This window comes from Sediminibacillus dalangtanensis (genome assembly GCF_017792025.1).
Classification (GTDB): Bacteria; Bacillota; Bacilli; order Bacillales; family Amphibacillaceae; genus Sediminibacillus; species Sediminibacillus dalangtanensis.
Map to the genome: position 1 here is coordinate 2651045 of NZ_CP046956.1, position 57671 is coordinate 2708715.

Genomic DNA, 57671 nt, shown 5'->3' on the forward strand with positions numbered 1-57671 from the left:
GTTCCGCCTTTGATGATGAGACGCTGGAAAAAGCAAATTTAAAACAGGCAAAATATGCTGTCGTTACCGCCGACCCTTCAAAAAAAGAACTTCAAGCTGACCAGACGACCATCCTGACAGCAGTTGCCATTAAAGGGAACAACCCAGAAATTATGCTGATTACAGAAATATTAACGAAAGATCAAATCAAAAACGCCAGTCGGGCTGGCGCAGATTCAATCATTCGATCAAACGACTTTATGAGCACCTTGATATTCCACGAACTTTTCCGACATAAACCGGTTAAACCGTTTGATTTGCTGATACAAGTACTTGCAGACCAGCAATTCCATCAATTCCCTTTGCCGGAAGATCTTTATGATAAGACTTTCTTACAATGCGCGGATTATTATGCTGTTTCGGAACAATTGTTAATCGGCATTATGCGAAAAGAGCAGATGCTCGTCAATCCAGCCTTTAGCACTAAGCTCCAAAGAGGTGACACGTTAATTGTTCTTTCATCGCTCCATGAGTGACCGTTCCACTTCCTGGAGCAGCTCTTTTCCCTCTTCGACAAATTTATCCGTTACTACTCCATCAGGATCAACCGGTGTTTGGAACTGGTCCACGGCACCTCTAAGAGCTCCATTGCGACCGTCTGCATCCACCCCGGACTGGTAAACATGGGAAAGCACGAACGGTTTGCCTAGTTTGACTACAACTCCCGGAGAATCAAGCATGCCTTTCACAGCTTTGAAAGGAATTCGCAAAAATTGGTACCCGTCTTCTACACCCATTTTGTAATCAAACGACCCCTGGTCATAATCCCAATTGCCGCCGATGGAAAAACCCATCGGTTTTAACGTTTCTTCCAGCGCATGAAGTGAAAAGTCACGATTCTCCAAATCAGATGGTATCGGAATCATCTTGAACTACCTCCTTTGTTATCAGCTTGCCCTGTTCAAATAATTTCATGAGAAATTCAAAGAAGCTCCAACAGCTGAAGGTTGATTGGAAGGAAAGGTTCTCTCTTTTAGTATCAGAGGTTTATGTGTACTATTGATATAAACGGTCAAGTAACTCTCACGCGGCTCGAGGAAGCTCTTCAGCAGCTCCATTCATGACGGAGGTTAGGAGACTCATTCAATTATGGCACAGCTTGATCTTGTGCAACCAAATAAACAAGGGATTGCCAATAAGTAAAAAACTTGTTGACAATCCCTTTATGGTATTGACTAATTTATTTTTTTAAACGATTTTCCAACTCTTGTTTTTGTTCTTCGAATCCTGGTTTACCTAACAAAGCAAACATGTTTTTCTTGTATGCTTCCACGCCAGGCTGATCAAAAGGATTGACACCCAGCAGGTAGCCACTGACTGCACATGCTTTTTCAAAGAAATAGACAACATAACCGAATGTATAGGCATCCAGCTTTGGCAAGTGTACAATCAGGTTAGGTACTTGTCCATCTGTATGGGCAAGCATTGTACCTTGGTACGCCTTTTGATTTACTTCATCAATTGTTTTCCCTGCAAGATAATTTAAACCATCCAAGTCTTGAGCATCTTCTTCGATGGTGATATTCGATTTAGGTTCTTCCACGTGAAGCACCGTTTCAAACAAATCTCTTCTTCCTTCTTGAACGTACTGGCCTAAAGAGTGAAGATCAGTAGAAAAGTTGGCGGAAGATGGATACAACCCCTTAAAGTCTTTGCCTTCGCTTTCCCCAAACAACTGCTTCCACCATTCAGCAAAATATTGCAGGGCTGGTTCATAGTTAATCAACATTTCAATGTTTTTGCCTTTATTGTAAAAGATATTGCGGACTGCCGCATACTGGTAGGCAGGGTTTTCGTCCAGATTTTCAGAGGACAATTCCTGCTGGGCTTTGTATGCACCGTCCATCATGGCATCGACATCAATCCCACTGGCAGCTATCGGAAGCAAACCTACGGCAGTAAGAACGGAATAACGGCCGCCTACATCATCTGGAATGACAAAGCTTTCGTAGCCTTCTTCGTTAGCCAGTGTTTTCAATGCACCTTTTTGTTTGTCTGTCGTTGCATAAATACGTTTTCTTGCTTCTTCCACACCGTATTTTTCTTCCAGATATTTGCGGAATAAACGGAATGCAATCGCCGGCTCTGTGGTCGTACCGCTCTTGGAAATAACGTTGATTGAAACGTCCTTGCCTTCAAGTATGTCATATAGCTCGTTCATATAAGGAGCACTGATACTGTTGCCGACAAAGAAAACCTGCGGGGTGCCGCGTTGCTCCTTACTCAGCTCATTATAAAATGAATGATTAAGCATTTCGATGGCTGCCCTGGCTCCCAAGTAAGAACCGCCGATACCGATTACCAAAAGTACGTCGGAATCAGATTTGATTTTTTCAGCAGCCTTTTTTATCCGGCTGAATTCTTCTTTGTCATAGTTTTCAGGAAGGTCCAGCCATCCCAAAAAGTCGCTGCCTGCTCCCGTTTGATTATGCAAGGCATGGTGGGCTAGCTTCACGGGCTCTTTTAAATAACCCAGTTCATGCTTACCAAAAAAAGATAGTGCACGATCATATTCAAAACTTATATGTGTCATCATTATACCTCCAAAATTAGAAAATCAAGCTAACCTAAATGTACCGAAACCTAATCGGTAAATCAAGCAATGCCCATCATCCCTCCCTTCCAAACCGGTTCCCTAAAGAAAAGACGGGGTCAGTCCCCGCATTTTTGTCCCGCATGGCTATTTTTGTCCTGCCTGCCAGTGAATTTTTTTTTTGCATATTTCTCCGGCTTATGGGGATTGCTATTACTGGAAGTTAATTTTGAAGGAGGGATGCTGTGTGAATACATTACAGCGTATTTCTTTACTGCTTGTGATCATTGGAGCGGTGAACTGGGGTCTTGTAGGTTTATTCCAATTCGATTTAGTTGCAGCCTTATTCGGCGGCGGAGAACAAAGCGGTGCTTTTGCCAGAATTATTTACACATTGGTCGGCATCAGCGGGCTGATTTGTTTATCGATGCTGTTTAAACCGGACGAGCAATTTGCTGATAAACGAGAACCAGAAACAGAAAGATAAAGGATATTGCCGTCTTGTACATTTCACGTACAGGACGGTTCTTTCAAGAAAAACCGGGTATAACTCGCTATCCCCCAACTATCGTCATAACCCGATTTATTCTATCCTTCCTTGCGAACGCCTCAGATCGCCATCACAAACAACCTTAATCATATAAAAAAACTGCCTGATTAGAAGGCAGTTTCAAAATCAAATTAGTTTTTGTATGTGTTTTCGCGCTCTTTCGACTGCTCGATCCACTCTTCCAGCTTGTCTTTCAACGTGTTAAAGCCTGCTTGCTGGCTGTCCTGCTGAACGGCAGGATTAGGCTTTTGGCGCTTCGGTTCAGGCTTTTTTGGTGCCTCTTCTGTAGCACGGATAGATAACGAATACTTATTTTTTTCTTCATCTATTTGGAGAATTTTCACTTTTACTTGATCGCCAACTGAAAGATGATCGTTAATATCCTTCACATAACCATGTGTTACTTCTGAAATATGAACAAGCCCCTGCACCTCATCGTCCAGTGCTACAAACGCACCGTAAGGCTGGATACCTGTTACTTTTCCTTCAATAATTTGTCCTGTTTCAAACTTCTCTGCCATGCTGAACAACTCCCGATATTATTTTCATTGATTAATACACAATAAACTATTTTAGCATATAAAGTAATTTCCCGCAAAAAAATGTATGATCCGCGAAATTTCCGACGCCGATTATACAAAAATAAATCTTTTTATAAATTTTTTTGGTTTTTATGTTTAAAAAAGGTTCCATACGGTTATACCTATAACTGTAAGACTTTCTCGTATTCCCCCTGTTGAAGACAAAGCAACGTTGCTTTGTCTTTTTTTTGTCTTCTAAACACTTTCCTTCTCTCAAATAAATCAACAAAAATGTGGAATAATAACCGACAACTTCTATTAACCGGGGGATGGACATGGAAATAGCCAAACAGAAAAAAATCATTCGGTATCAGAATGTCGATATTCAGTATCGTGTTTATCAATCTACCGGAAAAACCGACAATCCTTGCCTTTTTTTGCTGCACGGCTTTTTATCCAGCCAATTTTGCTTCCGAAAGATGATTCCACAACTCCGTCGCCATTTTCATATACTTACCATCGACCTTCCTCCATTCGGAAAAAGCGGGAAGGCGAAGGCCTTTTGTTATTCCTATCAAAATATGGCCGATTTGGCAATATATGTACTTGATGCGTTAAATATCAGGAAAGTCTGGATAGGCGCTCACTCGATGGGTGGCCAAATCGCCCTTCGCTGTGCGATGCATTATCCAGAAAGGATCGAAAAACTGATCTTGATGGCTCCGTCTTGTTACATGAAAAAGGCATCCAGAATGCTGAATGCCTTTAGCGCATTCCCCCCTTCCCCCAAGCTCTTAAAAGCGGTACTACGCCGGGCTGGTGTCGACGGTATCTTAAAAAAATGTATGCATGATGAGCAGTTGATTACAAAACGAATGATTGCTGTCTATACGAAACCTTTTTTAGAGAACGATATTTATTCTTGTCTCACCAAATTGATTCGAGACAGAGAAGGTGATTTGCCCTCTTCCAGCCTACATTCTATCGACCAGCCATGTCTTATTTTTTGGGGAAAACAGGATTTGATTTTACCCGTTTCCAACAGCTATCGACTCTTGCGTGATTTACCTAACGCAGAATTATGTACCATCAGCAGTGTGGGTCACTTTTTGCCGGAAGAAGCACCAGCACTTATCTCCGATTATATACTGGCAAAAGTTTTCCGTTGGCAGGAATGAATTCATATTGTTTCCAATCTATTTTTCCCATTTATATAATAAAGAAGAGTAAATGTAGATAGACAAACCGATTTCCACTTACAAGGTTGCGGACTGGGAATGGTTGCCACACAGGGAAAACCTAGAAGTTGGCCAACAGTATCGCAGCATTTACAACTTTTTAATCGGAGTACTGAAGGAGGACCAGAGGATGATTAATTTCGAACAAGTACCACAGCGTACCGGCACCAGATCGGTTAAGTGGGATTTATTAAAATCCATTTACGGATCTGAAGAAGTTCTTCCAATGTGGGTTGCCGATATGGATATCGCCGTACCGGAATCCGTCAAAAATGCCCTCGTAGACAGGGCAGAACATGGTATTTTTGGCTATACGGTGACGGATAAAGCAATCAGTCAGTCTGTTACCCGCTGGCTGGAAAGACGACATGGATGGGAAATAAAACCATCATGGCTGCTGTATAGCCCGGGAGTTATCACCAGTCTTCATATGGCTGTACAGGTACTGACAGAAAAAAACGACAAAATCATGATTCAAACACCAGTTTATCCGCCATTTTATGATCTTGTCGAGATGCATGACAGACAGCTGATCAAAAGCCCGTTAAAACTGAAAGAAAACCGATATGAAATTGACTTTGATGCATTCGAAACGACCTTAAGTCAAGGCGTAAAAGCTTTTATCTTATGTAATCCGCACAATCCAGTCGGAAGGGTATGGACTGAAGAGGAACTGCGAAAAATCGGTGAGCTCTGTTTGAAACACAATGTCTTGATTTTCTCCGATGAAATTCACGCAGACCTGGTTTACCCCGGTCACACCCATGTGCCAATTGCTTCCCTTTCGGATGAAATCAATCAGATCACGATCACATGCATGTCCCCAACCAAATCCTTTAACTTGGCCGGTTTGCAAGTATCTTATCTGATTACACCTGATAAACAAAAACGAGAAAAAATCGATCACTTTTTCCATAAGCAAGGGTTAAAAATGATCAATACAATGGGGATTACAGCTTTGGAAGCGGCATATAACGATGGAGAAGAATGGCTTGAAAAGCTGATGCAATTATTGGATGAAAACAGGCAGCTTGTCGAGAAAACTTTTCAAGAGCGGGATGAAATAAATGTCATACCAGCCGAAGGTACTTATCTCATCTGGCTAGACTGCCGGTCGCTGAATATGTCACAAGATGAATTGAAGAAGTTCATGCAGGAGGATGCGAAAGTAGGACTTAACGACGGTATTTCCTTCGGCAAAGAAGGGGAAGGATTCATGCGCATCAATATCGCCTGCCCCCGCGTGACGGTGGAAGAAGGCCTGAATCGGATTACATCAGCACTGGCTGCTCGAAAAAAATAACTCAAAACAGATTTACAAAGCATAAATACTATATAACAAACGAGGCTGTCGCAACCGCTTTGATAGGAGCAGCAGTGGCGACAGCCTATTCTTGTTCTTTTTCCTGATTATCTTCCGTAGGATCTGTCGGTGACTGCTCGGATGCAGAATCTTGCGCTTGTATTTTTCCACAAGCAATTCTGGCACCAGATTCGCCTGCTGGCTGGCTGACGCCATCATCCTGGCTTTCATGGAGTACCAGGGAAGTGCCATCTTCTTTAAGCAATGAATTTTTCCCGTCGGTTAAAGTGGCGCCACTGAGCATCAATTCTGCTTCGGCCACCCCATCCTCGGCCACTTCCACATTGGGAAGGTCTCCAAGGTGAGAACCTTCTGGATGCATCAACCCATGTTCATTTCCTTCCGGATTTAGGTGACTGCCTGCCGACGTAAAATCCGGCCCTTCACATTTAGGAAATTCATGTACATGAATGCCATGGAGGCCAGTCTCCAATCCTTCCAAGGATAGCTTTACTTGAACACCATCTGACTGTTCTGACAGTTCAGCTGTCCCCAAGGAATCTCCGTCACCATTCAACATATCTACCTTTAACGGGGATCGAATATTCTCCTGACAGCCCACCATGAAAATCAACGGTACACTAAGAACTGCCTTTATTAATAGCTTATCCAAGAAATCAACTCCCATCAAAAACTTCATATGGGAATAGTATAGCCGGGTAACGGAGGAAATATCCTGTTTCGAGGAAAGCTTTCTTTACAGGTGAAAATGCATAAAGCGCTTTCCCTCCTGGACAAGTTATAGCTATTAAAAACTCCGTGAAAAAATATCACGGAGTACCGGGTCACTGTTTGGAATGATGGTTTTTGTTCGAAGCCGGTGAAGAGGAATTTATCGAATACTTTTCATCAATTCGTCTTTCTTCTTTTTTTGAATGTTTGTATATAAGGTACATGGTAACAGCAGCACCGATAGAAAATATCACCAAGGATATCAGAGCAGGTATATATTCTGTTTTATCCTCGGGAAAATATAAAAATTCCATCATGATAAATCACGTCCTTCTCCACTCCATTATAGCAAAACGGGTTAATTCTTGTACATATATTCTACATCTGGCAAAATTGAATTAACCTACAATAGGGAGTGATCTAAATGGAAAATGCCACAATAGGAGAAATCGTCAAAGCCCATTATAAATCAGGAACATACATAGGAGAAGTTATCGAGGATCGTGGGGAAAACTACTTGATAAAAGTCTTGGCAGTCGCAAAGCACCCCTTACAAGGAGACTTACACAATTACGGAAAAACAGAAAACGTGTTCTTCCATCAACGAAAAGCATTAAGCTGGCAGGAAAAGATGAATGTCTCGAAACCGGCAGTCCATCCTTATACGGAAGATTCGATCCCTGATTATGAAACATCTCTTCGGCAGGCGGTTGATGAGTTGAAAGAAAAATTGAACAAACAGGACAGCGAATTTAACCAGAAGGCAATCAAAAGCCTTGAAGAACTAGAAAATTCCTATTTCCATTAAGAAAAAGCGAAAGCGTCTTGCTCACCCCCGACAAGCTTAAGACAAGCCCCGGAGTGGCGAACTTCTGCCACAGAGAGGATTGACTTAAGACCTCGAGGGGGGAGGGTCTGGAGCTGGACAGCATCACGCCAGCATATATAACCTTCAAAAAAGAAGATACTGTCTCACCCTTCGTAAGTAGTTCCGTCTCGGTGAAGAAACTTACGAAGTAACATACTAATTAGCAGACCAAATCGCAAAAGATTTGGTCTCATCTTTTTGTGATATATATTAGCATACAAAATAACATCCTGATTTAATGACATCAGTTATTGTCAACGTGCTAATTACTAAATTAACTGGAGGTGCTATTTGCTGTGTTAATTTTTATTCCACAAGTCTTGATGAATAAGGTACAATAGAAAATAACGAACATACGTTTTTTCTCAAGGAGGGGAATAATGAAGAAAGCACTACTGATAATAGACGTTCAAAATGGGATGTCCAAGAAGGTAATGGTATCTATAAAGGAAAAATGGTACTACAAAATGTGAAAAGTTTGATTTCACAAGCTCATTCTACCGGGACACCTATTTTTTATATACAACATAATGCACCTGCTGGTAAACCCTTAGAGTATGGCACAAAGGGATGGGAGATTCATCCCGAAATCAAGCCAACCAATCAAGATATAGTCATTCAAAAAACTACTCCTGATTCGTTTTTTTATACTTCTTTAAATGAGAAGCTCCAAAAGCAAGAGATTGACCATTTAGTAGTTGCAGGAATCCAGACAGAAGCGTGCGTTGATACAACTTGCAGAAGGGCATTTAGTATGGAGTATAAGGTCACTTTGGTTTCAGATTCACATAGCACCTGGAACTCACAGGAAATGACTGCTCAACAAATTATTAACCACCACAACGGTGTATTGCGATGGTTTGCTGATGTATATCCAAGTAAAGAAATTGTTTTTTGAGTCATTGTGAAATGATGTACTTAAACTATTGCGAGCCATCGTTTTCAACAGCAAAATGTTAAAAACAGAACGCTTTGACTTTAATACCCAGGCGTATATTTAGACGTTACTTTATGTGTCAAATATACGGTATTTAGTATATGTTATTTCACTTGTTTTTTACATTTCCTCCATGGTATCGAAATTGCTTTCCCATACCGAGACATCTTTTCCTGCTTACGTACCTGGCACCCTTAAGTCCTTCTTCTTCGGCTTTGCATTTCCGTAAACCTTATTGGTTATTTTGGGAGCCTGTTCAAACAACAGCATTCCTAAAAAAGCAGCAACCACGATATAGATACCGGCCATTATCTTTACTGCCCCCACCGCTGTCGCAGCAATCACCACGGAAAACTCTCCGCGGGCGCAAAGTGATAAACCAGCACGTAATGACACCTTCTTTGATAATCCATACCATCTTCCACCGATAGTGCCTACTAACACTTTGGAAACAATCGACCAAACAAGCAAAGAACCCAGCAGCAAAGGCATCGGAATTCCGTTACCTAATTCAATGGTGGTTCCAAAATAGATGAAGAATGTCGGCAGCATAAGATCCCGAAGCGGAACAACGGTTTGTTCGACCCGGTGAAGATAGCGAATTTCAGCAAGCATCATGCCTGCCAGAAACGCCCCCAACACTTCAGATAAGCCAAGAAATAGTGCTAATCCGCCATAGGCAACTGCAAAACCTACCAGCAATGCGGTTTTAAAATCTTCATCTTCAATTTTCTCCCATAAGTGGTCGAACTTTTTGAACACCACTTTGCCTAGAAAAATCGCCAACAAAGCCAGCCCCACTATTTTCCCTAGCAAAAGTAACAGGTCGTTTGCAGCAAAGCTGCTGCCACTTCCCACACCAATCAAAATTGCCACAACCACTGGGGCAACCAAATCTTCAAAAATAAGAATTGCCAAAATAAATTCGGTTTCGGAGTTGGCCATCCTGCTTTTATCGTCCAACAGTTTGGCTGTAATAGAAGAACTTGTGGCATAAGCTACACCACCAACAATAAAAGCAGAAAATAAATCCATCCCAAAACCTACCGCAATCATCATCGAGATACCAAAACTCAATACCACATCCAAAAGCCCTGAAGGCCAAGCCCGTTTTGCAATCCCACCAAGCCTGGAAATACTGAACTCCATACCGAGTAGAAAAAACAGCAGTACAATGCCGATCTCGCTGGCTATGTGTAGTATTTCATTGTCATTCAAATGGTCCGCCAGCAATATCCCGAACAAAATATATAAAATGACACTTGGGAACTTTATTTTCATGCTTAAGAAACCCAGGTAGAAAATGCCGAGAAGGATTAGGCCCGCACCTAATAAAACTGGTAATTCAGTATGCAAGGACGATCATTCCTCCCCTTTGCACAAAGCGGTCAATGAAGCAATTTGGTCTTTTTTGCCAACACACATCAACAGATTGCCCGGTTCCAGTTTAGTCGTTGTATCAGGAATGGCAATCGTTTCTCCCTCTTGCACAATACCGATGATCGTCGCCCCTGTCCTATTTCTTACTCCGGATTCTTCAATTGTTTTATTAGCTAAAGGCGAACTTTCTTTCAACTTCACATAATCAATGACGATTTGGTTTTGAAAAATCTTCAATTTATCGGCATCAACAGGCTGGTAGGTAGCCCCCAATAGTTGGGCTCCCAGCTCCCTTGTCTCATCAGGAGTAAGATCCATGCCGAAATCCGCCTCATCGCTGTCTGCATCATTAAAAAAATACAACTCCCGTTTGCCCGAATGGTGGACTACCACCACGAGCATGCTGTCCTCGCATGTTTTCAACGTGATTTTTTGTCCAATGCCTGGGAGTTGGGAAACCGATACATTCATTTTGCACACCTCTTTTATTTCTTTCCATAATTGTCTGTAAAAAAAAGCTAGAGAGAGTCTCTAGCTTTTTTCTTCCTTATAAGTGAAATCATTCACCAAGATGTTCTGTTATAACTTCTGCTACTCCTTGAAGCGCTTGTTCTTCGTCGCTTCCATCGGCAGTAACCGTAATTTCAGCGCCTTTTGGCACACCAAGGGACATAACGCCCATGATTGATTTAAGGTTAACTGTTTTGCCGTTGTAATGCATTTCAATTTCTGATTCATACTGACCTGCTTTATTTACAAGAAGTGTAGCCGGCCGTGCGTGAACTCCTGTGTCGTCTGTAATAGTGAATTTTCTTTCTTGCATTGTTATCCATCCTTTCAGTCTTCCCATTATATATATCACTTTTCCATAAGCTATGTGTTTCAAACCCATATGTGAAAAGTTGAACTCCAATTTATTATATACGAAAACCTTTGATTTAGAAACAAAAATCTCCTGTTTTTCTAATATCGAAACCGTCTGAAGGATTATCGTCCAGTATTTGTATTTAAAATTTGATTGTGATAACTTAAGTTTGTACATAGCTATCAAACAGGAGGTATTGCCATGAGCGTACATATTGGAGCGCAACCAGGGGAAATAGCCGATAAGATTCTGCTTCCCGGTGATCCATTGCGTGCTAAATATATTGCAGAAAACTTTTTGGAAGATGTCCACTGCTATAATGAAGTAAGAGGAATGTATGGTTACACCGGTACATACAAAGGGGAGACGTTGTCTGTACAAGGGACCGGAATGGGGGTCCCTTCTATCTCCATTTATGTCAATGAATTAATCCAAAGTTATGACGTGAAGAAATTGATCCGTGTCGGAACATGCGGTGCTATCCAAGAGGATGTTAAAGTACGCGACGTTATCCTAGCTTCTACTTCCACGACTGACTCGCAAATCAACAGAATGGTGTTTGGGGGGATAGACTTCGCTCCAGCAGCAGACTTTGAACTGCTGAAAAATGCTTACGAGACAGGAAGTGAAAAGGGACTCCACCTGCGTGTTGGCAGTGTGTTCACCAGCGACAGCTTTTACCGGGATAATGGATTGGAGCTGTTTAAACAGTTAGCTCAATATAAAGTTCTTGGTGTTGAAATGGAAACAACCGCCCTTTATACGTTAGCTGCTAAGTTCGGGCGGCAGGCACTATCCGTGTTGACCGTTTCCGACCACATCCTTACTGGCGAGGAAACAAGTGCCGAAGAAAGACAAACCACCTTCAATGAGATGATCGAGGTTGCTCTGGAGACAGCAATCAAGTAATCAAGTAACCGAACAATGCCGGCTTCTTCAAGATGCCGGCATTTCATTTAACTATTACGTTAACCAAAATATTTTAAGGGTTGACAATAAAGGAAGACGATTCTATCCTTTAATTAAAAGGAGGCGTACAAAATGAAAAAATTTACTGCTGCCGATTTATCAATGGGAGCTGTTTTTGTCGGGTTGATGGCCATTGGCGCCAATATTGCAGTCTGGTTTCCTTTTTTGGCGATTCCAATTGGAGGAGTATCCGTACCACTGTCCTTACAAACGTTTTTTGCCATCCTTGCCGGATTACTGCTTGGTAGAAAATTAGGTCTATTTACGATGTTTACCTATATTATGATTGGTTTCGCTGGTGTACCAGTGTTCGCCAACATGAAATCGGGACCTTTTATTCTTTTTGATTACACAGGAGGATTCTTGCTTTCTTTTTTAGCTGTGGCTTTTATAACCGGTTGGATTGCAGAAAAGATAGAACGGCCGAAGTTGCTTCCGTTAGCCGGAGCTTCTTTCGCTGGAGTAATTGCGAATTACTTAATCGGTGTCAGTTATATGTATGTAGCAATGAATACGTGGCTTGGCCTTCAAATAACTTATCAGGCAGCCTGGCTCGGTATGGTGCCATTTCTGATAAAAGATACTGGCTTGACAATACTTTCAGCTGCCTTAATGCTGAAAATAGCTAACAGCTTGCAGCACCGTTCTGCTTCCTTTTCTTCTACTTCCCGGCGATGGACTTAGGAGGTAAACCGATTTTTTCGCCTTCCTTTTGATTGGGCAATGGCATCTTGGTGAATGAGCTGTTGCAACGCTCTCTATGTATAGACCAAAGGCCGCGGACCGGATGGAGATAAATAGAAAGATCCTCTTGATATCCTGTAGTTTTCTGCAAGCTGTAGGGGCTGTCCTGTAAGTTAAGATACACTTATGGGACAGCCCTTTTCTCTCTGTTACGGTTTCCCTTACAGTTATGATATAATCGAGTTTAATTCAAACGCCTGCCGTATGTATCTGCACCTTTGCGAAACGTACGTTATGTGGACAGGATGTTGGGGAAAACTATAAGACGAGATATTGGCCAGGAAAGGATGTAATGGTTGTATGGATTTATTTTTTAATTTTCCCTTGTTGGCTGCTTTGGCAGGCATCGTGATCGCTCAAGGAGTAAAGGTTCCGATTCATATGATAGCTGAACGGGAATTCAAACCTGGCTTGGCCTTCAGTACGGGAGGGATGCCAAGCAGCCACTCCGCTGCAGTAGCAGCCGTATCAACTGGGATCGGGATACAGGAAGGGTTTGATACGGGAATCTTTGCTGTTGCCTGTGTCTTCAGTATTATTATCATGTTTGATGCTTCCGGTGTCCGCCGGCAAACCGGTGAACAAGCCATCCTGCTAAACACGCTTGTAAAAGACTTCAGTTATTTTATGGAAGAAGCGAAAGGGTGGGGGAAAAAAGGAGAATATCAGAAACGAGAAGAACTGAAAGAACTGCTCGGACACCAGCCGATCGAAGTGTTTTTCGGAGCTTTATGCGGCATTATCATTGCGTTATTGCTTTATCAATTTACGTAGAAGAGAGTTACCTCCCCTCCCTTCATAAAAGATAAAAACAAAGCCCTGGGCGTCCTGCTCGCTATTCAAAAAAATCTGTCTGAGAATATTTGCTTCCATAAATAGAAAATGAGGCCGGACAAAAGCATGGCCACTAAAGCAAGAACCGAACGAATTCTAAATGCCAATAAAATTCGTTCGGCTCTTATTTGTGTATTCTCATGGTTTGATGCGTGCTTCAAATCGCTACGGCAAGATACTACGCGTTCCACGGGCACGGCTTCAACTTCCTCAGAAAGCAAAAAACGCTTTCTTGCGGGATTTTCAGCTCGTGTTGTTCCCGTAGGAGTCTCCGTATCTTGCCTTCGCTACGTTTTCGCGGTCTGATTTCCAGATGATAAAGACAAGATGAACAGAACTGTATTCTTCTATTGGCTGATAGGTATCTAAACAGTAAAGAAGACGAAAAATCAGCATGGGGGTTCCTTTATTCTTTGGAAATTGGACTATAGCATAAAAAGGATAAAGTAGTACTCCTGGTTTCCATACGGCTTCGTTTTCTATCCGTAACGGCAATAACGAAAAACACACCCGAAGAGAAAGTATCTATCCAACGGAGAAAGGTACGCCGCAGACTCCAACGGGATGAACGCGAGCTGAAGATCCACTTGGCAAAGCGGTATTCTTTGCCAAGTTAGCTGAAGCCGTGCCCGCGGAAAGCGAAGTACCTTGCCGGAGTGGGAAGTGGCACTTTTCATGAGAGAAGGGTAGAACGGTTTGCTTTTTGCTAACCAAATAAAAACCGAACGAATTGTAAATCGTTCGGTTTTTATTTTAGGTCACGATGCTTTTGTCCCAGGCTCAGACCGAAATTATATACTTTCTTATCTTTAGAACAAACTCGACGAATCGGCGTGTTTTTTTAACGCTAAGCCAGCAACAACATACAGGACTGTAAAATACAAAATACAGTCTGACTCAACGAAAACAGTAGCTCCTCCATCTTACTCTGTACTGCTGTCTCACTGATTCAGCCTAATTTTCTTCAGCTTTTCTTTATTTGCTCACGAAATACTTGCAGTGCCTCTGTTTCATTCAATGCCGTCAATTCTTTCTCCGTAAGCGAACCATCGCCTTTTTCCACAACAAATACTTCTACTTCTTTTTTACCCCATTTGGCAAAAACATCTTCGACTGTCGGATAATACAAATCAATTTTGTTTCCCTGGATGGCAGAACCTTTATCCGCAACCACTCCATAGCCATAGCCTGGAATATAAAGGATGGTTCCAATCGGGTAAACAGTCAAATCTGCTGCAATGGTGGAGTATAAGTCTCTTGTAACCTTTACTCCGGAATAAGTGATCCCATATTGTGGATGGTCAGGAGACTTACCAGTGGATTCCACACCTGCCGTGTAACCCGTGGCCATTACGGTAGCACTTGGGTATTGCTCAAAGTCAATTGCTTCCTCCAGGGTTTCAGGTCCTTTTACTTGCTGACTGGATATATAGGTCGTTTCTGCTTTTTGATGGTTTAATGATTTCTTTGACAAACTGACTACTCTTTCAGACTGCAGTCCATATGGTTTTTGGTCTGCAGGGGCGCCGTTCATTTTTTCACTGATGCCGTTTTTCAAATCCATTGCCGATACATTTGTCAGTGCCCCAAATGTAGCATAAAATGCCCCCAAGAATAAAAGGATCATCATGCTTCTTCTTAAAAATTTTAATTTTCTCATGGATAACACCTCTCTGGATGTCATCCTTTCCATAAATGAGAAAAATTATACAAATCCGCATGAATCAACCTTCAATCAGAACATCTGGTAGCCGTTTTTCCGAAGCATTTTAATGACAATACCAGATACAATCGTGCCGATAAAGCCGCTTATCAAAATGACAATGTCAACGACTGTAAGTCCAACCAACCGGTTTCCCAGAGATTGAAAAGCACTTCCGGTATTGGTGAAATACGTTTTGAAGGGAATGTCATCCACAATCAGCAAAACGATGATTGGATAGATAAATGCCATCAGCCAAGACTGGCGGAGCAGCATATTTAATATAAATGCAATCCCGAAAAACAATACAAAAAATAATAAAATAGATACGACTAGCTGTATCAACCGCTTTTCCCCCTTGAGCGGACAATCGCCCATTAATTAATCCACAACTAATTTTATAGCGAAAGAAATAATTGCGCAACCGCCTCCTGAAAGCCTGCCAGCTCTTTCTTCATCAGCCACTTGCAACGATACCCCGCATTGAGTGAAGAAGAACAAATCATCAAAGGAGTCCTTCCCTGGGAAAACTTTGGCCGGAAAAGAAACCTTTTTAAAGGGAAAGGAAGGGCTGTCCCAGCCGTTTTTCACAACGTTGGGACAGCCCTATGAATTTTACACATCAACCAAAAAAGTTGAATTTGCCTTTTTTCAACAGCAAGCCGAGGCCACCAAGCTTTAATAAATAACGATTGTCTATGACTTTTTTCATCACCGATGCCGACCAGCCAAACAACTTCTTATCCCCGAATACGACACCGATGGCATCATCGTGTCCAAGCGAGGCGACTGTTCCGCGATCGTTATATGCGAAAGTTTCCAGTTGGGAACCGCCTCCCGCAAGAATTGCCAGGTTATGGGCAGCAACTTCTGCTTCTTGGATAGCAATCTGGGCTGTTGGCGGGTATGGTCTTCCCGTTTCCTCATTCATGATCAATGCACAGTCACCGACAACAAATACTTCAGGATGAGAAGGGGCACGCAAATCCGCTTGAACCTCAACTTTGCCCCGGTTCACTTCCAAACCAGACTCTTCCACCAGGGAATTCGCTCTCACACCAGCAGCCCATACAGTGGTGTTTGTCGGAATTTCTTCCCGTTTTTCATCTTTTTCGATAATGATGCTATTTGGCGTACATTCTTTCAACATGGCACCGACTTTAAATTCTACTCCTTTTGCTTCCAACGCATTCATGGCGTATTCCACCAAAGCTGGATCGAAGCCTGGAAGAACGGTAGGTGCAGCTTCTACGTTGATGATACGGACCTGACTGCGATCGATGTCATATTCTTTGCAAAGCTCTGGAACACGGTTAGCAAGTTCGCCTACAAACTCGATTCCTGTAAACCCGCCTCCACCGACAACAATGTTCAAGCGCTCCTGTTTCTTCTCGGCTTCATTATTGTATTTAGCGAAATTGTATTCAATGTGCTCCCTGATCAGACGGGCTGAGTTGATGTTGTTGATGGTAAACGCATTTTCAAGTAAACCTGGGATTCCGAAAGTCGCTGCCTCGAATCCCAGCGCCACTACCAGATAATCGTAGTCGAGTTGACCGTTTTCTAAAATCACTTGTTTTTCATCCGGATTGAAGCTGACTACCGTATCTTGAACAAAGTTAATCTTACTAAAATCAACTACATCTTTGATCGGCAGTCGTGTACGGTCCTGATGAAGTGTTCCGGCAGCATTTTCGTGCAACCATGTAGTTTGGTAATGGTAGTCATGTTTGTTGACAAGAGTGATATGAGCATCGTTGACTCCAAGTTTTTTTTGCAGTTTCACTGTTGTCATGATTCCGCCGTATCCGGCCCCTAGGATGACAATGTTTGGCTTGTTCATTCTGATCACTTCCATTTATATTTTTTTGCTTACTTTTATTTTCCGAAAGTTTACGATAATTATTACGTGATGTATTTCACGTACTTCTCCATAAAAAAACATTCAGAAAAACGGCTGTAAACTCCGTAATCCCGGACAGGAAATCAAGCAAAAAAGCTGGATGGCCGGGGGGTGTATGTAATTGTCACAATATCGTAATATATTTAACACAATGATAATCTTAGCCCTTTTTTTCACAACTTTCAAGTCTAATTTTCTTTTTTAGAAAATTGAAATTACAGGATCAGAATCATTCATTATTAGCTAAACTTCATTTTATGTTAGAATAATGGTTGTGCATTCAAGGTAATAGGAGGAATCAATCATGACCAATGAGGTGTATGATGTGACAATAATCGGCGCTGGTCCTGTCGGATTGTTCACTGCCTTTTATGGAGGTATGCGTCAAGCCAGCGTAAAAATATTGGAAAGTTTACCGCATATCGGCGGACAATTGTCTGCCCTTTATCCAGAGAAATATATATATGATGTGGCCGGATTTCCAAAAGTCCGTGCACAGGAGCTAGTCGACAACCTGAAAGAACAGGCTGATATGTTTGATCCAGCCATTGTCCTAGGGCAGTCCGTTGAAGCAATTGAACGGTTGGAAGATGGTTCTTTTAAAATGACTACCAATACCAATGATATTCATTATACGAAAACCATCATCATCACGGCCGGCAATGGTGCATTCCAGCCACGTCGTTTGACCATCGAAGGTATTGAGGCATTTGAAGGGATCAATCTTAATTACTACGTAGAAGATATGAATAAGTATGCAGGGGAGCGTGTCCTATTGTGCGGCGGTGGTGACTCTGCTGTTGACTGGGCTTTGATGTTGGAACCAATTGCCAAGGAAGTGACGTTGGTGCACCGGCGGGATAACTTCCGCGCCCATGAACATAGTGTAGAACAATTAATGAATTCCAGTGTGAATATCATGACACCGTTCGTTCCGGAAGAAATGATCGGCGAAGATAAAATTGAGCAAGTGAAGCTGAAAGAGGTAAAAGGTGACCGAGAAGAATTGATCAATGTTGATTCTGTGCTTGTCAACTATGGTTTCATTTCCTCTCTTGGTCCAATCAAGAAATGGGATTTGGAAATAGAAAAAAACAGTATTGTGGTTAATTCGAAAATGGAAACAAATATTCCTGGCATTTATGCAGCCGGTGATATTTGTACCTACCCTGGCAAGGTCAACTTGATTGCTTCCGGATTCGGAGAAGGACCGACAGCAGTCAACAACGCGAAAAACTATATCGATCCCAACGCTCGTGTACAGCCAAAGCATTCCACAAGCATGTTTTAATCGCTCACTATATTTTATAACTTGCAGAAAACCTAAACGTTTTCTGCAAGTTTTTTTGTTTCAAATAATTCTATCCTGCTGCATAAAAGATAGAAACTGCGCATTAAAACTTTCTTCAGTCTCTGACTAGAAAATGTGTAGGCTATCGCTGCGGAAATACCTTGCGCTTTCCGCGGGCGGCTGGTGAGCTTCCTCGAGCTAACGCTCTGCGGGATCTCACCGAGGCCTTTCCTCCCGCTGGAGTCTCCAGGTATTTCCTCCGCTAGGAACAGATTCCTGTTTCTAAACGAATGTACTAGACATTTTCTTTATTCACTTGGTACTACATAATAGACATAGCTTGAAAAACAAGCAGAAAGTCCAAGAGAAACGGGATCCCAACTGTTTTTCAAGAAGAGAAGTACAAATTTCCTGACAAGCGTTGTTAAGAAGTCTTGTTGGTTCTAAAGAGTAAAGGTTGTACGCTTGCGATAAAATCAGCACGCTTCTTAGCGCAGGGAGCATACGCAGACTCCTGCGGGAAAAGCGCGAGCTGAAGATCCACTTGGTAAAGCGGTTTTCTTTACCAAGTTAGCTGAAGCCGTGCCCGCGGAAAGCGAAGTATGCTACCGAAGCGGTGGTTACCATTCTTTTTGAATAGGCAATGAAACTTCCAATCACGGTTACTGCGCAGTTTCTATCAAAAGGGGAAAAACATAGCTAACAAACAAATCTGGACAAAAGCGCAAGCGCCTCTTTAAAGGAGTACAGGCTAGAGCCGCCACGTCCTGTGGCAACGCCTGCATGACCCACATCGTTTGGGCCTCCGATAAGCTTAAGAACAGCCTCGGCGTGGCGCTTTTTGTCACATAGAGGGTGGGCTTAAGACCTCGAGGGGGTAGGCGCTGGAGCTGGACGTGGCTGGTTCAGCCAATAATTATCCACAGACAATTAAATTTATAATTTCCTATACAGCAAGAAAGCCTTTTCAGGTCACTTTTAAGACGGTTAATTAAAGCAAACTTCCCTATCCTTAACTCGCTTTTTGTTTAGGGACAGGATGGCATTGGTATACAACTATAAGTAAGTCTTTCACTGGCTGCTGATAGGATGGCTGCTTGCGGGGATAATACGAATGGAATATGCCAATGGAGGTGCTTGTACATGGAGAATGAATTTGAAGATAGACTAATTCCGGCCACTTCGGTTGCCAGCGGGGTTGGTAAAGAGCTTTTAACCGACCTGTATTGCTTCCCTATACAAGTCGTCAATATGTATTTTTACGGGCATCCGGGGGATAAATGGACAATCATCGATGCTGGGATGCCACGTTCAGCCGACAAAATCATAGAAGCGGCAGAGAATAGGTATGGAAAGGATGCTAAACCGGAAGCCATCATTCTGACACATGGACATTTTGATCATGTCGGAGCGATTGTCGAGCTGCTCGAAAAATGGCCGGTACCTGTTTATGCCCATAAGGAGGAGCTTCCGTACTTGACCGGCAAGGAATCTTATCCAGAACCGGATTCTTCCGTCGACGGTGGATTGGTTGCCAAAATGTCGCCGATGTTTCCAAACCATAGTATTAACATTTCAGAGTATGTCAAACCGCTTCCCGACGACCAATCGGTTCCTGGTATGGAGGGATGGGAATGGATTCCTACCCCCGGACATACCAAAGGACATGTTTCCCTGTTCCGCGAAGAGGACCGTTCTTTAATTGCCGGCGATGCCTTTGTCACAGTCAAACAAGAGTCGTTATATAATGTTATGACGCAAAAGCAAGAAATTAGCGGCCCGCCAAGATATTTAACAACGGACTGGAAAGCTGCTAAGGAATCCGTCATCAAGCTTAACGAACTGGGGCCTCTCTTGGCTGCCACAGGCCACGGGATTCCAATGTCAGGGGATTTCCTGGCTCAGGAATTGCAAAAGCTTGTCGACAATTTTGACACCATCGCAGTCCCGGAACAAGGTCGTTACACGTAGGATAATTTAACGAAAAACAAAACCCTCGACTCGGTGTCGAGGGTTTTGTTTATTGTGATTTTTGATCAGCAATTCGGATCCGGGGTTCCCGCGTTGGCCGCTGTTTTGAAAGAAGAACCACAGCCGCATGACACGATGGCATTTGGGTTATCGATGGTGAATCCGCCGCCCATCATGTTTTGTTTAAAATCAATTGTCGTCCCTTCGATAATCGGGATATCTTGTTGGCTGATAATCAAAGGAATGCCATTGCTTTCCTCTACCTTATCAAGCTCCGGATTAACTTCTTCATCAAACCCCATGGAGTAAGACAATCCACTGCAGCCGCCGCCTTTCACGCCAAAACGAAGGCGAATGTCGGAAGATTCCTCTTCTTTCATCATTTCTTTGATCTGCAGACTTGCATTGTCCGTAATATTGATGGTCATACAAAACCCTCCTATAATTCCGTCTTCCCTCTTGCTTTTATAATAAAGACTTATCGTCAATTCGTCTCCTTTAGTATACTAAGGAAATCGAGATTCATCAACATTAACGCTTCCAATAAAAGGTGCCTGTTGTCGTGGTTTCTGCTTTTCCACGCATCCAGACACGGCCATCTGCCGCCCATTTGATAAACAAATCTCCCCCGCTTAAATGGACACAAATTTCCGTATCTTTCTGGGCATACCCATTGAGAATACTAGCCACGGCAGCTGCACAGGCACCAGTTCCACAAGCCTGCGTAACACCTGATCCTCTCTCCCATACCCGAAAATGCATTTCGGTTTCGGAAATTATCTCGATGAACTCCACGTTGACCCCTTCGGGAAACCGTTCGTCGTTCGTGATCAACGGACCAAGATCATACAGCGGGGCTTCATCAATGTCTTCCACAAAGAACACAGCATGAGGATTCCCCATGGAAACAGCGGTTAATTCTAAAGGGTGATGACTTACTTCGAACGCTTCTGAAATCACTGTTTCATCATTCCCAAGCATCGGAATACCCCGTCTGTTTAAAGTCGGCTTGCCCATGTCAACCGTCACTTCCTCGACGACATCTCCATCAAGAAATACTTCAGCTGTTACATTACCGGCCCGGGTCTCAATAACAAACTGAGTTTTATTTACCAGGTTATTCTCAAATGCATATTTTGCTACACAGCGGAGGCCGTTTCCACAGTTTTTCCCTTCCGATCCATCTTTATTGAAAATACGCATGCCCACGTCTGCAGCAGCGGTTGGATGGATCAAAATCAATCCATCCGAACCTATTCCGGTATTTATATCGGATACTTTTTTGGCCAATTCCACTAATACTGATTCTTCTACAGAAAATGAAAATAAGTCTAAAAATATATAACTATTGCCCAACCCGTGCATTTTTGTATAAGGGATTTCCACCTTGATCACCTAGCCTCATGAAGTAACTGTTTATGCCATCGCCAGCCCGCAAGCTCGATGGCTTTATTTTATAGCATGGGGTTTTCCTCAAGATACTGATAAACATTTCCCACTAATTCTTCAGGACTATCAGCAGTTACAGGTTCCCCATTGACAATTGCGACTAAAAACTGAGAACATAGCCCGCAAAAGCTTGTACAGCCATATTCTATAACATCTAAATCGGGATCTTTATCAAGCTCTTCCTTCGCTTTCTGCGAACCGCTCACTATATTATTGATACAAAATTCAATAGTTGGATTCAACAAATTATCTCTACCTTCTTCCCTAACCAAACCCATGGTCCTTTATGTGGATTCCTGCCTGTTGCATGCCAGAAGCAATGTACACAAACGTCCATCCTCATTAAATATTAATCTTACCATAGGGCAGTCTATCCTAACAATTGTTGTTAGATAGGTACACTTTATCTACCTTCACTGAATTCCGTTTGCCTCCAGAACCTGAAATACTTTTTTCAAACGGGGATTTCCTTCATCCACCACTTCCCCGTTTATCAGCACAACAGGGTAAAAAAATTCTTCGTCTCGTACCCGCTTGGAAAATGCCTCCTGCTCTTCCTTGTCAGAAGGCTGGAAAATGTCTATATATTCGTATTCAATGGAAGCATCCTGGTATTTCCGCGCAATGGCTGCTTGCAACCATTCGTAAGTTTCTCTTGAACCTGGTGCGTTAACACAGCTGGCGCAAATCTGATTCGCTCCATACACGGTTAACTTAACAGATTGATCACTCAATTGCTGCCCCTCCTTTTGTACTTTTGCCATTTTATAAATACTTTTTTATAAGAAATTTCCCCATAATATTTGGTGTACCTTTATTATGTGCCATCATTCTTTCGTGGAGGCTCACCAGGAAGTCTGCGAAATGCGCAGTTAATTGGATTCACTCTCTTCTAAAAACAATCAATAAACATGCAAGAAAGCCTCTTACAAAACATATGACACTATCCTTCATTGCCATTATACATAATTTCAACAGTTTATTTTACAAATTCAACTTTAAATAATAAAATAAGAATAAGCACCTAATTGAGAATCAAAATCATTAATGATAGATTTTTTACGAAAAACCCTCTATAATAAAGTATGTAATCAGGAAAGGAGAAGATGGATGATGCAAGAACAAGTACAAGAAGTTTTGAACAAATTACGTCCATTTTTATTGCGTGATGGCGGGGATGTTGAATTGGTAGATGTAGATGAAGGCATTGTACGTCTTCGCCTAATGGGAGCATGCGGAAATTGTCCAAGTTCGACAATTACGCTTAAAGCAGGAATCGAACGGGCTCTCATGGCCGAAGTACCAGGTGTAACAGAAATCGAACAAGTATTTTAAATCTTCTACAAAATGAGAATGCAAAATAAATACTTCTTAGATAAAAACGAAGGCAGCTGACCTGTGAAGCATCAGTACCTTCGTTTTTTTATTGGTTTAATTTATCCCTAGACCATAACCAATCATGCTCGCGAGCTCACTGACACAGGCCTTATGACCGAGCCCCGGCTGAATATAAATAAAACTCCGCTATGCGCGGCAACGTCGAACCACCCCCTTTGCGGGGGCGCAGTTTATACGTCGCTGTTCAAGGCGTTTTCGCTTTTCTTTGTCTAGCTACAACGCCTAGCGACTAGTAAACTTCCTTTGCCTTTGTGCGATAAGTCAACATCGTCGCTTTCGCTCCGTGTTTCCTTTATCTCCGACGGCGCAGTCCAGTTTATACGTCGCTGTTCAAGGCGTTTTCGCTTTTCTTTGTCTAGCTACAACGCCTAGCGACTAGTAAACTTCCTTTGCCTTTGTGCGATAAGTCAACATCGTCGCTTTCGCTCCGTGTTTCCTTTATCTCCGACGGCGCAGTCCAGTTTATACGTCGCTGTTCAAGGCGTTTTCGCTTTTCTTACCTCCATGCCGTTGTTGTCTACTTGGAGTTTTATCCATTGGCAGGTTGGGAAGTTGTTTTGCCATTCGGCTATTTTGGATTCTGGGCAGTCTTTTTCTGCCAAGGCTATCACAGTAGGGCCAGCACCGCTTATGAACAAGCCATAAACCTTTTCTTGCAAGTTAGATTGTAGTTGTTCAAAATGCGGAACAAGCTTTTTTCGGTAAGGCTGATGGAATAAATCCTTCTTCATCAAGCTGCCGAGCAGCGGCCAATTTTGCTGGCAAATAGCTGCCACACTGACATTTGCTATACTGCTGGCATGGACACTTGACTGAAATGAGAGCTCTTGGGGCAATACTTCCCGCGCAGCTTTTGTTTTTAGTTCATATTCAGGAATGATGGCAATTAGTGATACATTTTCAAAGGGAAGCTGGACACAATTTACTTCTTCTTGATAATGCCCAATCACACAACCTCCCAAAAGGGAAGGGGCGACGTTATCCGGATGGCCTTCAATAGCTGTAGCAATCGCCAGTTTGTCTTCTGTTTCCAACTGCAAATCAAGCAGCTGGCTTGCCAGTTCTATCCCCGCCAGAGTGGCAGTCGCACTGCTGCCAAGACCTCTGGCAAGCGGGATATCACTCTTAATTTTCACTTGACATGGAGGTAATTGCGCAACACCATATTTCTTGGCTACCTTTTCGGCAATCTGGTAGATAAAATTGTCTTTCCCTGAAGGAAGACCCTGCAACGTCTCCGTTATGGCGATAAATTCCCATACATCCGACCTTTTTGCCTCCAACTCCAAATACAAATTCAATGCCAAACCGATCGAATCAAAGCCTGCCCCTAAATTAGAGGTGCTGCACGGAATTTTGACAGCGAAATTCATACGAGGACACGGCCTCTGATTTCCTCGGCGATTTTTTCCTGATCATTTGGCAGCACTTTTGGTTTGATGGTGCTATAATCAATCGCGGTATTTGGATCTTTCAAGCCATTTCCAGTCAAAACCGTAACAATAGTCGACCCCTTTTCCAGCTGGTTTTGCCTGTCGGCTTTGAACAAGCCGGCCACCGAAGCACAGGATGCAGGCTCAGCAAAAATCCCTTCATTGGCTGCAAGCCATTGATAAGCGGCAATCATTTCTTCGTCTGTTACTTCATCAATTGCGCCATTGGACTCATCACGTGCTTGGACAGCCCCTTTCCAACTTGCAGGATTACCGATTCTGATTGCGGTTCCTACAGTTTCCGGCTTCTCGAATACACGATCATGGACGATAGCTGCTGCTCCACTTGCCTCATACCCCATCATTTTTGGAAGACCGGATTGATGTCTTTCGTTATATTCTTTGAACCCTTTCCAGTAAGCCGTGATATTTCCTGCATTTCCTACTGGAATAAATAAGTAATCTGGAGCTTTACCAAGGGCTTCACACACTTCAAAGGCTGCAGTTTTCTGCCCTTCTATCCGATAAGGGTTGACCGAATTCACCAGCGTGACATTTTGTTCTTTGCTTATTTGCCTGACCGCTTGCAGTGCATCATCAAAATTTCCTTCAATTGAAAATACTTCCGCTCCATACATGACAGCCTGTGCAAGCTTGCCCTGTGCGATTTTCCCCTCCGGGATTACGACAATACATTTTAAGCCAGCTCTCGCGGCAAAAGCTGCAGCCGAAGCGCTTGTATTTCCGGTCGATGCGCAAATGACCGCATTCGCCCCTTCTTCCATTGCTTTTGCTATAGCCAACACCATTCCCCGATCCTTAAAGGAACCGGTAGGATTCGCTCCTTCCACTTTGGCAAACACTTGAATAGAAAGCTTTTCCGATAATTTTTCCAGCTTGATCAGCGGTGTATTCCCCTCCTGCAGGCTCACTTTGGGTGTGTTTGTACTTACCGGCAAATAATCCTTGTATTGCTTTAACAATCCCTGCCAAGCCATGTTCATTCCTCCCCATCTACTCGATAATAACTAATAATCCGTTTAACAACTTCCAGACTGTTCAGGCTGTCTATACTGTTCATCAATTGTTGCTTGCTTGTATGATGGGTGACCATCACAATTTCTGCGGTGTTATCAGCACTCCCTGGAAGCTGTAGTATTTTGGCAAAACTAATATTCTGATCAGTAAATACATTGGTCAATGCCTGGAATGTCCCTGCCTGATCATCTGCCTCCAGCCTCACAAAATAGCGGGAATGTTTTTCGGAATCGTTCTTCAACTTCGTTCTGAATTGTGGTGTAATATAGGAATTGCCACTAATGCCAAGCCGAATATTTTTTACAGCCTCCATTAAATCGGAAACCACGGATGTAGCAGTCGGCATACTGCCCGCACCTGGACCATAAAACATGGTTTCTCCGACTGCTTCTCCATGTACATAAACCGCATTGTATTCATTCTTTACCAGTGCCAATGGATGGTCCTGCGGCAACAATGTCGGTTCGACACTTATTTCTACCTTCCCTTCCTCCATAGAAGCAATCCCGATAAGCTTCACAACATAGCCCAGTCGTTTGGCAAACACGATATCTTCTTGAGAAATGGAAGTAATTCCAGCTACAGCGACATCTTCTAAATGAATGTCCATCTTAAAAGCCAAATTCGCCAAGAGTGTCATTTTACGTGCGGCATCCAGCCCCCCTACGTCCGCTGCAGGATCGGATTCAGCATATCCAAGTTCCTGCGCTTCTTGGAGGACATCGGTAAATGTCCGCTGTTCGTCGGTCATCTTGGTTAAAATATAATTGGTAGTGCCATTGACGATTCCCATCATTTTTTGAATCCGATCAGAAGCGAGTCCGTCTGTCAACGAACGAAGAATCGGAATGCCTCCTGCCACGCTTGCCTCATAGAAAATATCACAATCATTTGCTTTCGCTATTTTATGGAGTTTTTGGCCATAAACAGCCATCAAGTCTTTGTTGGCTGTAATAATATGCTTTTTATGATGCAATGCCTTTTCAAGCAGATCGTAAGTCGAATCAATTCCTCCCATGACCTCAATAATAATATTGATTTCCTGGTCACGGATCAAATCGTCTGGTTCTGTCGTTAAAACATCAGCATTCACTTCGATATCTCTCGCCTTTTCAAGCGTATGTACTAGAATTTTTTTAACTTCCAGTTCACAACCGAGCTTATACTTAATTTCTTCCTGATGGTTCTGCAGAATTTTGATGACCCCTGTGCCGACTGTGCCGAGGCCGAAAAGACCAATGGTGATTTTCCTCTTCATTTCTCCGCCTCCTCGTGTATGTTATAAATACACATCTGTTTATCTATAGAGGACATTATACCTGTCTGCATCTTGTTTAGCAAGGAGGATTTTGAATGTTGTGAAAATAATCACTTCTCCTGCAGAAACCGGAAAAGTCAAGCTTCCTCTGTCAGATCACCAATGTTTTCGCTTTCTTTCCACTTAGTACCAATGCGATATTTTCCAAGCAAAGCTCGATCATTCTGTTTCTGGTTTCGATCGTTGCCGAACCAATATGTGGGAGACAAGTTACCTGCTGCAATGCCAACAAAGGATGGCTGGAATCAATCGGTTCGTCTTCAAAAACATCCAGGCCAGCCCCAGCTATTTCTTCGTTGATCAATGCGTGATATAATGCTTTTTCATCGACATTTTTTCCGCGGGAAGCATTGATAAAGAACGCACTCTTTTTCATTCTGGAAAATGCCTCCTTGTCAAACATATGCTTGGTCTCTTCTGTTAAAGGTGCCAAACACACCACATAATCTGCCTGCTCTAAAAGGGATTCAAACTCAGCATAATGGACCCCAAGAGATTCTTCTGCCTGTAAGTGCCGACTGCGATTATGGTAGAGGACATCCATAGAAAAACCCCGGGCTCTCCGGGCCAACGCTTCTCCGATTCTTCCCATGCCGACTATTCCCAAAGTTTTATGGTGTACATCTTTCCCAGCCATTAAGAAAGGTGCCCAATTATTCCATGACCCCTGCTCAATGAAGCGAGCAGCTTCCACAATTCTTCGTGCAGTTGCCATCAGCAAGGCGAAGGTTAAATCTGCTGTCGTCTCCGTCAATACATCCGGGGTATTACTGACTGTGATTCCCCTATCTTTGGCAGCAGAAAGATCGATATTGTCGTAACCGACAGCGAGATTTGCGATAATTTTCAAGTTCTCAGCCTGCTCAAGCAGTGAACGGTCGATTTGATCGGAAAGCATGGTGAGTATGGCATCAGCATGTTTCGTTTCCCTTTCCAATGCCTCTCGATTGATCGGTTTCTCCTCATACAGCCACATTTGGATATCAAATTGACGCCGGAACGGTCTGATTATTTCTTCCGGAAGTTTCCGGGTCACATAAAGATACGGTTTTACCATATTGCTTACATCCTTTCTTACCAATCTAATACAGGGATATGCAAAGCTTCGGCATCAAGGCCCAAATCGGCAAAAAAAGTTCTCATTTTTTGCTCATATTCTGGTTGGTTTTCCAACAGCTCTACGTATCCCTTGAAAGTAAATTCGGGGTCCCGACTCGAAATTCCTGTTTCCAAATAATCGAATAAATGAATTGGTAACAACAATCGAGCGTAAACCAATCGCCAGCTAAAGATGGAAAGCGGCTTGATCGATTGGTATTCAGACAGAAACTGTTCTATCTCGGACAGTGCTGAATCGGGTTGTAAAAGCAGCCCCCGGATGTACTCGGCGATGTCTCTTGCAGCATGGTCATAAACGATTTCATCCGGCCAAATCATTTGTTTTTGTACTTGACCTGAATAACGTTGAAAAGTGAAACTTCCCCCATCCCCTTCGTCAAAACGCTGCTCGGACTCTGCCTCCTGCAAATATTGAAGGGCATTTTCCGTACACCCGCTTACATATGGGTATGTATCGATAAACAATCGTTGAAAACGGGACACCGGCCGTTCGTTATACTGCTGCTGGAACATGGAATCAAACAACGTAAGCTTGCTAATCCATAGCTGCTTCCATTGCCCGTAGGCAACCGCTTCAGACGGCTGGTATGGATAATTCCTACCCATTTGATGAAACGAAGCCAAATTTGCACCATGTCCTGTGTATTCCCGTTCTTCAGACAGGTTTGCATACATCACAACGTAAGGTTGACTTCCAAATTCGGTGAATAGATCACCCTGTTTGTTTACGATGGGAATAGCGAAACGAGTAAACCCATTTTGAAAAAAATACTCGCCAACTGCCTTTTGCTCGAAATATCGCTTATCACTCGCTGATTTTGGTATAATAAAGAAACAATCCTCATCCAGACGGTATCCTTTCATACCATCAATTGTCACCTCGCTGCCTTGAAAGCCGTCGATATATTCGGATAGAAGTTCCAGCATGGATCACTCTCTCCTTTTTGCTTTTAGTTCAGCTTATGAAGACTCGAAGGAAATTCGAACCTTGTTTTTTGATTTATCAATGCTGGCTTAGGGTATAGTAAGGAGTAGAAATAAACATAAGGTTAGGTGTCTTGCTATGGAGAATAATACAAAAAAATCTGCATTAGAACAAAAGGCAAGGTCGTGGCTCGTTGAACGTGGGGTAACCATGGATGACATTGCCGATCTTGTTTATTACTTACAAAATAAATACCATGAGAATCTTACATTGGAGCAATGTAAACATCATGTAGACCGTGTGCTGAGCAAACGGGAGATTCAAAATGCCATCCTGACAGGCATACAACTGGATGTCCTTGCCGAGCAGAAGAAATTGGAGGAACCGCTTCAGCATACAATCGAAATCGACGAAAGCTTGTATGGAGTGGATGAAATCATCGCTTTTTCCATTGTCAATGTGTATGGCTCCATCGGTTTTACGAACTATGGTTATATTGACAAACAAAAGCCAGGTATTTTAAAAAAATTGAATGATAAATCCACCGGCGAATGTCATACATTCCTGGATGACATCGTTGGCGCCATTGCTGCCGCTGCTTCAAGCAGGCTGGCGCATAGCGCGAATGATGAAAAAGATATCGATTAAAACTAAAAAGCCGTTTGAACACATTATTTCAAAAGCCAGACCTAACTTTACTTACCGGTCTGGCTTTTCTTTTGTTATAAAGTTACTAGCAATGATCACAACGTCGCACTTTATATCTTTTGAACCAAAACAACCGTCTATTAGTAAACAAGTCCTTATCAAACACCCAGCGTCCACCCTTGAGGGCTTTAATTCAAACCTAAAGTAACTTGTAAGCAAAATGCCAATCAGAATGGTCGGTAATCAAGTCGCTTGGGCTTTTCTTGATTTTCACAGCTTGTCCATCCAATCTTTTAACGTGTGCACCGTATAAGTCGGTTGTTCCGCATAATCCTTCAATTGTTCCTCGGTCGTCAACCCGGTGAAAACCATTAACGTGTCAAGGCCTGCATTCATTCCTGCCAAAATGTCCGTGTCATAATTGTCTCCAACCATCAACGTCTCATCACGAGAAGCGCCCAGCTCTTTTAATGCCTGGTCCATGATTCCGCTCTCGGGCTTTCCAATGACAAGCGGCAGTTTCCCGGTACTGGTGGAGACAACGGCGGTAATCGCTCCATTTCCGGGTACAAGGCCACGCTCTGTCGGAATGGCTATGTCCCCGTTGGTAGAAATGAACTGTGCACCATTGCGAACATTCAAGCAAGCTTTTGCCAGTTTTTCATAATTGATATGCCGGTCGATGCCGATAACCACGTAATCAGCATTTTCATCGGAAAGTGTGAATCCTTCCTGCTCTAGTGCCACCATCAAGCCCTCTTCTCCAATCGCAAAAACGGTGGCCTCAGGATTCTCCTGCCGGATATAGGCAGCAGTTGCCATGCTCGATGTAAAAACTTCCCTCTCTTCGGCAGCTATTCCCATACCATTCAATTTGTCTGCTATCTGCTGCTGGGTCAAGGAAGAATTATTCGTCAAAAATAAATGTGGAAGAGTTTTTTTCTTTAACTTTTCAATAAAATCCGGAGCATCTTCAATGCACTCCTTCCCTTTGTACATGGTGCCGTCCAAATCAACCAAATAAGCCTGATAGTTTTTCATGGTGGTGCTTCACCTGTCCTTCCTTTTGTCCATTTTCTTCCGCTACTGGCATAATGGAAAAAATTCCGCCAATTGGCAGGGATTTTAATAGAGCCGATAAATTAATTACCAGAAAATGTATTGGCCACACCCGTTTCATTATCAAGAAAATCATTGATTCTGGAACTGAACATCTCAATCGAAGCATAATTCGTTTTCATAACCCGTAAAATCTCCTCATGGTCGATGTTCAAGTAATCCTTTACCAGCATTTTTCTCAATTCAATCACTTGCTTATAGCCATCTGCTTCCTCTGCAGGCAGAACTGTTTCATCCACCAGGATATCGATGATATCGGAAAAACTACCTGGATCCCGCATAATAAATCCATCAATGACCATGTTACCAACATCGAGCATCGATTCAATTACCATGTGTGTCATTCTTTCAAGACTGAGTTTTTCCAAAAAAGAATCGTAAGAATGTTGATCAAATTCATTCATCAAACCATCCATATATAATAAATGACGTTCAATAATACTTCTATCTACGAAATACAATACTTTGTCCCTCCCGACAACTAATTTGTCCTTATCATACCATAACTATATCTATACAGGGAGTGGTTTAAAAGCAAAAGGAACTTTGCTATGATGTACACAGACAACGCTTTCTTATTAGGAGGAATAACATTGGCGGAAGAACGAATGATTATTAAAGATGAAATCCAGGAAGTAAAAACTCGTTTTATCAGTTTTAAATCAAACCACCAGCGGTTCGATCTAGCGCTTGTTCATTCTGATCAGTATCAGGGAAAAACAATGGTAATCGATTTAGGTGGAAACCGCTTTACTATCATGGATAAAGAAGACGCAGCCAAAGAAGGAAACCTTGAGCATGAGTTTCACCTCACAGAAGTCCGAGCAGAGGAACTGAGAAAATTTTTAGTCGAAGTGCTTGATTGAGGTATGCAGGAAGTTTCTGGAGTTATTCTTTTCGTATATTCATGTCTCTCTTCAGCCAAGCTACCTGTAGGGAGGTAATAGTATGAGGAAAAAAAACAAGCGAAAGAAGCAAAAATATTCGGATGTCTCTACAGTTGAAGACAGAAGAAACTTCTTGGCAGCAGAAGAAGTCCCTGAAGGTGCTTATGGATCACCTATCAACAAGTTCGAACCGGTGGAAAACAAAAGCACCCCTTGGCAAGAAGAACAGCGGTTTCATAGTGCGTTTAACTTCCCCGATAAAGATTTTCATGATGATTTGCCAAGACAAGTGGAACCTAAACATCCGCTTCATGATCATAAAGGTGACATAGAGCCGCAGGAAGAACAGGAATAGTTCTTTCTGCGGCTCTAATCTTGCATCTACTGGTCAATCCGCCTCATGACAAAATAGGCACAGCCAAAATTGCAATACTCATATAAATAATCATCAAGCGTACTTATTTTTGAATCAAAACCCGCTTTGGGATTTTGATTATCATAAAATCCTTTTAACCGGAGCTGTTCATAGCCCCAATCGCCGACAATAAAGTCATATTTGCTTAAAATATCACTGAAACGCTGTTTTACCGCTTCTTCCTGGAAGCCATCCTTCACATTCTCTATTATTTCGTAATTTTTGCCCTCGATTTCGATCATGACAACCACTCCTTATGCCTGATTCTAGTGTACCACATTTTTTCTTGTAGAAATACGTCTCCGTTTTTTCCCAGCATGAAACCGAAAGAAAATCACCAAACTAAATCAAGGGGAAACAACAAACAAAAGTCAGGAGGGTACTCATGTTGAATAAACAAAAAAGATTCCCATTGCTGTTGGTTGTCCTCCTCATGGCTTCCGGGTGTGCCACTGGAAACAGGGGGGCTGATCCAGAAGTGGACCGTTCCTTGGGTGGTGCGGAAACCAACAGTGAACAGGGAGCCGGCAATGTAGATGAAAATGACGTCACCTCGAAGCTAGGCTATGTGCGATATAAAAAAGATGAACTGAACAGTGACGAAGAAAGCAGACAAATGGTCAGCGTTGATCGAAATAAAATGGCCGATACCATTACCAGGATGATTCTTCGCTATGACGGTTTTGAAGAAGCCGCTACGCTTGTAACCGACGATGAAGTGCTGATTGCTTATCACAGACCGGAAAACATGGAACGGGAAAAAGCAGCATCCATAGCCAAAAAAACAGCCATGTCGTTAATGCCTAGATACTACGATATCGTTGTCTCTGACAAGGATGTATCCTTCCAAGAGATCCAAAGCCTGAAGAATTCGTCAACGCTCGATGACGACTACGAAAATACACTCCGCAGTATCATGGAAAGCATGAAGGAAGCACCACAAGGTGAAGGCTGGCCTGAAGCCGATGTAAAAGACCGCGATGATAATGCCATGACAGAATAAAACGATAACAGAAAGGGATGTTCCAACAATGGCTTTGGAGCATCCTTTGCTTTGTGAACCTCCCTGAGAATGTATAAGTTTCCAATTATCTTTCCGGATTACTCGCGCACACTAATACCAGAAAACTTTAAAACCAGGGGGGTGAATAACCTTGAAATCAAAAATCATTTGCTTTGCCGCACTGTCTCTTTTCTTTTTGTTCTTCTCCGCCTCTGTAACAGCTGAAGAAAACGCACCAGATGAAAAACAGGCAAAAACGGCGCTTTTCAAAAAGACACAGGCCATTACACACATCCCTTGGTATTACTTTGCTGCAATTGATCAATATGAGCATAATATTCAAAAAGAAGAAGATAACACGGAACAACTCATTTCGATCGACATCCCGAACGAACTTTGGTTCGGAGTCAGCAATCCTGGCTTGACTTCAGAAGAGATGATCATCGTATCCAACGGTTGGGGACGCGATGGGGATGGGGATGGATTGGCCGAAAAAAACAATGATGAAGATGTTTTGTATTCAATGGCCCATTGGATTAATCAATATGGAAACAATAAAGAGGATATTAAAATTGCCCTATGGAATTATTACCAACGGGAATTGACTGTTCAGACAATCATGAGCATAGCGAAGATATACGAAAAATTCGGCACCATCGCCTTGGATAAAACTGATTTCCCCCTCCCCTTACAGGCCAACTATAGCTACCGAAATACATGGGGAGACGCCCGCGGTTTCGGCGGCAGGAGAATTCATGAAGGAACCGACATATTTGCAGGCTACGGAGTGCCGGTAAAAGCAACCACCTATGGGGTTGTAGAAATGAAAGGCTGGAATAAATACGGAGGCTGGCGGATCGGAATCCGGGACATCCATAACCATTACCACTATTTCGCTCACCTGAACGGTTATGAAAAAGGAATAAATGTTGGTGATGTTGTAAAACCAGGAACCGTCATCGGCTCAGTGGGAGCAACGGGATATGGACCACCCGGTACTTCCGGAAAATTCCCTCCACACCTTCATTACGGAATGTACAAAGACAATGGTTATAGTGAATGGTCTTTCGATCCCTATCCCCATTTAAAAAAATGGGAACGAAACGCCCGAAATTAAGTTAAAGCATAGATAGGCTAAGCAATCTCCGAAAATGCTTCGAAATGGAGGTGCATTGCCACAAAGAGGGTTGCCTAAAGACCTTTAGGAGTAGATACTGAAAAGCCGGATAACCCCTTCCCTGAGTTTTATCGCTCAAAAAACATCGAAAATCCCCTCACCGTGTTGGTAAGGGGATTTATCATGAACTTATTTCGCTTTCGCTACTTTCCTTGCATAAAGTATACTGGATATCAATCCGCCCCAGATAACGACAGCACCAATAATCGCCATTGTTATAGCTCCTCCTGACATTATTGAGCCACCTCCTTGTCTTCCGATTCACTTGATGAGGTTTCTACTGCTCGATCGGGCCATTTCTTCAAGCTTAGCAAGGCACCGGCAAACATGGCACCAATAGCTACTACCCATCCATAATTAAACAAGAAATCAATCGGATATCCTTCATAAGCTTCTGTAACTTCTGTTTTTAAATTCTGCAGCATCATCCAGCCTAAAACGGCAGGTGTGATAATCCCGAGACATACTCTCCACCAAGCCCCTAGTGGGATATCGGAAACAGAATTGGCATGGTTTTGAAAATCTTTCAATGATTTTGCGAACCAGGCAATGGCCACTACCTCGAACAAACCAGCAAGGGCTACTCCATAGTTATTGATGAAATGGTCGACGGTATCAAGCAAATTCAATCCGTTCTGCGTCGCAAAGGCAAGCGAAAGAATCGCTGCAAGGCCTCCGCCAAATAAAACGGCTTTGCCTCGTGATACATTGAATTTCTCCTGGATACCAGCGATATACGTTTCCGAAATGGAAATCAAGGAAGATAGGCCCGCCAGTACAAGAGACGCGAAGAACAAAAATCCAAAAAATCCTGCTCCAGGCATTTGGCTGATGATTTCCGGAAACACCATAAAAGCAAGACCAACCCCTCCGGTTGCTACATCCGAAACTTCCTGTCCGGATTGGACAGCCATAAAGCCTAATGCGGCAAATACTCCGATACCAGCCAATAATTCAAAAGACGAGTTGGCGAAACCGGTAATAAACGCATTGTTGGTGATGTCGGACTTTTTCGGTAAATAAGAAGCATATGTGATCATGATTGCAAACGCGATGGACAAACTAAAGAAAATTTGGCCATAGGCTGCAACCCATACCTGGCCATCGGCAATTGCCGACCAATTTGGTTTGAAGAAAGCATCCAGTCCTTGCATCGCACCTTCCAAAGTCACTGCTCTGATAACGATGATCAAAAAGATAACAGCCAATGTCGGAATGAAGATTTTATTGGCCACCTCTATACCTTTTTTAACCCCTCTGCCTAGGAAAAATAAAGCAACAACCCACACAGCGATTAACGGCAATAATACGCTCGGTACCATGGCACCGAAACTGCCCGGATCACCTAGCTGCAAATAATCTCCAACAAAAAATCCTGTAGCATCTCCACCCCATTGTTGTCCGAAAGAAAAATAAGCATACATAATTGCCCAAGCAATGATAACCGGATAATAAGTAGAAATGACAAACGAAACAACTACCTGCCACCAGCCAATCCATTCCATGCCTTTACTGATTTTCCTATAGGAGCGCGGTGCAGAGCCCCGGAACTTATGGCCAATGGTGTATTCCAAAATTAAAAGTGGAATTCCGGCCGTCAACAGTGCAAATAAATATGGAAGGAAAAAAGCGCCCCCTCCGTTTTCATACGCTGTATAAGGAAATCGCCAAATATTCCCCAATCCAATAGCCGATCCCATGGCTGCCAGCAGGAAACCTAACCGTGTTCCCCATTGTGACCGATTCTCCATGTTTGAACCTCCCCTGTTTTTTTAAAAACATTCTCTTTCCATAATTAATGAATGTTTTAAATTTTTATTTTTTTCAGATATTTATGTTTGTATTATATATTAGACAAAACCAGAATGTCAAAGGAAGATTTAGGAGAATGGTTCTAGATCTTTTTTACTGGAAGAGTATTCCAATCATAGGAGGTAACTTTAGATTAGTACGAGGGCTCATCACCCAGACTTGTTAGAAGTGGATCTATAGCAGGATAGCGATGACCCTCTCTCAAAAAAGAAAACCGAACGAGTTCGCACGCTTACGATTGCGAATTATCGTTCGGTTTTCACTTTGTTCACTATGCTTTTTTCAGTATCATTTAGCGTTTATCTGTTTGAACCGCTTGTTCGATTGTTTTGGTTGTGAATATAAATTGCTGTTACCAAAACAAGTGCAAGGGTAAGCAATAACGCGATCCATGTCTGGCCAGTAACCCCAAGAACCAGATACCCGATTACCGATGCTATAGCCGCAATAAATGCATAGGGCAGCTGGGTCAGGACGTGATCAATATGATTGGAGCCAGCACCAGTCGAAGAAAGAATCGATGTATCGGAAATCGGTGAACAATGGTCGCCGAACACGGATCCGGCCAACACTGCAGCCATTGCCGGAAGAACGAGTTCGACATCAGTCAATGCTGCAATTTCTGCTGCAATCGGAAGCATGATGCCAAATGTTCCCCACGATGTCCCAGTAGCCAGAGCCATGAAACCAGCAACAATAAAAATCAGAAACGGAAGGAAAGCTGTATTCAAGGATGCTTGCTGAACGAGGTCTGCCAAGTACTCGCCGGTCGCCAGGCTATCTATAATCGAGCCGATCATCCAAGCCAAAACTAAAATATAGATGGCTGGAAGCATCGCTTTGATACCCTCCCAGCAAACAATCCCAATACCGGTTTTCGGAGAGTGCTGCATGCTGTACAGTACTGCTGCACCTACGGCTGCTATCACTCCTCCCCAAAACAGAGAAAGATTGACGTCTGTATTAGCGAAAACGTCCAACACATCAGCTTGTCCCTCCGTGTTATTTACCCCAGTTCCGACCATGAATACAACCGTAGCGACAACGAGTAAAAGAATCGGTATGATAAGATGGTGAATTTCCCCTCTTTCATTATCTACAAAACTTTTCTCCAAGTCGCCGGCTACCTCTCCTCGTTCAGGATCCGTCAGTTCTCCGGTTTCTATCGCCCGGTTTTCATGGGTTTTCATCAATCCGATATCTACCTTAAACAATGCCGTCAAGAACACCAGCAAAAGGGCCGCAAAGGCGTACATATTCAATGGGATCATTGCGACAAATGCTTGCAGAGGACCATACTGCGTCATTTCGTTGGCTGCTAATATACTGCCTAACGTACCGATAATATAAGCTCCCCAACTTGAAATCGGCGAGATTACCGTTATCGGAGCAGAAGTAGAGTCGATAAAATAAGCAAGCTTTGCACGGGAAATTCGATGACGATCTGTCAACGGACGGGCGATTTGACCGACAGCCAGACTGTTGAAGTAATCATCGATGAAAATGATGACCCCAAGTACAGCAGGCATCAACTGAGCACCTTTTCTTGTTTTTATTTTCCGGATTGCCCATTCTCCGAAGGCCCTGCTTCCACCTGAAGCGGTCAAAAAGGCTGTGACAATTCCTAACAATAGCAAGAATATCAATAAATATAAATTCCCGGTATTTAATGCGCCATCCGCATAAAAAATGGTTCGGAAAACAAGCCATATTTCTCCAGCGGTTTGCGGCAATGAAAAATCATGAAGCATGAAAGCTCCGATTAACACACCTGCCCCTAATGACAGCAGTACTTTTCTTGTGGCTAATACAAGCACAAGCATCAGCAGGGCAGGAATCAATGAATAAATTGTTCCTTCCATGTTGTACCTCCATTACTTTTTGGTGATGGAAATGAATGGATCGACATGCTGAAGAAAAAATGAGGAAAACCTGTCTGGTCATACGCAAGGTAAGTGAAGGCATCTGGGCAATTGGTATTGCCAATAAAGGAATCGGCCTGATGTGATCCCACTTCACCTTGCGTTATATAATTACTTTCAAACAAGAAATGTGTCTTTAAACAGAAAAAAGCAGTGATAGAAAATAACCTATCACTGCTTCTGTAAGCAATTCTGTTATCCTCCATTTCGATCAGTAGCCCTTCATGCTATTCTTTCCAGACATGACAGTATTATCCCTGTTCGACATAATACCAGTAATAAGGGGCTGACACTCCCTTATACTTCGGCAAACAGGCCTTTCACCAATCTTCCCAGTTATCATCCTCCAAAAGGATACTGATCCTGTCTGCACCTCTACCTCACCGATCTGATAAGGTCTCGCTATTCAATTCCTCGTATATTGTACCAGTGGCCGGCTTCTATTGCAAGGGTTCCATTGGAATCGAGAGTTGCGGCGATTCTCCGCCACCATTTCCATTGTAATAATATGGTACATCAAAGCTGACTACCCGATCATCGATCTTTATCTTTGAATTAATTTGTGTCGTTTTGGTTTGAAATGGAACAACCACTCGCAGGCTTACTTCCATTTCTACATACAAAGCGAAGTACACATTATTGATCCCCAGTTCTTCCCGCTCCATGATTGGTTCCGACTGGACATCACCAATCACTTCTATATTGACAGGAATATCAGGTCCCAGATTTGCCAATAAAGGGATGCCTAGCGCCTGGCCGACCGGGATTTGTATTAAGGTCGGTTCTTCTTTGACCGATTCGATTGAAGGCTTTTCTTCCGGTTCCAATTCCACATCAAGGGTACTTCCCGGATCAGGAACCTGTCCTTTTTCCAAGAGTTTTAAAAAATTTTGCACGCGATTGGTCGTATTCCGTACCACTCGATTGGTAACAACGGAATTCCAGCCTACCGATACGGCATTCCCTTCATTGTCGACCTTTTCCTGAATCAATTCATCGTATTCCAAATCATCGGCGATTTTTTTGCTAACTGCTTCGTTAATCGCCATTCTGGCATATTGCCGGGCCCTTGTTTCCGCAATATCCATCAGCGTAGGTTCAAGCCCGCGGTTGATGATCAAAATACTGACAAAGGAGGATATCGTAAAAAAGACAATTGTAACCACCAATACATGACGAAACGGAGGCGGTGTCATATGGCTCTTGAAGTTCCTATTTTTTTTCAATATAAATACCCCCTCAAAAAAACATATGCTTTTAAGCAGGAGGTTAGAATTTTTACTATATTAACTTTTTGCCAAGTCTGTCGCAAAACAGGAGGTGACCATCAGGTTCAAATGTTCCGCAAGATCTATTTCGTAAGGAACCGATACAGCATGACCGTCTTCCTCCAAGATGCGAATCACCGGGCGTTCACATAGCTGCTGATTTTGTTTTGCCACGATACCGGCTCTTCCATCGCTGAGTTCGACCATCAATCCAGTTGGATAAACGGCGATTGTCCGGCGGAAGGCCTCCACCAACTCACGATCGAACAAGTCTCCAGCACCAGCATATAATACTTCCAGCCCTTCATGCGGAAGCATCGCATCACGATATACTCTGTTGCTGGTAACGGCATCGAATACGTCCGCTATACCGATCAATTTAGCGTGTGGATGGATGTCTTTTTCCGTAAGACCGCGGGGATACCCCGATCCATTCAGTCTTTCGTGATGTTGAAAAGCGCAGTGTGCTGCAAGCAAAGGGATGTTGTGATTATTTCGTAAAAATTCGAAGCCAATATCTGTGTGCCCTTTTATGATTTCAAATTCCATTTCAGAAAGGCTACCTTGCTTTTGCAGAATTTCCTGTGGAATAAACATTTTGCCCACGTCATGAAGCATTGCCCCCAGTCCGATTTCCTCCATCTTCGAACGCGACATTCCAAGCTCCGTTGCCAAAGCCAGCGAATAGATTGTCACATTGAGTGAATGAGAAAACACATAGTTATCGGTCAGAAAAACATCTGACAAAATGGAAACCACCTGGTCCGCCTGTTGTATCTCATCCATAAGACTTCCAACCATATCAGCCATTTGTTTCCCCGTTTTTTCGAATACAAACGAATTTTTCCCGATGCCTTGGCTTTGAAAATCCGAAAAAGAATGCTTGATCGTTTGATAAGCTTCCATTCGCAGTTTTTCGGGAATCGGAGTCGAAATGTTGATATCCTCCGTTAAGGAATCTTTGATATGTACATAGGTTATGTTATATTTTTGCAGTCTTTTCAACATGCGTTGTGTCAGACTTACATCTTCTTGAATCAATATCTGTCCGTTTTCGTTATATATTGCTTTGGCAAGCTTCGTTCCGGGTTCAATTGATTTGGTTGCTGCAATTCTCATATCTATCTCCTAACCGCACCATTTTGAATGAAACAGCTGATCCCTTGTATAGACAACAAGAAAATCCTCTATTTAGAGTATAGAGGATTTATAGGAGAAATCAAACTAAATTTGTAGGAAATTGTCTAATTTTTTCAGTCGGCCGGTTCGGCAATTTTCAGTAAAGCTTCCTTCCCGGTCATCCCCACTTGCCAGCCTTTTTCCCTGGATGCATTCGTCACTTTCTCCAATGGAGCGTCAAGCAATTGGTCAATTGTCTTGACTCCTACTGCCCGGGCAGCTATCACTTTTCGATCTGCCAACTTTTCGCTTAACAAATCGACGTCCAGAGCGCCGCACATAATATATCCGGTATCATTCGAAACAATCAATAGATTGGTCTTCGGCAATTCCACACGAATCGCCGTAAAAGGAACATCTTCAATAAAAACAGGCTTAATGGAAATCATAAGATGCCACACTCCCTTCACCATACTATATGGATTTCAGGAGGATATGTGTCACTTGGAAGCCACTTTTTTCCTTAACGTATCGGCCAATAAGTCACGCAAAAATTCCGGCATGAAAAACTGCTTATTTTCCGCTTTTGCAATTCCCGGTAGCAATCGACCGAATGTAAACGTATCAGCGGTTGCCACTTTATACGGTTTATCCATATCCAGAGGACTGCCGTTCACTTCTACATAATCAACACGTTCTTGGCCATCTGCTAACTTACTGGTCGTCACAGAGGCACCTGCAAAGACCATCCGGCCGATTATTTCGCCACGAAAGCCAAAACCTTTCAATTTCAATTCCGTAAATTGCTTGGTAAAAGAAGCACGGATGACTTCAAGCAATTCATCTCCCTGTAGTGTGACGAGACACGGATTGATTGGATGTGGGCAAATCCGATGAATATCGCCGTACGTCACGTCCCCTTTTTCAAATCTATCCAGCAGAAGTCCGGCATTCAGCATCGCGCATTCTGCTCCCGTCCACTCCTTCAACGTTTCGACAAGTTGTTTCATAATAAATGTTTCCTTGAACCAACCAAATTCCAATGGTTTCTCCAGCGTGGTTACCGTTTCCCCCAATAAATCATTCGCCCGATTCTGATAAGCAATCAGCTTTTGCTCCGTCTCCTCGTCCTTTGGGAGATTATCGGTACTGCTCGCGTAGGCTTCTTTTCGAATCAGTTTCCGCTGTTCTTGGTCCCATGTCAAAATCACTTCCCCAACAAACTTTCCATGTTTCCCTGCTGCAGTAAGAAGTGTTTCATTTATATACTCGCCATCACGAAAAAGATGATGGGTATGTCCTCCGATAATAACATCAATCTGCGGATAACGTCTCGCTATTTCCTCATCATCTGTGATGCCAAGATGGGAAAGGAACACAATGATGTCTGCCTGTTCGGCCAATTCGGGAAGATATTTCTCCATAATCGAGAATGGATTGGCGACACTCCAGCCGAGCAGATTATAGAAATCATTAAAGGGAGCCGTCAGTCCGATGAAACCGATCCGGACCCCATTTTCCGTGGTGGCATAGGAGACTGGCTTCAACCAGTCTGGCTGAACCCCATCTATGCTGATCAGATTTGCACACAGTAATTGAAAATCTGCCTGATCATATAGATGAAATAAATCTTCATGATCAAGTGTGATGCCCTCGTTATTTCCCAAAGTGGCAAGATGATAACCTGCATCGTTCATTAGCTGTACATTGGCTTTTCCCTTCATTGCTTCTGCAATTGGATGGGATCGATCGACATGGTCGCCGATATCAATCAGCCAGTATGACTGGCCGTTACGTTCTCTCACTTCTTTTTCTTCATTGAAATGGCCAATGATTTGCGGCAAGTTCTCAAAGTGACTGTGTAAGTCGTTTGTATAATAAAGGAAAATTTTTTCTTCCATCTTAAAATCTCCTATCCAATACCTTGTAAAATTAATCGAAAACCGATTACCACCAACAATATTCTCAGTATCCATTCCACCGTTTTTCCTTTAAGCAATTGATTGACCTTTGCACCAAGTGTACCACCGATCCAGGCACCTGGTATAAACAACCACACATACTGCCAAGGTACATGTCCCAGCACAATATGAGTTGAAGAACTAATCAAGCTTAAGAATAATATCATGAACATGGATGTCGCCGTCGCTATATGCGGCGGGAAACCGAATAAAAGAATCATTGCCGGCACGATCAAAGAGCCGCCTCCAATCCCAAACATACCTGACAATATGCCTACCGCAAAAGCAATGGAAACAGCAGCTGCCAGGGAGTAGGTATAGGAAAACTTTTCCCCGTCGATAATAACCGTTCTGTCTACGCCTTTACTGTGGACTGGCTTACCAACAATAGGTTCTTTCTTTTTGATAAAAAACATAGCCGATAACACTATCATCAGTAGTCCTAAGTATAACGAAAAGGCATCTTCCGAGATAAACTGATTAAGCCATGAGCCAAGTACACCGCCTGGTATTGCTCCGGATAAGAAAATCCTCCCACTGCGATAATCGACTCTCCCCTTCTTCATATATGCTATGCTGGATGACAATCCTGTAAAAACCATTACCAGCAACGAAATGCCGACAATATTTTGCGGCGCTGCCCAGCTGAAACTATCTAACAGCTGACTGAGCAGCAAAAGGCTTGGAACAAGAATGATTCCTCCTCCCAACCCAGCAATACTCCCGACGAACGCTGTCAAAAACCCGATTAAAACACTTAAAACGTAAACCACAGTCTGATTCCCTTCTATCTGTTAAAGTTATGTATGATAATCCAGCAAGCTTGTCCATGTTTTGCATGCTATACCCTTATGTTTACCCGGTGTGGCTCGCCTGTAAAAGAGGAAAATAGTCATAGAAAGTCTTTAGTAGAAAATAGAACAACGTTAGTACCATAACACAGTCTTTTCTGTTTTGCTTTACTATGAAAAAAGGGCCCTATTCCAGGGCCCTTTTATTATTACATTAAATTTTTCAATTATCCAATAGAACCTTCCATTTCGAACTTGATCAGGCGGTTCATTTCCACTGCATATTCCATCGGCAGTTCTTTCGTAAATGGCTCGATGAAGCCCATGACGATCATTTCTGTCGCTTCTTCTTCAGAAATACCACGACTCATCAGATAGAACAACTGCTCTTCTGATACTTTGGAAACTTTCGCCTCGTGCTCCAACGAAATATTTTCATTCAAGATCTCGTTGTACGGGATGGTATCGGAAGTTGACTTATTGTCCATAATCAACGTATCACATTCAATATTGGCCCGGGCACCTTCTGCTTTCCGTCCAAATTGAACGATACCGCGATAGGTTACTTTACCGCCATGCTTGGAGATCGATTTTGAAACAATGGTGGACGACGTATTCGGAGCAAGGTGATGCATTTTTGCCCCGGCGTCCTGATGCTGGCCTTTCCCGGCCAACGCAATAGACAAGGTCATGCCACGGGCGCCTTGCCCTTTCAGGATGACTGCAGGATATTTCATCGTCAGCTTCGAACCAAGGTTTCCGTCAATCCATTCCATGGTAGCATTTTCGTCACAAATCGAACGCTTGGTAACCAGGTTATAAACGTTGTTCGCCCAGTTTTGAATGGTAGTGTAACGACAGTAAGCATCTTTCTTAACAAAGATTTCAACGACTGCACTATGCAGGGAATTCGTTGTATAAACAGGTGCTGTACAACCCTCTACGTAATGAACGGAAGCACCTTCATCTACAATGATCAGGGTTCTTTCGAATTGCCCCATGTTTTCCGAATTGATCCGGAAATATGCCTGAAGCGGTGTGTCCGTTTTTACGCCTTTTGGCACATAAATAAAGGAACCACCGGACCACACGGCAGAGTTAAGTGCCGCAAACTTGTTATCAGAAGGCGGAATAACTTTTCCGAAGTACTCCTTGAACAAGTCCTCGTTTTCTTTTAATGCGGTATCGGTGTCTTTAAAGACGATACCCATTTCTTCCAAGTCTTCCTGAAGACTATGATAAACAACTTCTGATTCGTACTGGGCAGAAACACCTGCGAGATACTTCTGTTCTGCTTCCGGAATTCCCAATTTATCGAAAGTATTTTTAATTTCCTCTGGTACTTCATCCCAGGAACGTTCGGATTTCTCAGAAGGCTTTACATAATACGTGATCTCATCGAAATCCAGTTCCGACAAATCGCCGCCCCATTGTGGCATTGGCTTTTTATAAAATTGCTCGAGAGCTTTCAGTCTGAAGTCGAGCATCCATTGTGGTTCGTCTTTTTGACGGGAAATTTCTTCAACGACCCGTTTTGTCAGGCCTCTTTCCGTGCGGAAAATCGAAATATCCTTGTCATGGAACCCATACTTGTAATCTTCAATTTCGGGCGCTTTTTTCGCCATGTCGAAAACCTCCTATTAGGTAATTATCTTCCAAAAGTTGTTTCTATTGCTCTTCGCCTACGCCCTTTTCCATTGCTTTCCACGCCAGAGTTGCGCATTTAATCCGGGCAGGAAACTTAGAAACACCCTGCAAAGCTTCGATATCACCTAAATCTATATCATCTTCTTCCACTTCTTTGCCTAACATCATATCCGAGAAAATTTTGGACATCTTCAAAGCGTCGTCTACTTTCTTGCCTTTTATAGCCTGCGTCATCATTGATGCGGATGAAAGACTGATCGAACATCCTTCCCCTTCGAACTTAGCATCTTCGACGATACCGTCGTTGACCTGGAGATGAATTTGAATCCTGTCCCCGCAGGTCGGATTGTTCATATCGATCGTCAAAGCATCGTCCGCCAATGTTCCACGATTGCGGGGGTTTTTATAGTGATCCATGATGACCTGCCTATATAACGTATCGAGATTATCAAAAGACATCTCCAAAATACTCCTTCGTTTTGTTTAGTCCTTCCACAAGACGATCGACGTCTTCTGGCGTATTGTATAAATAAAAGCTAGCTCGGGCTGTAGCTGTCACTTCCAGCCACTTCATCAGCGGCTGGGCGCAGTGATGCCCTGCTCTTACTGCAATTCCTTCGGCATCTAAAACGGTCGCCGTGTCGTGCGGATGGACATCCGTAAGATTGAAAGTAATCAACGCTGCCCGTTGTTCCGGTCCGTAAATAGTCAACCCGTCGAACGCCTTCATGCGGTCCATAGCATAAGCGATTAATTGTTCTTCATGGTCATGGATGTTATCCATGCCGATGTCTGTAAGAAAATCAATTGCAGCTCCCAGTCCGATTGCCCCTGCAATGATCGGCGTACCGCCTTCAAACTTCCAAGGAAGTTCTTTCCAAGTGGAATCATAAAGGTTGACGAAATCAATCATTTCTCCGCCAAATTCTACAGGTTCCATGTTCTCAAGCAGTTCTCTCTTGCCATATAAAACACCGATGCCTGTAGGTCCGCACATCTTATGGCCAGAAAAAGCATAGAAATCACAGTCCAAATCCTGTACGTCCACTTGCATATGCGGAACACTCTGGGCACCATCCACCATCATCACAGCACCATGCTGATGGGCGACAGCTGCTATCTCCTTGATGGGATTGATGGTTCCAAGGACATTGGATACATGCATAACAGCAACAATTTTTGTGTTGTCCGTAATCGTATCCTTCACGTCCTCCATCTCTATTGTACCATCCGGTCGCAAGGGCAAATATTTTAAGTTTGCCCCTGTGGCCTTTGCAGCCTGCTGCCATGGAATGATATTGCTATGATGCTCCATTGGCGTCACGACGATTTCATCGCCTTCCTTCAGGTTGGCCCGTGCATAACTGTATGCCACTGTGTTGATCGACGTGGTGGTACCGCGTGTGAAGATTACCTCTTTCGTACTAGAGGCGTTTATGAAGTTCCTTACTTTTTCCCGGGCGCCTTCATATTTATCCGTAGCCCTTGTTCCCAAGGTGTGGACCCCCCGGTGGACGTTGGAATTATCCTGCTTGTAGTAATCTTCCACAGCCTTGATGACAGAAACCGGTTTTTGGGAAGTCGCCGAAGAATCCAAATAAACCAATGGATGGCCATTTATCTCCTGATTCAAAATCGGGAACTGTTCCCTAATGGCTTTTACGTCCATTAATATACTTTCCTTTCAATTACCTCTGTCAACTGTTCTCTTACCGCTTTGATTGGAATCTGTGTAACCACCGGAGCAAGGAAACCATGGATAACCAGACGTTCTGCTTCCTGTTTAGAAATACCGCGGCTCATCAAGTAGTAAAGCTGGATCGGATCGACCCGGCCTACAGATGCAGCGTGACCAGCCGTAACATCATCTTCATCGATAAGAAGAATCGGGTTCGCATCGCCGCGGGCATCCTTACTAAGCATCAATACACGGGATTCCTGTTCAGCATTCGACTTAGAAGCACCATGCTCGATTTTCCCGATACCGTTGAAAACAGAGGTAGCACTGTCTTTCATAACCCCGTGCTGTAGAATGTAACCATCTGACTGAAGACCATGATTAACAATTTTCGCTGTGAAATTCTGCGATTGTTTACCGCGTCCGACAGTCACTGTCTTTGCGTTGGAAACGGAATTATCACCGATGAGATGCGTGATATTTTCCGATACAGTGTTGCCGTCATTCATTTGGCCGAGCGCCCATTCAATTACTGCATCTCGGTAAGCAACACCTCTCCGGTTGATATATGCTGTTGTACCCTGCGCAAAGTTATCAACCGCTCCGAAAGAAACCTTGGCATTATCATGAGCGATTACTTCCGCTACGATATTGGCTACTGCTTCCTCTTCTTGATTATGCGAAATATAATTTTCCACATAAGTAAGGGAACTGTTTGCTTCTGCTACGACAATGACATGATTGAAGGAAGCCGCTTCAGCATCCTCCTGCCAAAAAATCGATTGCAAAGGCGCTTCGACATGGACATTTTTCGGCACATAAACAAACACCCCACCGTTCATCAAGGCTGCATGCAGTGCTGTCATGCGGTTTTCGTCCACCCCAACAGCATCTTTCATGAAATAGCGCTGGACAAGTTCTCCATGTTCAGCCATTGCCGTATAGATATCGGTAAGGATAACGCCCTGTTCCTTAAGCTCTGAGGACAGGGAAGCATACGCTACCGACTGGTTGCGCTGAATGACCAGATTCTGGTCTGTGTTTTCCAAATCAAGGAACACTTTAATTTCTTGTGGAAGCTCCTCCAAAGACTGAATCGGCTCTCCAGCTGCCTCATGTTTGAAATTGGAGAAATTCCAATTCGTGATATTCGTTTTATCCGGTTTGGGCATTGGCAGCGCAGCAGCTTTTTCCAATGCTTGAAGGCGTAATGACTTCATCCATTCCGGTTCTTTATGCTTTTGTGAAAACTGGCTGATATATTCTTGATCGTATGGCAGTTTTGTTTCTACAGTCATGGTACCCCTCCTTCCTGTTACGCTTCTTGCCCTACAGTTTCATCTTCAATGCCTAATTCTTCTTTAATCCACTCATATCCTTCTGCTTCCAAACGCTGTGCAAGCTCAGGACCGCCGGATTTAACCACTCTTCCCTGCATCATCACGTGAACTTTATCCGGTGTGATGTAGTTCAGCAGTCTTTGATAGTGCGTGATAATCAAACACCCGAAGTTATCATCACGAAGTTTGTTGATTCCTTTGGAAACAACCTTCAGAGCGTCAATATCCAAACCGGAGTCGATTTCATCAAGGATTGCAATTTCCGGTTTTATCATCATTAATTGAAGAATTTCATTACGTTTTTTCTCACCGCCGGAAAAACCTTCATTCAGATAACGCTGCGCCATGTTTTTATCCATTTCCAAGTAATCCATTGCTTCGTCCATCTCTTTGATAAACTTCATCAAGGAAATTTCGTCGCCTTCTTCACGACGCGCATTGATGGAAGAACGAAGAAAATCAGAATTTGTTACACCACTGATTTCGCTTGGGTATTGCATCGCCAAAAACAAACCAGCTTTAGCTCGTTCATCGACTTCCATTTCTAGTACGTCTTCCCCATCGAGAAGAACAGACCCCTGGGTGATTTCGTATTTTGGATGTCCCATTATAGCGGAAGCCAGCGTTGATTTACCAGTTCCGTTAGGACCCATCACAGCGTGGAATTCGCCACCCTTAATTGTCAAATTAACTCCCTTAAGTATTTCCTGGTCTTCAATCGATACATGAAGATCCTTTATTTCCAATGTTGAACCTGCCATAACAATACCTCCAGTTACTCTTTATTAATGCTGGAATGGATTTACATCCATTCTCAATTTATTCTCATTACAATCTTATATCATTTCGAATCTATTATCAACATTTTCAAATTTTCGATTAGCTAATGCCCAACAACCGTTAACTTCTCGTATTTATGCCCATCGCTCTATCTATAATGTAACATAAATCCCCTGCCGCCAAAAACAAGCAGCAGGGGATTTAGCCTTAATTTTTATTTGTTTCCACCGTTATATTATCGATGGACTTGCCGTTCAACTTCAGCGACAACACGGCGGCTCTGCCGATAGCTGTCTTCTCTTTCTTTTTCAACCTCGAGTCTCTTGTCAAGCTTTCTTCCATACTCCGCATAACCAATTCCATGGTTCTGCTGCATGGCCTTCTCCATCTCTGAGGTATAATTCAGACCTATACCACTGTCTGTGATAATGAATCCTTCCTTTCGGTGTTGTTATATTTTCTAACAATCAAATTGTATCACGGATTCATTACCCTTCCAAAACGGCAAATAAACAGGAAAATACTTTTCTGCACTGCTATGTTCCGCCATACATGGCATAAATCATCCAACTTCAATAATGTTGGGGATTTCTGCTGATTCCGGCTGTTTTCAGAAAAATCAATCTGCCGGAGTAGCTGCTGGGACAATCGCTCCATCATAATTCTCACTGATGAAATTTTGGATTTCTTCTGATTGCAATACTTCAACCAGCTTATTTAGTGCTTCATTATCTTTATCCTCTGAACGGACTACTACCTGATTGACATATGGAGACTCTTCGCCTTCCATAAAAATGGCATCTTCCGTTGGTACTAAGCCCGCTTCTAATGCATAATTGGTGTTGATCGCAACTAGTGTATCTTCTTCTGACTCATACATTTCAGGTAGCGTAGCAGCATCCACGTCCGGTGAAAAAGTCAAATTCTTTGGATTTTCCACAATGTCGTCCGTTGTGGCACTAACTTTGTCTACACTTTCATCCAGTTTAATCAAGCCGTTTGCTTCAAACAGGCTGAGAATACGTCCATGGTCGGCTACAGAACGGCTGATGATCACTTCTGTTCCTTCTGGTATCTCATCGATGCTGGAGATGTTCTTGGAGTATACACCCATCGGCTCGACATGAACACCGCCTAGGCTGACAAAGTCATATCCGAATTCGTTAATCTGATCTTGCAAATATGGCTTATGCTGAAAATAGTTGGCATCGATTTCGCCATCCTCTAAATCCTGGTTAGGTAAGACATAGTCCTGGTATTCTTCAATCGTAAGGGTAACACCTTGCTCTTCCAGCAATGGTTTTGCTTGTTCCAATATTTCTGCGTGAGGCGTACTGGATGCCCCTACTTTGATTTCTGCTGTTTCGCTTCCCTCACCAGATGTACTTTCACCCGATTCACCTTCATCCGAGCTGCCGCAAGCAGCCAACACTGCAAGGATTGCAGCAGTTAGTAACAAAAATAAGTACTTTTTCATGAGTTCATTTCTCCTTTTTTGGTTATAATTTTGACCATTTCCACCTGCGGTATTGCTACGTTCCGCTACAGGATAACTGTATAATGGAAATTGCCTTATCTTTTATCTAATTTATTTGCGATATAATCGCCGATAAATTGAAAAATAAATACAATTATTACGATTAATACGGTACAGACAAACACCACGTCAAAATCGTGCCGTTGAAAACCGTAAAAGTACGCAAAGTCCCCAAGTCCCCCGGCGCCAATCACTCCGGCAACAGCCGTATAACCGATTAAAGCAATTGCTGTTACGGTAATCCCGGATACCAGAGCAGGTATTGATTCCGGAATCAGAACCTTGAAAATGATCGTGTGCGTTTTTGCTCCCATCGCTTTTGCAGCTTCCACTACACCTTTATCTACTTCCTTCAGGCCGATTTCCACCAACCTTGCATAGAACGGTGCAGAACCGATAATCAATGCGGGCAAAGCCGCTTTCGGACCACGAATCGTGCCGATAAGAAAATCCGTGAACGGGAAAAGCAATAAAATTAAAATAATAAAAGGAATTGCCCGAAAAATATTAACTAGTCCCGCAGCCAGGAAGTTCAGTATTTTATTCTGCCACAAACCACCTTTGGCTGTAAGAAATAACAGAAGTCCCAGCAAGATTCCCAGAACGACCGTTCCTGCGAGAGATATCAATGTCATATAGAATGTTTCACCGATCGCTGTCCAAATATCCTCCATTTTCACGTTTGGAAAAAGTTCACTCAGCATCTGCATCCACCTCCACTTCAACAGAGGTAGTTTTAATAAAGGCAATCGCTCTTGCTATCTCCTCGTCAGAGCCATCCATATGGACAAACAAGGTTCCATATGCCCCTTTTTGTGTTTGAGTTATTTTACCCTGAAGAATATTGACAGCCACATCAAACTGCTTTGACACCTGGCTTATCAACGCCTGATTGGTTGTTTCCCCAACAAAATGAAGCCTGGCGACTTTCCCGCTCTGATAATTTTCCAGTAAATGGAGCGACTCTTCTTGATCCTTGTCCCCCATGACCTGCTCCACAAACCGCTTGGTTACCGGCTGTTGCGGATGCAGAAAAACATCCAACACATCGCCTTGCTCTGCTACTCTGCCAGACTCCATCACAGCGACTCGGTGGCAAATCTTGCGAATGACATGCATCTCGTGTGTAATCAAAATAATGGTTAATCCTAATTTTTCATTAATATCCACAAGCAACCGCAAAATGGCATCTGTCGTATCCGGGTCAAGCGCCGATGTGGCTTCATCACATAACAGCACCTTTGGATTATTGGCCAACGCTCTGGCAATACCGACCCGCTGTTTTTGCCCCCCGCTTAATTGGGAAGGATAGGCATCCTCTCTTCCTTTAAGTCCGACTAATTCTATCAGTTCATCTACCCTGGCTCTCCTTTTTCCCTTCGGAATACCTGCTATTTCCAGAGGAAAAGCAATATTGTCACGAACGGTACGGGACCAGAGTAAGTTGAAATGTTGAAAAATCATTCCTATTTCCTGGCGTGATTTACGCAGCTGTTGCTTTCTCATTGCGGAAATTTCTTTCCCATCAATATAGATTTGTCCTTCAGTCGGATCTTCCAGCCGATTAAGCAGTCGGATGAAGGTGCTTTTACCAGCACCGCTGTAGCCGATCACTCCGAATATTTCACCTTTGCTTACTTCCAAGTTGAGATTATCGACAGCGAGGACATCCTGATGCTTGGCCGGATAAACTTTTTTCAAGCCTTTAATTGTGATCAACTTTCTTCCTCCTCAGCAGTACTTGCCGAACTACCTAATATATCTTTAGCGGGCATTAAAAAACGCCTTTCCGTTCACAAGAGAACAGAAAGACGCAGTAATACTACTTTCACGTTCTCTCATCTGCCAAAGCTCGTTGCTTCGCAGGAATTGGCACCATTTTAACCAGTAAACTGGTTAACGGTTGCCGGGCTTCAAAGGGCCAGTCCCTCCACCTCTCTTGATAAGAGATTGCTATATTTAATTAGGTCGTTCCTTAAGCGCTAAATAGGATTTTAGCATCAGGACAGTAGGGTGTCAAGCTAATTCATTAATAAGAAGTGCAATAATCGTTTTCCAATTTCAGGTATGATAGGATGATGAATGAGAATAACATACAGAGAAGTAAGGAGTGGTGGGATGAAAGCCCCGATTTTTGAGCTTCCGATATTGAATTCGGACAAGACCTATCAACTGAAAAAAGATCTAGGCAAGGTTATCGTGCTTACCTTCTGGGCATCCTGGTGCCCTGACTGTGCAGCAGATTTACCCAAAAAGGAACAGCTATATAAAACCATCAATAAAAAGGATGTAGAAATGCTGACTATAAATGTGACCGGGAGAGAGCGTTCGCCGGATGAAGCAGAGGCATTTCATAAGAATTTTCTGCAGCAGCCCACCTTGGCCGATGAAGGGACAAACGTTTACGATATGTACCGCTGTCAAGGAGTTCCCACTACTGTCATCATTGACAAGCAGGGCAATATTGCGGATAAGTTTGGTGACAAAGCCCCTTTTTTGTCCATCGTCGAAGCACTGGGCAGACAACTTGATTAAGGTAAGTAAAGTAGTGTTTCAAAGAGCAAACAGTCCCTGTACCTTCCCTTCCAGGAGGCAAGGTCAGCAGGAAACGCAGTCAACTTCCGCTCTCCGTTAAACAGTTTCTCCGCTATGTCCTTCTTTACGTCCAGTCGTAAAGATACAGCAGACGAGCTTTGCGGTTCAGCATGTAGTTCAACCATACCAGAATGAATTTCTACCCAAGCAGAGTAATCCTCCACGGTCACAATTATGCCCAAGTTCTTTCGCTCATACAGATGCGACAAATCATCGCGATTTTCCAGGCGTCGTTTCCACTCAACCAAAAGTTGTTCTGACAAATCTACCGCCTCCCTTTTAACAGTAGTTCGCCATCCACTATGTAATTCCTGCAAATAGGAAAGGCACATTGGTTGGAGCGTAAGCATGTGCAATAAAGAGGCCGTGACAAAAGCATGGCCACCAAAGCAAAAAAACGAACGAATCCTAAATACCAATCAAATTCGTTCGGTTATATTTGGATATTCTCTTTTTATCCTGTTGTTTGATGCGTGCTTCGAATCGCTACGGCAAGATACTTCGCTACGTTTTTGTGCTCTGATTTCCTCATGATCAAGGCAAGAATGAACCGTATTCTTCTATTGGCTGATAGGTATCTAAACAGTGAAGAAGACGAAAAATCTCCTGGTTTCCAGGCTGCTTTGCTTTCTATCCGTAACGGCAATAGGCAGAACTAGACAAAACGGTATCCTTTGCCAAGTTAGCTGAAGCCGTGCCCGCTGAAAGCGAAGTACCTTGCCGGAGTGGAAAATTGCACTTTTTTTATGAGAAGGGTAGGCTTTTTGCTCATCAAAAAAACCGAACGAATGGTGAAATCGTTCGGTTTTCATTTTAGTTACGATTCTTTTGTCCTAGGCTCTTTTTATTTCTGTATTTCTGCATCTTTTCTTGAATATGTATCAATGACTGAAAAGCGTAGACTTTTTCCTGCACCCGGCCATTTTCCACTATTAGCAGACAGGGAACACTTTCTACTTGATACGATTGCATGAAACCTGGAAAAAGAGAGGCATTCATTTCATGGAAAAGTGAAACCTCTTCTATTTGTTCTAATACTAATAGCATTTTCTCAGCCATTTTGCATGTCCCGCAAAAAGGTGTATGAATAAACACAAAGCCTTTTGAAAAATCCTTCAATTCGCGTTCATTCTTAATTTGCCACATATGATTCCGTCCCTCTTCCGTTTTGCAAATGGCTTATTCGCCGCTTATAGATAAAGTGGATTCACCGCTATACTTCTGCTCAATAGAGCTGCTGCTAATTCCGCCTCAGGAGTAGCTGCCACTTCCCTAAAGGTTTTATCTACATAGATATGTTCTGCATGAGGAAGTTCGATGGACAATTGCTTTCGCAATTTATGTCCTGCATTATCTTCATCCACCAGTATAAAGACATCCTTATTATCCAAATCATATTCTATCAACAGCTCTTCCAGCCTTTCGACACCCAAGGTACCGTTGGTGCAAATAATTTCGATTTTTTCATCGATTACTTTCTGAATCTGTACCTTGTCGGTCCGCCCCTCCACAATAATCACTTTATCAGCATCATTCATAGCGTTCACCTGCTTTTAGTCGGTAAGTTCAAAACTGCGGCCAGCTTGCTTAACAATAATCCCCTGTCACATTTACGGTAACAAGGGATTGCGTTCGCTCTCTTTAATCATTGTATTGATTATTTCTTATTTGATGCATGGCATAGGCAATATCATAAAAAAGAAGGCTCCGAATACGAAGAGGCTTATTCTTCTTCGATCATTTCCTGATATTGATCTGCATTCATCAGTTCATCGACCTGTGAAAGGTCCTCTGTTTCCACAACGATCATCCACGCTTTTTCATATGGAGATTCATTGACAAATTCAGGGCTATCATCGAGATCTTCGTTTACTTCCACTACTTTACCGTTGATTGGAGCATACAACTCAGATACCGTCTTGACGGATTCCACACTGCCAAATGGTTCGTCCGCTTCAATTGTGTCTCCAACTTCCGGTAGCTCGACAAAGACAATATCCCCTAACTCGGATTGTGCATGGTCTGTAATTCCGATCCGGACTTTTTCCCCTTCCACTTTGACCCATTCATGTTCTTCTGAGTAACGTAATTCCTTTGGTAAACTCATCCTAAAACCTCCACTTTTTTGTTTCCTTCCTTTAGCTTGTCCTGTTGTCCTGTTTCAACTATCTAAAAAGCGAACATCCTTCATCTAATATAGTAGCTCCCCAAGGCAAATTCCAGTGGTTTGCTTCAATAGATTATTTCCACGTTTCTTCATAAACTTCCGGTTTAAAACCGACTGTTGCTTTCTGTTCGGATTCTAAAATTGGCCGCTTTATCAACATTCCATCCGAAGCAAGCCATTCCAGCATTTGATCTTCATCTGCTTCTTTCAATTTATCCTTCAAGCCTAATTCTCGATACTTTTTCCCACTTGTATTGAAGAATTTTTTCGCAGGCTGTCCGCTTTTTCGCACGAGACTTTTCAATTCATTTTTGGATGGCGTTTGTTCCACAATATGTATTTCCTGATAATCGACTTCGTTGTCGTCCAGCCATTTTTTTGCTTTTTTGCATGTTCCACAGTTTGGATACCAGTAAAACTTCAATGACATGGCAGCACCCCCTTCAATTTCTTCCTATATTATCATATCTTGCTGTTATATTTCATGCAAATCTGTCAACAAGCATGTTTGACGGCAGTCTGCTTGAGAGGGAATAAAAATTGGGTGATTTCGAAAATTAAGTTGCGTGTTTTGTTTCGCTTCGTTACTGAATTATCGTCGTAGTAGACAGAAACTGCGCAGTAACCGTGATTGGAAGTTTCATTGCCTATTCAAAAAGAATGGTAACCAACGCTTCGGTAGCATACTTCGCTTTCCGCGGGCACGGCTTCAGCTAACTTGGTAAAGAAAACAGTTGGGGTTCCGTCTTTTCTTCTTCTCTTGGACTTTTTGCTTGTTTTTCTAGCTACATGCAGTCCCAAGTAATTCAAGAGAAAGTCCCAGCGAAGGAAATACCCGAAGACTCCTGCGGGAGGAAAGGCCTCGGTGAGATCCCGCAGAGCGTCAGCTCGAGGAAGCTCACCAGCCGCCCGCGGAAAGCGTAAGGTATTTCCGTAGCGCTGGACTACACCACTACTATACAAAGGCACACGGACTACAAAGGAAGTTACTGCGTAGTTTATATTCTTTATGAATGGTACCTTTGCTTACCAAGTCCGGTGGCAATGTTATTCCACCACGAACAAAAGCGCAAGCGCCTTGCTCACCCCCGACAAGCTTAAGAACAGCCTCGGCGTGGCGCTTTTTGCCACACCGAGGGTGGGCTTAAGACCTCGAGGGGGTAGGCGCTGGAGCTGGACGTGGCTGTTTCAGCCAATAATGATCCACAAACAGTTAAATTTATCATTTCCTATACACTTAAAAAGGGCGGCTACAGTCATTTGACTGAGGCTGCCCTTTTTAGAAAGAGATTAGTGATCAGACGACATATTTTTCTTCTTCGATGATCCGGTTGGCAATTCCCCGCTTCTTGGCAATGATATTAATCGGATCATGTCTCGTCAGCTTACGCATCGCGGACAGCATCATTCTCAATGTATCGCCTTCTTCGCTTGCAATCAATGTTTCCTTAGCATCGGCTTCTACGCGATTAAACGCTTCCTGTACATATACCTGGGTATAAAGAAGCTTGAGCGAGCTTTCTTCCAATCCAGATTTGTTTATTGCTTTTTCTGTACGCAATACAGCCGCTTCCATGTTATAAACCTCATTGACTATATCTGCTATATTAGCAAGGATTTCCTGCTCCTGTTCTAACTTCTTCCCATATTTCTGGGCAGCAAGACCAGCGGCCAGCAAACCGATTTTTTTTGCGTTTTTCAACAGATATTTTTCCTGTTCCAATGGCTCCGAACCTACTTCTTCCGGCATCAGCATCATCAATTCTTCCTGTAAGGCCTCGGCTTTTTGCAGCAACGGCAATTCGCCCTTCATCGCCTTTTTCAGGAGAGAACCGGGAACTAGGAGCCGATTGATTTCATTCGTCCCTTCGAAAATTCGCTGGATACGAGAATCCCGATACATTCGTTCCACTTCGTATTCCTGCATGAATCCATAACCGCCATGGATTTGGACCGCCTCATCCGCAACAAAGTCCATCAATTCTGTCGCAGACACTTTATTCAACGAGCATTCCACCTGATACTCGGCAATAGCAGCAGCAACTGCCTTGCCATCATTGAGTTCCTCGCTGCTCAAATTGCTCATCCGTTGTTCAAACAAACCGACTGTACGATACACCGCACTCTCGTTGGCATATGTTTTAGCAGCCATGGTAGCCAGTTTTTCCTGGATCAAAGAGAATCGTGAGATTGGTGTATTGAATTGTTTGCGTTCATTGGCATACTTGGCAGACAATTCGATACCGATTTTCGAGCCGCCGACACCTCCGATGGCCAACTTATAACGCCCGACATTTAATATATTAAAAGCGATCACATGTCCACGACCGATTTCACCGAGTACGTTTTCTACCGGAACTTGGGCATCTTCCAGAATAACCGTTCTTGTGGAAGAACTTTTAATACCCATTTTCTTTTCTTCAGCACCTGTCGAAACCCCTGGAAAGTCTCTTTCTACAATAAAAGCTGTGAATTTCTCTCCATCAACCTTGGCATACACAATGAATACGTCAGCAAAGGCTGAGTTGGTGATCCACTGTTTTTCGCCATTCAGCAAATAATGGGTTCCAGCATCGTTTAATTTTGCTGTTGTTTTGGCTCCAAGGGCATCCGAACCTGATCCCGGTTCAGTCAATGCATATGCAGCGAGTTTTTCCCCGGTTGCCAAAAGAGGCAGATACTTTTGCTTTTGCTCTTCATTTCCAAAAAAGACGATTGGAAGAGATCCAATTCCGACATGCGCTC

General features: G+C 43.1%; 64 protein-coding genes and 2 riboswitches (2 of these 66 running past the window's edge). Of the genes, 18 read left to right on the forward strand and 46 right to left on the reverse strand.

Translation table 11 applies throughout. From position 1 onward, the window contains the following. Positions 1–515 carry the 3' portion of a potassium channel family protein gene (locus tag ERJ70_RS13300; RefSeq protein ID WP_209365318.1) on the forward strand. It extends 484 nt beyond the left edge of the window, so 515 of the gene's 999 nt are visible here — the last part of the coding sequence; its start codon lies beyond the left edge, outside the window; it ends in the stop codon at positions 513–515. Here ERJ70_RS13300 and ERJ70_RS13305 read toward each other — a convergent pair. Both ERJ70_RS13305 and ERJ70_RS13310 read right to left on the reverse strand, forming a co-directional pair. Next, positions 498–905, reverse strand: coding sequence for a YugN-like family protein (locus ERJ70_RS13305; protein ID WP_209365319.1), 408 nt, complete (start codon positions 903–905; stop codon positions 498–500). The two genes, ERJ70_RS13300 and ERJ70_RS13305, sit on opposite strands and share 18 nt — an antisense overlap. A gap of 314 nt (positions 906–1219) precedes the next feature. Beyond that, complete coding sequence (locus ERJ70_RS13310) at positions 1220–2572, reverse strand: glucose-6-phosphate isomerase (RefSeq protein WP_209369367.1); 1353 nt, start codon at positions 2570–2572, stop codon at positions 1220–1222. A gap of 247 nt (positions 2573–2819) precedes the next feature. Here ERJ70_RS13310 and ERJ70_RS13315 point away from each other — a divergent pair, with 247 nt between their 5' ends. After that, the gene (locus ERJ70_RS13315; protein ID WP_209365320.1) at positions 2820–3059 is read left to right on the forward strand and encodes a DUF378 domain-containing protein; all 240 of its coding nucleotides are present in this window, start codon (positions 2820–2822) and stop codon (positions 3057–3059) included. A 194-nt stretch (positions 3060–3253) separates the two neighbouring features. Here ERJ70_RS13315 and yugI read toward each other — a convergent pair whose 3' ends face one another. Next, positions 3254–3643: a S1 domain-containing post-transcriptional regulator GSP13 gene (gene yugI / locus ERJ70_RS13320; RefSeq protein WP_209365321.1), complete on the reverse strand. Its 390-nt coding sequence runs from the start codon at positions 3641–3643 to the stop codon at positions 3254–3256. Positions 3644–3978: 335 nt separating this feature from the next. Here yugI and ERJ70_RS13325 point away from each other — a divergent pair, with 335 nt between their 5' ends. Both ERJ70_RS13325 and ERJ70_RS13330 read left to right on the forward strand, forming a co-directional pair. Beyond that, complete coding sequence (locus tag ERJ70_RS13325) at positions 3979–4821, forward strand: alpha/beta fold hydrolase (RefSeq protein WP_209365322.1); 843 nt, start codon at positions 3979–3981, stop codon at positions 4819–4821. Between the two features lie 190 nt (positions 4822–5011). Continuing rightward, the gene (locus ERJ70_RS13330) at positions 5012–6184 is read left to right on the forward strand and encodes a MalY/PatB family protein (protein ID WP_209365323.1); all 1173 of its coding nucleotides are present in this window, start codon (positions 5012–5014) and stop codon (positions 6182–6184) included. An 85-nt stretch (positions 6185–6269) separates the two neighbouring features. Here ERJ70_RS13330 and ERJ70_RS13335 read toward each other — a convergent pair whose 3' ends face one another. After that, on the reverse strand, positions 6270–6857 hold the full coding sequence (locus ERJ70_RS13335; RefSeq protein WP_374099727.1) for a superoxide dismutase family protein: 588 nt from the start codon (positions 6855–6857) through the stop codon (positions 6270–6272). A gap of 172 nt (positions 6858–7029) precedes the next feature. Beyond that, complete coding sequence (locus ERJ70_RS13340; protein WP_209365324.1) at positions 7030–7233, reverse strand: hypothetical protein; 204 nt, start codon at positions 7231–7233, stop codon at positions 7030–7032. Positions 7234–7340: 107 nt separating this feature from the next. On the opposite strand from ERJ70_RS13340, the gene kapB reads away from it, so the two are divergent. Both kapB and ERJ70_RS13350 read left to right on the forward strand, forming a co-directional pair. Next, positions 7341–7724: a kinase-associated lipoprotein KapB gene (gene kapB / locus ERJ70_RS13345; protein ID WP_209365325.1), complete on the forward strand. Its 384-nt coding sequence runs from the start codon at positions 7341–7343 to the stop codon at positions 7722–7724. A 529-nt stretch (positions 7725–8253) separates the two neighbouring features. After that, positions 8254–8682 (forward strand): cysteine hydrolase family protein, encoded by a 429-nt coding sequence (locus tag ERJ70_RS13350; RefSeq protein WP_309507005.1) that lies wholly within the window; start codon positions 8254–8256, stop codon positions 8680–8682. Between the two features lie 216 nt (positions 8683–8898). Here ERJ70_RS13350 and ERJ70_RS13355 read toward each other — a convergent pair whose 3' ends face one another. The 3 genes from ERJ70_RS13355 to ERJ70_RS13365 all read right to left on the reverse strand — a co-directional run bounded on the left by ERJ70_RS13355 (position 8899) and on the right by ERJ70_RS13365 (position 10924). Then, positions 8899–10077: a cation:proton antiporter gene (locus ERJ70_RS13355; protein WP_209365326.1), complete on the reverse strand. Its 1179-nt coding sequence runs from the start codon at positions 10075–10077 to the stop codon at positions 8899–8901. A 6-nt stretch (positions 10078–10083) separates the two neighbouring features. After that, positions 10084–10572 carry a cation:proton antiporter regulatory subunit gene (locus tag ERJ70_RS13360; protein WP_209365327.1) on the reverse strand — a complete coding sequence of 163 codons (489 nt, stop codon included), beginning with the start codon at positions 10570–10572 and terminating at the stop codon, positions 10084–10086. A gap of 88 nt (positions 10573–10660) precedes the next feature. Next, the gene (locus ERJ70_RS13365) at positions 10661–10924 is read right to left on the reverse strand and encodes a phosphocarrier protein HPr (RefSeq protein WP_026569596.1); all 264 of its coding nucleotides are present in this window, start codon (positions 10922–10924) and stop codon (positions 10661–10663) included. A gap of 243 nt (positions 10925–11167) precedes the next feature. On the opposite strand from ERJ70_RS13365, the gene deoD reads away from it, so the two are divergent. The 3 genes from deoD to ERJ70_RS13380 all read left to right on the forward strand — a co-directional run bounded on the left by deoD (position 11168) and on the right by ERJ70_RS13380 (position 13453). After that, positions 11168–11875, forward strand: coding sequence for a purine-nucleoside phosphorylase (deoD, locus tag ERJ70_RS13370; protein ID WP_209365328.1), 708 nt, complete (start codon positions 11168–11170; stop codon positions 11873–11875). A gap of 132 nt (positions 11876–12007) precedes the next feature. Then, positions 12008–12619 carry a biotin transporter BioY gene (locus ERJ70_RS13375; protein WP_209365329.1) on the forward strand — a complete coding sequence of 204 codons (612 nt, stop codon included), beginning with the start codon at positions 12008–12010 and terminating at the stop codon, positions 12617–12619. Positions 12620–12979: 360 nt separating this feature from the next. Next, positions 12980–13453: a divergent PAP2 family protein gene (locus ERJ70_RS13380; protein WP_209365330.1), complete on the forward strand. Its 474-nt coding sequence runs from the start codon at positions 12980–12982 to the stop codon at positions 13451–13453. 1024 nt (positions 13454–14477) lie between these two features. Here ERJ70_RS13380 and spsC read toward each other — a convergent pair. The 3 genes from spsC to ERJ70_RS13395 form a co-directional block, all read right to left on the reverse strand. Further along, positions 14478–15173, reverse strand: a complete 696-nt coding sequence (spsC, locus tag ERJ70_RS13385) for a stationary phase survival protein SpsC (RefSeq protein ID WP_209365331.1) — start codon at positions 15171–15173, stop codon at positions 14478–14480. Between the two features lie 75 nt (positions 15174–15248). Next, on the reverse strand, positions 15249–15560 hold the full coding sequence (locus ERJ70_RS13390; RefSeq protein WP_209365332.1) for a YuiB family protein: 312 nt from the start codon (positions 15558–15560) through the stop codon (positions 15249–15251). A gap of 277 nt (positions 15561–15837) precedes the next feature. Further along, entirely contained in the window at positions 15838–17058 is a 1221-nt protein-coding gene (locus ERJ70_RS13395; protein ID WP_209365333.1) for an NAD(P)/FAD-dependent oxidoreductase, read from the reverse strand. 364 nt (positions 17059–17422) lie between these two features. On the opposite strand from ERJ70_RS13395, the gene ERJ70_RS13400 reads away from it, so the two are divergent. Together ERJ70_RS13400 and ERJ70_RS13405 are read left to right on the forward strand one after the other, a co-directional pair. Then, the gene (locus ERJ70_RS13400) at positions 17423–18409 is read left to right on the forward strand and encodes an NAD(P)/FAD-dependent oxidoreductase (RefSeq protein ID WP_209365334.1); all 987 of its coding nucleotides are present in this window, start codon (positions 17423–17425) and stop codon (positions 18407–18409) included. 1143 nt (positions 18410–19552) lie between these two features. After that, positions 19553–20380: an MBL fold metallo-hydrolase gene (locus ERJ70_RS13405; protein ID WP_209365335.1), complete on the forward strand. Its 828-nt coding sequence runs from the start codon at positions 19553–19555 to the stop codon at positions 20378–20380. Positions 20381–20445: 65 nt separating this feature from the next. On the opposite strand, the gene ERJ70_RS13410 is transcribed toward ERJ70_RS13405, so the two are convergent. The 4 genes from ERJ70_RS13410 to ERJ70_RS13425 form a co-directional block, all read right to left on the reverse strand. Beyond that, positions 20446–20808 carry a HesB/IscA family protein gene (locus ERJ70_RS13410; RefSeq protein WP_209365336.1) on the reverse strand — a complete coding sequence of 121 codons (363 nt, stop codon included), beginning with the start codon at positions 20806–20808 and terminating at the stop codon, positions 20446–20448. A gap of 103 nt (positions 20809–20911) precedes the next feature. Continuing rightward, positions 20912–21766: a diaminopimelate epimerase gene (dapF, locus tag ERJ70_RS13415; RefSeq protein ID WP_209369370.1), complete on the reverse strand. Its 855-nt coding sequence runs from the start codon at positions 21764–21766 to the stop codon at positions 20912–20914. Between the two features lie 68 nt (positions 21767–21834). After that, positions 21835–22074 carry a YuzB family protein gene (locus tag ERJ70_RS13420; protein WP_209365337.1) on the reverse strand — a complete coding sequence of 80 codons (240 nt, stop codon included), beginning with the start codon at positions 22072–22074 and terminating at the stop codon, positions 21835–21837. A 168-nt stretch (positions 22075–22242) separates the two neighbouring features. Continuing rightward, positions 22243–22563, reverse strand: coding sequence for a YuzD family protein (locus tag ERJ70_RS13425; protein WP_374099728.1), 321 nt, complete (start codon positions 22561–22563; stop codon positions 22243–22245). Between the two features lie 379 nt (positions 22564–22942). Here ERJ70_RS13425 and ERJ70_RS13430 point away from each other — a divergent pair, with 379 nt between their 5' ends. Beyond that, on the forward strand, positions 22943–23164 hold the full coding sequence (locus ERJ70_RS13430) for a NifU family protein (RefSeq protein ID WP_026569583.1): 222 nt from the start codon (positions 22943–22945) through the stop codon (positions 23162–23164). Positions 23165–23703: 539 nt separating this feature from the next. Here the strand turns inward: ERJ70_RS13430 and thrB are convergent. The 5 genes from thrB to ERJ70_RS13455 form a co-directional block, all read right to left on the reverse strand. Next, positions 23704–24600, reverse strand: a complete 897-nt coding sequence (thrB, locus tag ERJ70_RS13435) for a homoserine kinase (RefSeq protein WP_209365339.1) — start codon at positions 24598–24600, stop codon at positions 23704–23706. Further along, positions 24597–25658 carry a threonine synthase gene (gene thrC / locus ERJ70_RS13440; protein ID WP_209365340.1) on the reverse strand — a complete coding sequence of 354 codons (1062 nt, stop codon included), beginning with the start codon at positions 25656–25658 and terminating at the stop codon, positions 24597–24599. Before thrC ends, thrB begins: the two co-directional genes overlap by 4 nt. Positions 25659–25660: 2 nt before the next feature. Continuing rightward, positions 25661–26956, reverse strand: coding sequence for a homoserine dehydrogenase (locus tag ERJ70_RS13445; protein WP_209365341.1), 1296 nt, complete (start codon positions 26954–26956; stop codon positions 25661–25663). Between the two features lie 151 nt (positions 26957–27107). Continuing rightward, entirely contained in the window at positions 27108–28073 is a 966-nt protein-coding gene (locus tag ERJ70_RS13450; protein ID WP_209365342.1) for a 2-hydroxyacid dehydrogenase, read from the reverse strand. A 17-nt stretch (positions 28074–28090) separates the two neighbouring features. Beyond that, entirely contained in the window at positions 28091–29062 is a 972-nt protein-coding gene (locus ERJ70_RS13455; protein WP_209365343.1) for a YutH/CotS family kinase-like spore coat protein, read from the reverse strand. A 136-nt stretch (positions 29063–29198) separates the two neighbouring features. Here ERJ70_RS13455 and ERJ70_RS13460 point away from each other — a divergent pair, with 136 nt between their 5' ends. Further along, positions 29199–29708, forward strand: a complete 510-nt coding sequence (locus tag ERJ70_RS13460) for a phosphatidylglycerophosphatase A family protein (RefSeq protein WP_209365344.1) — start codon at positions 29199–29201, stop codon at positions 29706–29708. A gap of 270 nt (positions 29709–29978) precedes the next feature. On the opposite strand, the gene nucF is transcribed toward ERJ70_RS13460, so the two are convergent. Together nucF and ERJ70_RS13470 are read right to left on the reverse strand one after the other, a co-directional pair. Then, positions 29979–30749: a 5' nucleotidase NucF gene (gene nucF / locus ERJ70_RS13465; RefSeq protein WP_209365345.1), complete on the reverse strand. Its 771-nt coding sequence runs from the start codon at positions 30747–30749 to the stop codon at positions 29979–29981. Between the two features lie 101 nt (positions 30750–30850). Beyond that, complete coding sequence (locus ERJ70_RS13470) at positions 30851–31288, reverse strand: DUF86 domain-containing protein (RefSeq protein ID WP_074598377.1); 438 nt, start codon at positions 31286–31288, stop codon at positions 30851–30853. A 132-nt stretch (positions 31289–31420) separates the two neighbouring features. Here ERJ70_RS13470 and ERJ70_RS13475 point away from each other — a divergent pair, with 132 nt between their 5' ends. Continuing rightward, on the forward strand, positions 31421–31693 hold the full coding sequence (locus ERJ70_RS13475) for a DUF3055 domain-containing protein (protein WP_245207961.1): 273 nt from the start codon (positions 31421–31423) through the stop codon (positions 31691–31693). 82 nt (positions 31694–31775) lie between these two features. Then, positions 31776–32069 carry a hypothetical protein gene (locus ERJ70_RS13480; RefSeq protein ID WP_209365346.1) on the forward strand — a complete coding sequence of 98 codons (294 nt, stop codon included), beginning with the start codon at positions 31776–31778 and terminating at the stop codon, positions 32067–32069. A 26-nt stretch (positions 32070–32095) separates the two neighbouring features. Here ERJ70_RS13480 and ERJ70_RS13485 read toward each other — a convergent pair whose 3' ends face one another. Continuing rightward, positions 32096–32371: a YutD family protein gene (locus tag ERJ70_RS13485; protein WP_209365347.1), complete on the reverse strand. Its 276-nt coding sequence runs from the start codon at positions 32369–32371 to the stop codon at positions 32096–32098. 143 nt (positions 32372–32514) lie between these two features. On the opposite strand from ERJ70_RS13485, the gene ERJ70_RS13490 reads away from it, so the two are divergent. Both ERJ70_RS13490 and ERJ70_RS13495 read left to right on the forward strand, forming a co-directional pair. Further along, positions 32515–33132, forward strand: a complete 618-nt coding sequence (locus tag ERJ70_RS13490; protein ID WP_209365348.1) for a YhcN/YlaJ family sporulation lipoprotein — start codon at positions 32515–32517, stop codon at positions 33130–33132. 151 nt (positions 33133–33283) lie between these two features. After that, positions 33284–34249 carry a M23 family metallopeptidase gene (locus tag ERJ70_RS13495; RefSeq protein ID WP_245207967.1) on the forward strand — a complete coding sequence of 322 codons (966 nt, stop codon included), beginning with the start codon at positions 33284–33286 and terminating at the stop codon, positions 34247–34249. A 189-nt stretch (positions 34250–34438) separates the two neighbouring features. Here the strand turns inward: ERJ70_RS13495 and ERJ70_RS13500 are convergent, their stop codons facing one another. The 17 genes from ERJ70_RS13500 to ERJ70_RS13580 all read right to left on the reverse strand — a co-directional run bounded on the left by ERJ70_RS13500 (position 34439) and on the right by ERJ70_RS13580 (position 51883). Then, positions 34439–34543 carry a MetS family NSS transporter small subunit gene (locus ERJ70_RS13500; protein ID WP_209365349.1) on the reverse strand — a complete coding sequence of 35 codons (105 nt, stop codon included), beginning with the start codon at positions 34541–34543 and terminating at the stop codon, positions 34439–34441. Beyond that, entirely contained in the window at positions 34543–36060 is a 1518-nt protein-coding gene (locus ERJ70_RS13505; protein ID WP_209365350.1) for a sodium-dependent transporter, read from the reverse strand. Before ERJ70_RS13505 ends, ERJ70_RS13500 begins: the two co-directional genes overlap by 1 nt. A gap of 360 nt (positions 36061–36420) precedes the next feature. Next, positions 36421–37983 (reverse strand): Na+/H+ antiporter NhaC family protein, encoded by a 1563-nt coding sequence (locus ERJ70_RS13510; RefSeq protein ID WP_209365351.1) that lies wholly within the window; start codon positions 37981–37983, stop codon positions 36421–36423. 267 nt (positions 37984–38250) lie between these two features. Further along, a riboswitch (Lysine riboswitch) is annotated at positions 38251–38429 on the reverse strand. A gap of 54 nt (positions 38430–38483) precedes the next feature. Further along, positions 38484–39269, reverse strand: coding sequence for a sporulation protein YunB (gene yunB / locus ERJ70_RS13515; RefSeq protein ID WP_209365352.1), 786 nt, complete (start codon positions 39267–39269; stop codon positions 38484–38486). A 60-nt stretch (positions 39270–39329) separates the two neighbouring features. Then, positions 39330–40430 carry an HD-GYP domain-containing protein gene (locus ERJ70_RS13520; RefSeq protein ID WP_209365353.1) on the reverse strand — a complete coding sequence of 367 codons (1101 nt, stop codon included), beginning with the start codon at positions 40428–40430 and terminating at the stop codon, positions 39330–39332. Between the two features lie 134 nt (positions 40431–40564). After that, positions 40565–40879, reverse strand: coding sequence for a YunC family protein (locus tag ERJ70_RS13525; protein WP_209365354.1), 315 nt, complete (start codon positions 40877–40879; stop codon positions 40565–40567). Positions 40880–40930: 51 nt separating this feature from the next. Further along, a complete protein-coding gene (locus tag ERJ70_RS13530) occupies positions 40931–42331 on the reverse strand; it encodes a bifunctional metallophosphatase/5'-nucleotidase (protein ID WP_209365355.1) in 1401 nt (466 codons plus the stop codon). Positions 42332–42342: 11 nt separating this feature from the next. Then, positions 42343–43164, reverse strand: coding sequence for a sulfite exporter TauE/SafE family protein (locus ERJ70_RS13535; RefSeq protein WP_209365356.1), 822 nt, complete (start codon positions 43162–43164; stop codon positions 42343–42345). A 245-nt stretch (positions 43165–43409) separates the two neighbouring features. Then, the gene (gene sufB, locus ERJ70_RS13540; protein WP_026569563.1) at positions 43410–44807 is read right to left on the reverse strand and encodes a Fe-S cluster assembly protein SufB; all 1398 of its coding nucleotides are present in this window, start codon (positions 44805–44807) and stop codon (positions 43410–43412) included. Positions 44808–44850: 43 nt separating this feature from the next. After that, entirely contained in the window at positions 44851–45288 is a 438-nt protein-coding gene (sufU, locus tag ERJ70_RS13545; protein ID WP_209365357.1) for a Fe-S cluster assembly sulfur transfer protein SufU, read from the reverse strand. Then, positions 45278–46498 (reverse strand): cysteine desulfurase, encoded by a 1221-nt coding sequence (locus ERJ70_RS13550; protein ID WP_209365358.1) that lies wholly within the window; start codon positions 46496–46498, stop codon positions 45278–45280. Before ERJ70_RS13550 ends, sufU begins: the two co-directional genes overlap by 11 nt. Then, positions 46498–47805 carry a Fe-S cluster assembly protein SufD gene (gene sufD, locus ERJ70_RS13555; protein ID WP_209365359.1) on the reverse strand — a complete coding sequence of 436 codons (1308 nt, stop codon included), beginning with the start codon at positions 47803–47805 and terminating at the stop codon, positions 46498–46500. Before sufD ends, ERJ70_RS13550 begins: the two co-directional genes overlap by 1 nt. 17 nt (positions 47806–47822) lie before the next feature. Beyond that, on the reverse strand, positions 47823–48608 hold the full coding sequence (sufC, locus tag ERJ70_RS13560; RefSeq protein WP_209365360.1) for a Fe-S cluster assembly ATPase SufC: 786 nt from the start codon (positions 48606–48608) through the stop codon (positions 47823–47825). A gap of 254 nt (positions 48609–48862) precedes the next feature. Then, entirely contained in the window at positions 48863–49003 is a 141-nt protein-coding gene (locus ERJ70_RS13565) for a YuzK family famiily protein (RefSeq protein ID WP_209369588.1), read from the reverse strand. A 243-nt stretch (positions 49004–49246) separates the two neighbouring features. Beyond that, on the reverse strand, positions 49247–50104 hold the full coding sequence (locus ERJ70_RS13570) for a MetQ/NlpA family ABC transporter substrate-binding protein (RefSeq protein ID WP_209365361.1): 858 nt from the start codon (positions 50102–50104) through the stop codon (positions 49247–49249). A gap of 95 nt (positions 50105–50199) precedes the next feature. Then, a complete protein-coding gene (locus tag ERJ70_RS13575; protein WP_209365362.1) occupies positions 50200–50868 on the reverse strand; it encodes a methionine ABC transporter permease in 669 nt (222 codons plus the stop codon). Next, positions 50858–51883, reverse strand: coding sequence for a methionine ABC transporter ATP-binding protein (locus ERJ70_RS13580; RefSeq protein WP_209365363.1), 1026 nt, complete (start codon positions 51881–51883; stop codon positions 50858–50860). The genes ERJ70_RS13575 and ERJ70_RS13580 overlap by 11 nt, the downstream gene beginning before the upstream one ends. Positions 51884–51999: 116 nt before the next feature. Further along, positions 52000–52113, reverse strand: a riboswitch (SAM riboswitch). A gap of 169 nt (positions 52114–52282) precedes the next feature. On the opposite strand from ERJ70_RS13580, the gene ERJ70_RS13585 reads away from it, so the two are divergent. Beyond that, the gene (locus tag ERJ70_RS13585) at positions 52283–52699 is read left to right on the forward strand and encodes a TlpA family protein disulfide reductase (RefSeq protein ID WP_209365364.1); all 417 of its coding nucleotides are present in this window, start codon (positions 52283–52285) and stop codon (positions 52697–52699) included. On the opposite strand, the gene ERJ70_RS13590 is transcribed toward ERJ70_RS13585, so the two are convergent. From ERJ70_RS13590 to ERJ70_RS13615, 6 genes are all read right to left on the reverse strand, one after another. Next, on the reverse strand, positions 52696–53022 hold the full coding sequence (locus ERJ70_RS13590) for a hypothetical protein (RefSeq protein WP_209365365.1): 327 nt from the start codon (positions 53020–53022) through the stop codon (positions 52696–52698). The genes ERJ70_RS13585 and ERJ70_RS13590 overlap by 4 nt on opposite strands. Positions 53023–53572: 550 nt before the next feature. Next, complete coding sequence (locus ERJ70_RS13595) at positions 53573–53878, reverse strand: thioredoxin family protein (protein WP_245207969.1); 306 nt, start codon at positions 53876–53878, stop codon at positions 53573–53575. A gap of 71 nt (positions 53879–53949) precedes the next feature. Continuing rightward, entirely contained in the window at positions 53950–54297 is a 348-nt protein-coding gene (locus ERJ70_RS13600; RefSeq protein ID WP_209365367.1) for a toprim domain-containing protein, read from the reverse strand. A gap of 185 nt (positions 54298–54482) precedes the next feature. After that, positions 54483–54866 (reverse strand): glycine cleavage system protein GcvH, encoded by a 384-nt coding sequence (gcvH, locus tag ERJ70_RS13605; RefSeq protein ID WP_209365368.1) that lies wholly within the window; start codon positions 54864–54866, stop codon positions 54483–54485. 133 nt (positions 54867–54999) lie between these two features. Next, positions 55000–55356 carry an arsenate reductase family protein gene (locus ERJ70_RS13610; RefSeq protein WP_209365369.1) on the reverse strand — a complete coding sequence of 119 codons (357 nt, stop codon included), beginning with the start codon at positions 55354–55356 and terminating at the stop codon, positions 55000–55002. 867 nt (positions 55357–56223) lie between these two features. Next, positions 56224–57671 carry the 3' portion of an acyl-CoA dehydrogenase FadE gene (locus ERJ70_RS13615; protein WP_209365370.1) on the reverse strand. It continues 337 nt past the right edge of the window, so the window shows 1448 of its 1785 coding nt (coding positions 338–1785); the start codon falls outside the window, past its right edge — the gene reads right to left on this strand; its stop codon occupies positions 56224–56226.

Bases quoted from the DNA above. Each gene is read 5' to 3' on its own strand.
- ERJ70_RS13305 (WP_209365319.1), bottom strand. From the start codon at position 905: ATGATTCCGATACCATCTGATTTGGAGAATCGTGACTTTTCACTTCAT.
- ERJ70_RS13310 (WP_209369367.1), bottom strand. From the start codon at position 2,572: ATGACACATATAAGTTTTGAATATGATCGTGCACTATCTTTTTTTGGT.
- yugI (WP_209365321.1), bottom strand. From the start codon at position 3,643: ATGGCAGAGAAGTTTGAAACAGGACAAATTATTGAAGGAAAAGTAACA.
- ERJ70_RS13325 (WP_209365322.1), top strand. From the start codon at position 3,979: ATGGAAATAGCCAAACAGAAAAAAATCATTCGGTATCAGAATGTCGAT.
- ERJ70_RS13330 (WP_209365323.1), top strand. From the start codon at position 5,012: ATGATTAATTTCGAACAAGTACCACAGCGTACCGGCACCAGATCGGTT.
- ERJ70_RS13340 (WP_209365324.1), bottom strand. From the start codon at position 7,233: ATGATGGAATTTTTATATTTTCCCGAGGATAAAACAGAATATATACCT.
- kapB (WP_209365325.1), top strand. From the start codon at position 7,341: ATGGAAAATGCCACAATAGGAGAAATCGTCAAAGCCCATTATAAATCA.
- ERJ70_RS13360 (WP_209365327.1), bottom strand. From the start codon at position 10,572: ATGAATGTATCGGTTTCCCAACTCCCAGGCATTGGACAAAAAATCACG.
- ERJ70_RS13365 (WP_026569596.1), bottom strand. From the start codon at position 10,924: ATGCAAGAAAGAAAATTCACTATTACAGACGACACAGGAGTTCACGCA.
- deoD (WP_209365328.1), top strand. From the start codon at position 11,168: ATGAGCGTACATATTGGAGCGCAACCAGGGGAAATAGCCGATAAGATT.
- ERJ70_RS13375 (WP_209365329.1), top strand. From the start codon at position 12,008: ATGAAAAAATTTACTGCTGCCGATTTATCAATGGGAGCTGTTTTTGTC.
- ERJ70_RS13380 (WP_209365330.1), top strand. From the start codon at position 12,980: ATGGATTTATTTTTTAATTTTCCCTTGTTGGCTGCTTTGGCAGGCATC.
- spsC (WP_209365331.1), bottom strand. From the start codon at position 15,173: ATGAGAAAATTAAAATTTTTAAGAAGAAGCATGATGATCCTTTTATTC.
- ERJ70_RS13395 (WP_209365333.1), bottom strand. From the start codon at position 17,058: ATGAACAAGCCAAACATTGTCATCCTAGGGGCCGGATACGGCGGAATC.
- ERJ70_RS13400 (WP_209365334.1), top strand. From the start codon at position 17,423: ATGACCAATGAGGTGTATGATGTGACAATAATCGGCGCTGGTCCTGTC.
- ERJ70_RS13405 (WP_209365335.1), top strand. From the start codon at position 19,553: ATGGAGAATGAATTTGAAGATAGACTAATTCCGGCCACTTCGGTTGCC.
- ERJ70_RS13410 (WP_209365336.1), bottom strand. From the start codon at position 20,808: ATGACCATCAATATTACGGACAATGCAAGTCTGCAGATCAAAGAAATG.
- ERJ70_RS13430 (WP_026569583.1), top strand. From the start codon at position 22,943: ATGCAAGAACAAGTACAAGAAGTTTTGAACAAATTACGTCCATTTTTA.
- thrB (WP_209365339.1), bottom strand. From the start codon at position 24,600: ATGAATTTCGCTGTCAAAATTCCGTGCAGCACCTCTAATTTAGGGGCA.
- thrC (WP_209365340.1), bottom strand. From the start codon at position 25,658: ATGGCTTGGCAGGGATTGTTAAAGCAATACAAGGATTATTTGCCGGTA.
- ERJ70_RS13445 (WP_209365341.1), bottom strand. From the start codon at position 26,956: ATGAAGAGGAAAATCACCATTGGTCTTTTCGGCCTCGGCACAGTCGGC.
- ERJ70_RS13450 (WP_209365342.1), bottom strand. From the start codon at position 28,073: ATGGTAAAACCGTATCTTTATGTGACCCGGAAACTTCCGGAAGAAATA.
- ERJ70_RS13455 (WP_209365343.1), bottom strand. From the start codon at position 29,062: ATGCTGGAACTTCTATCCGAATATATCGACGGCTTTCAAGGCAGCGAG.
- ERJ70_RS13460 (WP_209365344.1), top strand. From the start codon at position 29,199: ATGGAGAATAATACAAAAAAATCTGCATTAGAACAAAAGGCAAGGTCG.
- nucF (WP_209365345.1), bottom strand. From the start codon at position 30,749: ATGAAAAACTATCAGGCTTATTTGGTTGATTTGGACGGCACCATGTAC.
- ERJ70_RS13480 (WP_209365346.1), top strand. From the start codon at position 31,776: ATGAGGAAAAAAAACAAGCGAAAGAAGCAAAAATATTCGGATGTCTCT.
- ERJ70_RS13485 (WP_209365347.1), bottom strand. From the start codon at position 32,371: ATGATCGAAATCGAGGGCAAAAATTACGAAATAATAGAGAATGTGAAG.
- ERJ70_RS13490 (WP_209365348.1), top strand. From the start codon at position 32,515: ATGTTGAATAAACAAAAAAGATTCCCATTGCTGTTGGTTGTCCTCCTC.
- ERJ70_RS13500 (WP_209365349.1), bottom strand. From the start codon at position 34,543: ATGTCAGGAGGAGCTATAACAATGGCGATTATTGGTGCTGTCGTTATC.
- ERJ70_RS13505 (WP_209365350.1), bottom strand. From the start codon at position 36,060: ATGGAGAATCGGTCACAATGGGGAACACGGTTAGGTTTCCTGCTGGCA.
- ERJ70_RS13510 (WP_209365351.1), bottom strand. From the start codon at position 37,983: ATGGAAGGAACAATTTATTCATTGATTCCTGCCCTGCTGATGCTTGTG.
- ERJ70_RS13520 (WP_209365353.1), bottom strand. From the start codon at position 40,430: ATGAGAATTGCAGCAACCAAATCAATTGAACCCGGAACGAAGCTTGCC.
- ERJ70_RS13525 (WP_209365354.1), bottom strand. From the start codon at position 40,879: ATGATTTCCATTAAGCCTGTTTTTATTGAAGATGTTCCTTTTACGGCG.
- ERJ70_RS13530 (WP_209365355.1), bottom strand. From the start codon at position 42,331: ATGGAAGAAAAAATTTTCCTTTATTATACAAACGACTTACACAGTCAC.
- sufB (WP_026569563.1), bottom strand. From the start codon at position 44,807: ATGGCGAAAAAAGCGCCCGAAATTGAAGATTACAAGTATGGGTTCCAT.
- sufU (WP_209365357.1), bottom strand. From the start codon at position 45,288: ATGTCTTTTGATAATCTCGATACGTTATATAGGCAGGTCATCATGGAT.
- ERJ70_RS13550 (WP_209365358.1), bottom strand. From the start codon at position 46,498: ATGGACGTAAAAGCCATTAGGGAACAGTTCCCGATTTTGAATCAGGAG.
- sufD (WP_209365359.1), bottom strand. From the start codon at position 47,805: ATGACTGTAGAAACAAAACTGCCATACGATCAAGAATATATCAGCCAG.
- sufC (WP_209365360.1), bottom strand. From the start codon at position 48,608: ATGGCAGGTTCAACATTGGAAATAAAGGATCTTCATGTATCGATTGAA.
- ERJ70_RS13565 (WP_209369588.1), bottom strand. From the start codon at position 49,003: ATGCAGCAGAACCATGGAATTGGTTATGCGGAGTATGGAAGAAAGCTT.
- ERJ70_RS13570 (WP_209365361.1), bottom strand. From the start codon at position 50,104: ATGAAAAAGTACTTATTTTTGTTACTAACTGCTGCAATCCTTGCAGTG.
- ERJ70_RS13575 (WP_209365362.1), bottom strand. From the start codon at position 50,868: ATGCTGAGTGAACTTTTTCCAAACGTGAAAATGGAGGATATTTGGACA.
- ERJ70_RS13585 (WP_209365364.1), top strand. From the start codon at position 52,283: ATGAAAGCCCCGATTTTTGAGCTTCCGATATTGAATTCGGACAAGACC.
- ERJ70_RS13600 (WP_209365367.1), bottom strand. From the start codon at position 54,297: ATGAATGATGCTGATAAAGTGATTATTGTGGAGGGGCGGACCGACAAG.
- gcvH (WP_209365368.1), bottom strand. From the start codon at position 54,866: ATGAGTTTACCAAAGGAATTACGTTACTCAGAAGAACATGAATGGGTC.
- ERJ70_RS13610 (WP_209365369.1), bottom strand. From the start codon at position 55,356: ATGTCATTGAAGTTTTACTGGTATCCAAACTGTGGAACATGCAAAAAA.